Raw genomic sequence first — 57,671 nt, 5'->3', positions numbered from 1 at the left:
CTGGTTAAATGAATTGAAACTAAGGGGCAGTTATGGCATATTGGGTAATTTAGGATCGCTTAATGCCTCTGCTGTAAATCCATTGTTAAGTGCTACTCAAAGTTATTTCGGGCAAACACCAACTTTACAAAATGGTTATGTACAGAATGTTTTAGCCAATAAAGATTTAACATGGGCAGAATCAAAGCAAACGAACTTTGGTCTTGATTTGACAGTTCTCAACAGATTAAGCCTTAATGCTGATTATTTTATCAAAGAAACAAATAAGATGATCTTAACCAGGTCGCTACCAGGGACAGCAGGTTTAAATACGCAGACCATAAATGCTGGTATTGTAAAAGATAAAGGTATAGAACTGGGTTTAACTTATAATAGTGATAAAAATGCAGCATTTACTTATACCATAAACGCTACTTTAACTAAAATTAACAACAAAGTACAGGAATTGGCACCGGGGTTGGAAAACATTGCTGTGGGTACCAACTTCCGAAATGAACTTGCACCGCTTACCATTCGGGTTGGCCAACCTTTGTACAGTTACTATGTGTTAAAAACGGATGGTATTTTCCAGAGTCAGGCAGAAGCTGATAACTATAAAAACGCTAAGGGAACTAAGATTCAGCCGAATGCAAAAGCAGGTGATTTTAAATTTGTTGATATCAACGGCGACGGATCTATTGATGGTAAAGACCGTTATTTCGCTGGCAGCGCTTATCCTGATTTCTCTTACGGATTGAGCTTTAATGCAAGTTATAAAAATTTCGATTTCAATATTTTTGCTCAAGGTGTACAGGGAAATAAATTGTTTAATGCGGTAAAACGTACCACTTATAGTGCTAGTGGTCCATCTTACAATAAACTGGCCGGTATTCTCGATGCCTGGTCGCAAGAGAATCCTGGTGGTAAAGTGCCGATTGTTTCTACAAGTGATGCCAATGGGAACTTTAATGCTTCCGATTTTTATATCGAAGATGGTTCTTACCTGCGCATCCGTAACGTTACCCTGGGTTACAGTTTACCAAAATCAATCGCCAATAAATTAAAAACAGGTGCGGTAAGGGTTTATGCTACGGCAAACAATCTTTTCACCATTACCAAATACTCAGGCTTTGATCCCGAAATCGGAATGGACAACAATGGAGTGGATGTTGGTCGTTATCCTCAGGCCAGAAGCTTTATCCTTGGTTTAAGTGTAAATCTATAATCACAAAACAACAATGAAAACGAATTTAAAATATATGGCATTTGCCGCCCTTGCTTTTTTCTCTTCATGTACAAAAGAGCTTGATATTGTACCTGAAGGATCTCCATCGGCACAAAATTTCTGGAAAACCAAAGAAGATGCCATAAAAGCAGAAGCTGGGATGTATGAAAATTACAATGCAGAAGATTTTTACGGTCGTGGAATGTTCTGGTTTATCAATGCCAGTGATGATATGGTTACGGGACGTAATAAGCCAGAGGCCGATAATATCAAAAATTTTAACCGTACCTATGTTGGCGGAGGTTATACCGAAACCCAATGGAGCATGCGTTATGCCATTATCAAACGGGCTAACGATATTATTATTAATGTGCCGGCCATAGCAATGGATGAAACCTTGAAAAAACAGATTATTGGCGATGCTTATTTTAACGCCGGACTGGTTTACTTCCAGTTGGCTGCCAATTACGGTAACGATAAAGCCGGAGTACCGATTGTAACGCCAGAAAGTGATCCTTCTCAGCCTATTGCCCGTGCAAAAAATGTAAACGAAAACTACGATTATATCATTTCACTTTTATTGAAAGCAGCAGATAACCTTCCCCTGTTTTCGGCAATGAAACCAGCAGATTACGGTAAAGCACATAAAACGGCTGCCTGGGCATACCTATCTAAAGTGTACCTATACAAAAAAGATTATGCCAATGCCGCTAAATATGCTGATATGGTCATCACTTCAGGGCAGCACGATTTAGTAAATACAGGTTTTGCAGATGTATTTAAAGCAGCCAACAACTGGTCAAAAGAATACATTTGGTCGGTGGTGTGTACGCCAAGCGGTGGCGGAACAGGCTGGGGCAGCAAGCTCCCAGGCGTAATGTTAACCAATAAAGCCTGGGGAATTTACAATGGTTGGGGTTATTATTTACCCACTAAAGAACTTTACGATTCTTACGAAACTGGCGATCAGCGCCGTGAAGCCACCATTTTAAAACCAGGCGATAAATTTATGTTTTTTGGTGCTGAACGTAGTTTTACAAAAGATGCAGGAGCGACTTCAAATTACCAGTTTAAAAAGTATATGGAGCCGTTTTCATATGCTAATCCTATTCCAACACACGTTAATCCGAATGGAGATAATGGCACAACAGATTTAAATGTGCCTTTAATGCGTTATGCTGAGGTATTGCTGATTAAAGCTGAAGCTGCAATTAACCTGAGCGGTGCAGGGGCAGGCGATACCGAACTGAACAAAATCAGGCTACGCGCAGGTTTGGGGACTAAGACAGGAATGACTATCGACGACCTTAAACGCGAACGCCGTAACGAACTTGCAGGCGAATGGGCCGACCGTCACCGCGATTTGGTAAGATGGGGTGATGCTCAGGTAACTTATGCCAAACCATTACACGATTTTGATGGGAGCGTAATTTGGCCTGCAAGAACTTTCAATCCACAGGTACATGATGTTTGGGCCGTACCACAGAGAGAAATTGATAACAGTGCAGGTGTAATTAAACAAAGTCCAGGATGGTAAAATCGAATAAACTGATCCTCTTTTTATTATTGGGTTTAGGGGCACATTCAGTTTCTGCTCAGCAGAAACTGAATGCCGCTAATGGACACAGCCATAATGATTATAAGCAGCAGATTCCTTTGTTAGAGGCTTATTATGCTGGTATGGGATCTATAGAGGCAGATGTTTTTTACCGTAACGGAGAATTGTTTGTTGCCCACGATAGCAGCGAAATCGCCTCAGGCAAAACATTGAAAAAATTATATATCGATCCATTGGTGGCATTTTTTAAAGATCATGCCAACCATCCTTATCCTGATCCGAAACAAAAACTTCAGCTGGTTATCGATATAAAGGAGGATTATGAACACGTAATCCCGAAATTATTGGACGATTTAAAAGGTAATGAATCTGTTTTTAATCAACAGATCAATCCTTCAGCCATTAAAATTGTAATGAGCGGGGCTGTTCCGCCTGCCAAAAAGTTTAAGAATTATCCGTCACTCATCAGTTTCGATGGCCGTCCCGCAAATCAATACACAAGTGATCAGTTAGAGCACATTGGGATGATTAGTGATGATATTTCTCATTATTCGGTATGGAATGGAAAAGGTACCCCAACACCAACCGATTTAGAAAAAATGAAAGCGGTAATTGTCAAAGTACATGCACTGGGTAAACCTTTCCGCTTTTGGGCAACTAAAGATAGTCCGAACAGCTGGAAAGAACTGGAACATATGGGGGTTGATTGGATCGGAACGGATCATCCTGCATTGCTAAAAGATTTTTATCAGAACAGGGCTAAGCTCGAATATAGCAGTTCGAAAGCTTATAAGCCTTATCAGCCAACTTACAAAAGCGATGGATTAAAAAGAAGAGCCAAAAATGTAATTCTTTTAATAGGGGACGGAATGGGACTGGCACAGATTCAGGCAGGCTTGAGTGCGAATTTTGGTCAATCCAACATCATCACGATTAAACATCTTGGCCTTTCGCGTACTGAAGCTTCCAATTCAGATTTTACTGATTCTGCAGCAGGTGCAACGGCTATGGCTACAGGACATAAAACCAATAACCGCTATATCAGCGTCGATTCTACAGGTAAATCACTTCAGTCTATACCTGATATTTTGGCCCCTTATGGTCTTACAAGCGGGATCATTAGCAGTGGTGATATTACCGATGCTACTCCTGCAGCATTTTATGCTCATCAGCTTGAACGATCTATGACGAAGGAAATTGCAGCCGATTTCCAGAACGGTCATGTTGATATTCTGGTTGGTTCCAAACGCAAAAGTTTTACCGAAAATCCAGATCAAAAATTGATAGATAAAATATCGGCCAAAGGTTATACACTACAGAAAGACCTAAAAAGTTTTGTTGCCTCAAATGCAGATAAGCAAGTGGTACTTTTAGACGATTCTGCTACGCGGAAAGTATTGGATGGCCGGGGAGAAATGCTTAAGATTTCGTTCTCAAAAACGGTTGAATTGCTCTCGAAAAATAAAAAAGGATTTTTCATTATGGCAGAAGGGGCACAGATTGACCATGGAGGACACGCAAACGATTTGCCTTTTGCGGTAACCGAACAACAAGATTTCGACCGTCTGGTGGGTGAAGCCTTAAAGTTTGCCGACCAGGATGGAGAAACGTTGGTAATCGTAACAGCTGATCACGAAACCGGAGGACTGTCGCTTCTGGATGCTTCTTATAGAAAAGGAACCGTTCGTGGCAATTTCAGTACAGATGATCATACCAATATCATGGTGCCTGTATTTGCTTACGGTCCTGGTTCGGATGCCTTTATAGGGGTATATCCTAATCATCAGATTTTTTATAAAATCATCGAAGCTTATCGATTAAAGAAAAATTAATGAATCAAGAACTTAAATAAACAACCCCTATGGCGGTGTCTGTATATCACAGCACCGCTTTTTTCTTAACGTTAAGGCAACATGGCAATGCTAATTTTGAAACAGTAAAAAGAATGTGATGGAAAGAAGATCTGCACTAAAAAATATAGGTGGCCTGTTTTTGCTGCCAACCCTGCCAGCACTTTTATCGGCAGCTGATAAAAAGCCAGTGTTAAGAGTGGCGCACATCACTGACGTCCACCTTAAGAATCAATTCAATGCGCCCGCCAGGTTTGTTAAATGCCTGCACCATTTACAGTCGCAATCGCCTAAGATAGACCTGGTTCTAAACGGGGGAGATATTGTTTTTGATATGAACAAAGAAAACATCAATACCATTAACGGTCAATGGAAACTGGTAAACGAGACGATGAAGAACGAATGTAACCTTCCTGTGCATTATTGTTTGGGCAATCACGATATCTGGTGGAATGAAAACACCAAGGGCGAGGTTTTTTACGGGAAGAAATATGCCATGGATAAATTGCAGCTGGTTAAGCCTTATTATAGTTTAGTGCAGAACGGATGGAAGATTATTGTGCTGGATAGTACCCATCTGGATATCGACAATACCTGGTATATTGGAAAATTGGGCGATGAGCAGTTAACATGGTTAAAAAACGAACTCGAAACTACCAGTTCTACAATGCCTGTAATGGTAATGTCGCATATTCCAATCCTTACCGCGCTTTTAATGATAGAAGATGATATTGTAAACAAATGGACCATGCTGGGTGGCGATATGCATACCGATACGGCTAAAATCATCAATCTTTTTTACCAGCACCCTAATGTAAAACTTTGCTTAAGTGGCCACCTGCATATGCGCGATAAAGTGGTGTACAACGGTGTTACCTACCTCTGTAACGGTGCTGTATCGGGTGCATGGTGGGAGGGCAGCAGGAGAGAAACCGCCCCAGGCTATGGACTGGTCGATTTACATGCCGATGGCAGTTTTGAAGAAAAATACGTTAATTATTGATGATGTAAATTTTCGAGTTTCGTCATCCCCGTGCAGACGGGATCTTAATACAATAGTGCCTGGTCAATGGCATTACGATTACTCATCAGTTTTCCTTTTATTCAGAGGCATTCATGAGCACTCCGTGGTTCCTAATCAAGTTGGGGATGACGCCAGCATTTGAATTTATCAACAAGCTTAATGTCCTTAACTTCTTAATGGTCGAAAGCAATTAAAATAACAGTTGCTTTTTAAGATTGCATAACCTTGTGGGAGAACTATTCTTGTTATTCCCTTAACACAGGCTTCATATCTGTATGCTTGCTTTGTTCTAAAAATATTCCTAATTAAATGAAGAAAGAATTACTCACTCTAATAGTAGCCATATCTATCGGTATGGTAGCGTGTAAGAAAAGCCATGAAGAAAGCCCTTTAGAATTTAGCTATCCTGCTGTTGCAGAAGTTTCTGATCCTTCGGTACTTTTCACAACTGCTGCTGGTATAAAAGTGTACAACGGAGGTTTTGGATCAGCTGTTGCCGCCGATCCCAACTCGCCGGATGTTTTTTATATGCTAACCGATAGGGGTTCGAACGTTGCCGGGCAGCTCGCAAACTCAATCATCATCGGAAAACCTGATTTTGATCCACAGATTGGGAAATTCAGGCTGAAAGAAGGGAAATTAGTACTCGAACAAACCATCGAACTTAAAAATGCATCCGGTAATAAATTAAACGGACTTCCAAATCCTGCAGGAATGGGGGCTTCTGGTGAAACTGCTTACGACCTAAATGGACAGGTGATTGTGCCAAGTGCCGATGGAATCGACTCAGAAGGCTTGGTAAGGGCAGCTGACGGATCATTTTGGATCAGCGATGAATACGGTCCACATATTGCACACTTCGATGCAACTGGTAAAACAATTGAACGCATTAATCCATTCGGAACTGGAACCGGTGGACGTACTATTCCGGCTGTATTTGCCAATAGAAGAGCAAACCGTGGCATGGAAGGTTTGGCCATTACTCCAGATGGAAAAACGCTGGTGGGCATGATGCAGTCGCCAATGTACAATCCGTCTAAAGCTGCGGTTGCCAATTCGGTAATATTAAGAATTTTGACTTTTGATATCGCAAGCGGAGCAACCAAGCAATATGCTTACCTGATGGATAACACCTCTTTAACAGGTGTGAGCGATATTGTTGCCGTTAACAGCACTACTTTCCTAACCATCGAGCGTGACGGATTGTATGGAGGTGCAGCAAGCAACCCGGCAACATTTAAAAAAGTTTTTAAAATAGACCTGAGTGGTGCTACCGATATTTCTGATTCCGGCAATGGTGCAACAGGAAAACTTTATGGCGGTAAAACCGTGGAAGAGCTGAACAATGCAGCAGGTTTAAACACAGCCGGAATTACCTCGGTAAGCAAAACCATTGTTTTAGACCTGTTGAAGGATCTACCTTCCGTTTATCCGCATGATAAAGCAGAAGGTTTAGCCTTGCTGCCTGGCAACATCCTCGTAATTTCTAACGATGATGATTTTGGTGTGGTGGATAACGGAGCAAGTGGCTTTGCACAAAAAATATTGCCTTTAACAAATTCGGTCGATAGAAACCGTTTATACTTTGTTAAAATTAAACTTTAAAGCAATTAGCCATGTGTCAATTAACTCATGGCTAATTTATACCATGAAATAACGTGCAAGTTGATATACTGTCTCATTAGTATGCCCATTACTACCGTACTTTTACCCTTTTTTTGCATGGCTATAGGAATTGAGGTTTACATTGTTAAGCTTTGTACAGCCTATCTTAATTTGCCTATGTATTACAGTTGTGCAATTGTTGATGATGAACAGCACGCGATTGATGTACTCCAGGATTATATTGAAGATATCCGTTTTTTAAAACTGTTTAGCGCCTTTAATAATCCATTTGATGCCTTAAAAACAATTAGTGCCGGCGATAAAATCGATTTTCTTTTTTTAGATATAGATATGGATGGAATGAAAGGAACTGAACTATCCCAGCATCTCCGCTCGAAAGCCAGGTTTGTGATCTACGCATCTGCCCACCTCGAAAATGAGGTAAGAAAAATAGATTCTAGCTTTGAATGTTATCTTGGCAAACCGATCTCAATGAAACGTTTTGCTGGTACCATTAATAAACTGATACGACTTAATAATCTGCCGATAAAAAATGAAAATAGCTTATGATCGAACTTAATTACCTTTTTGAACAGGAATTTTTAGAAGATGTATCCTATCAGCTAATACAGTCAAGCATGGAAGACCCATGGTTGGTGCTGTCTGGATGTAAAGTGCTGGGGATTATTGATGAAGTTGAAGGGGACTGGAGCCAGATTATAGGTGGAGATATTCCACCAAAAGCAATTGAGGGGATGGGGGATTTGATTAACATGCAACAGTTTCGCTGGTTGCCGAATCTGATTAAAAAACAGTGGCCAAAGTATGTGCTTGATGTGGTTGTAGAAAATGTAGACCGTTACGAAATAATCTGCCATAAAGAGGCTTGTCCCAAACGTTTTAAACAACGTTTTACATTGGGTATCCATGCGCTGGCACAGCGAGAATCTGCGCTTGTTTTTAAAGTACGGTGCTTGGGGAAATCAGATTGTTATGAGGTGCTTAAAGCGCCTGCAATTGATCGGTACGTTTAATATTTGTCCTGATATTTTTAAAGGTAAACACAGGTGCTAACGCAATCGGAATCTGCTGCATTTTCAAATTCATATTAATTCTTGTTTGTTTTAAGCGCTGATGTCAATGTAATATTTAAATTTGGCCCTACAAACTCTTCCTCAACATGACCTTTGTAGAAAAACTGCAGGCCTTACGCCAGTTAATGGCTGCTCAAAAAATAGATGCTTATATTATTACCTCGGCAGATCCTCACATCAGTGAATATTTACCAGCACATTATAAAGCTATTCCTTTTGCTTGTGGATTCACAGGGTCGGCCGGCACGCTGGTCATCACTCAGGATTTTGCTGGTCTGTGGACTGATTCGCGATATTTTACGCAGGCAGAAACACAATTAAACAATACAGGTTACGAATTGGTAAAGTTGAAAGTGCCACATACGCCCGAATACATCGATTGGTTGTGCCAGGTTTTGCCAAAGGGTGCAAAAGTAGGTTTTAACCATCAGCTTATTACTGTAGGTTTAGCGTTCGAGATGCAGAACAGTTTCACCCAGAGTGAAATAGAAATAACCGACGTCGATTTTATCAGCTCGATTTGGCACGATAGAGTAGGGTTGCCAGAAGAAAATGCCTTTTTAATAGGCGAGGAAGCTGCGGGTCTTACCATTTCGGCTAAAATAAACGAGGTAAAAGCTGCTTTAAAAATAAATGGAGCAGATTATCATTTTATTTCATCGCTTGATGACATTGCCTGGCTTTTTAACCTAAGGGGAAAAGATGTAGATTATAATCCTGTAACCTTAAGTTTTGCTTTAATTACTCCTGCAGCGGTAAAACTTTTTATCGACGGACAAAAATTGTCGCAAACAGATATTGATACTTTAAATCAACAAGGCGTAACTTTGCATCCCTATGCTGAGGTGGCTGATGCATTAAAAAATCTGCCAAAAAACGCGCAGATTTTTATCGATCCTAAACGTACTTGTTTTGGCTTGTATCAGTGCTTGCCTTCAAGTGCCAAAATCGTTTCAGGCATTAATCCAAGCACACATCTAAAAAGTTTAAAGAATAATACTGAGATTAACCACATCCGTAAGGCAATGCTAAATGATGGGGTGGCTTTAACCAGGTTCTTTAAATGGATGGAAGATCATTTAGGAAAAGAAAAAATTACAGAATGGTCTGCAGCAGAGCAATTGGCCGGGTTTAGGGCCGAACAAACATCTTTCGTAGGTTTAAGTTTTAATACCATAGCTGGTTACAATGCCAACGGCGCTTTGCCGCATTACAGTGTAACAGCAGAAAGCAATCAGGAGATTTTAGCCGATGGTTTGTTTCTTGTCGATTCAGGAGGCCAGTATTTGTATGGTACAACTGATATTACCAGGGTAATGCCTATCGGTAATTGCTCATCAACCCAGGCCGATGATTATACCTTGGTGCTAAAAGGCCTGATTGAAGGTTCTAAACTGATTTTTCCAGAAGGTACCAAAGGTTATCAAATCGATTCCATCTGTAGAAAACCACTCTGGGAACATGCCATAAATTTTGGTCATGGAACGGGGCACGGTATTGGCTTTTTTCTAAATGTACACGAAGGACCTCAGAGTATTAGTCCAGCCAACGTAGATGTTGCCTTTAATCCAGGAATGGTAACCTCCATCGAACCTGGGATTTATCGTCCTGAAAAACATGGTGTACGTATCGAAAACCTTGTTTTATGTATCCCTAATGGAAAGAGTGAATTTGGCGATTTTCTCACCTTCGAAACCTTAACCTTATGTTTTATCGATACCGCGATTATCAATAAAACACTTTTGGCAGCAGATCAGATTGAGTGGTTAAATCAATATAATCAAATGGTGTTTGAGAAGCTTCAGCCCCTTTTATCTGATGAGGAAGCTGAATGGTTGAAAGTGAAATGTCAGCCGATTTAATTATTGCCATCCGGAGCTATAATTTATTTCATAAAATAATATAAGTGACAGGTACGTTTTAAGTAGTTAGTATTCTCGAGGCATCGTCATTTCGACCGTAGTGGAGAAATCTTTTAAATTTCATTTAAGTAATTTGGTCCAAAGATCTCTCCATTTCGCTGCGCTACAGTCGAGATGACGACTCTTCTATTGGTATCTGTCAATGATAGCTTAGTCGAATTATTTGTCATCGAGAGAAGAATCGAGGGATAGGAAAGCAATTCCTGCATTTCAATCCACGTCAGTCGCGCTTTCCGCTATAGCCCTCATTTCATTCGGGGCTGCCGCTGCAATCGCGTTTAGATACCTAATGTAGTGCTAATGGGTTACGTTTCCCCTCATGTGTTATTAATCTGCATGCTTTGCCTTATCTGTGGGAACCTATTTTTTTCATCGTGCTTCCTGTCTATTCACCATCAATCCCGCCATCCACTTACCGCCTTACGCCAACTTCCAGTAAATACACCAATTCTTTACCGATTTTGCGCTATTTTTAAGTTCGATGCCTGCTTTATCTTTTAAATTTTAATTTTGATTTAACTACATTCCTAAATTCCCTTTATTATCATGATTATCGAACTAAAAAAGAAGAGAAGCTTATCCATAATAACTTTTAAAGCAATATTTTGCTGTGTTTTATCTTTTCTAAATATTGAGGTAGTTCTGGCCCAATCGCCTTGGATTGCTTTAGGCAAAAAGCCATCTACGCTGGGCCTGGAAAAAGGATTTTCGACTTACAATGCCGGAGCATTCAATCTAAAGCTTGTCAAGTCATCGCAAACGGTAGCGGGCCTACAGCCTAAAATGGTTAAAGATTTCGATTTTGTACCCAGCGACAGTTTAAAAGTGCGTAGTTCAGATGGTTTATATCACTTGGGCGATATCAACTTAAAGTTACGCTACATTGGCGAAGAAGCCTGGAAAAGCTACAGCACAGCCGCAAAACGAAGCCCGGTGAAAAGTATTGCTATGGGTAAAAATGTACTCGCTGCTGCCGATCTTGCTGCAACACTTCCGGCTGATATCCCGCTGCAGGTTAAACGGATGTGGGAAATGTTTAACGGAAAGCTTGTGCTCCGCTTCGAACTGAAAAACAAGACCAATAAAAACGTAGAAATCGGGGCCCTGGGTATCCCGATGATTTTCGATAATATTCTCGAAGGCAGAACATTGGAGCAAACCCATGCAAAAAATGTTTTTTACGATCCTTATATCGGTAAAGATGCCGGTTATCTGCAAGTTACCAGGCTAAGTGGTCATGCACCTTCCTTGCTCGTTGCGCCATTGGGACATACGCCATTTGAGGCTTATAACCCGCTTAATGATGACCGGACGCCAAGAGGGATAGCTTTTGAAGGTTTTTATGAATGGATGGTTTACAGTAAAGCCTATGCAGAAAACGAATGGAAAAATGCCGAGCAGTGGAACACACCGACTTCAACCTCTTTAAAACCTGGCGAAAGCCGAAGTTATGCCCTTCAGTTTATCCTTTCTGGAGCAGCAAAAGATATCGAAAGCAAACTGATCGAAAATAAACGACCAGTAGCGATCTCGGTTCCAGGTTATGTACTGCCTAAAGATGTGGAAGGGAAATTATTTATTAACTACCCTAAAAAGATTAAAGCTATTCAGGTTCAACCCGAAAATGCCTTAAAGGTAAGTGCATTAGGTTCGACCAAAAATGGTTGGAAAAGTTATACTGTAAAGGGAAATACCTGGGGAAGAGCAAGATTGTCTATCACCTATGAAGATGGCTTGGAGCAAAGTATAAATTATAAGGTAATTGAAGCTGAAAGTGATGTAATTGCCAGTTATGGTAATTTTTTAACTACCAAACAATGGTTTAACCAGGCCGATCCTATTTTTAAAAGAAGTCCTTCAGCTATTACGTACGATAATGAAAAGCAACAGCAGGTAACGCAAGACAATAGGGCGTGGATTGCAGGTTTAAGCGATGAAGGTGGTGCAGGTTCGTGGTTGGGGGCAATAATGAAGCAATTGGTGCAGCCCAAAAAAGAAGAAGTTGATAAACTGAAACAATTTGTAGATAGTGTAATGTTTGGGCGGATACAGCTTAAAAATGGTCCTCAGAAATATGGGGTAAAAAAGAGCTTGTTCTACTATGCACCAGATTCGCTCCCTAAAGATACTTATGCCGCAGATATCAATTTTAAAACATGGTCTGCATGGCCCAAAAAAGAAGCTGATAACCTGGGCCGGTCTTATAACTACCCGCATGTTGCGGCAGCCCATTGGGTAATGTATCGGTTGGCGCGTAATTATAGCGGCCTTGTGGAGGAGCAGAGCTGGAAACAACACCTTGTCGATGCCGCTGAAACCGGCATGGCTATGGTTAATATTGCCCCTTATTACGCACAGTTTGGTCAAATGGAAGGCACAGTTTTCTATCTTATCCTAAATGACCTCAAAAACGAAGGGCTAACAGATGAAGCAACAAGGTTAGAAAATGAAATGAAGAAGCGGGCCAACCACTGGCGTTCGCTACAATATCCCTTTGGTAGTGAAATGCCTTGGGACTCTACAGGTCAAGAAGAAGTTTATGTATGGTCGAACTATTTTGGCTACCAGGAAAAAGCAAATGTAACGCTTGATGCGATATTGGCCTATATGCCTGTGGTGCCGCATTGGGCCTACAATGGTAATGCCCGTCGGTACTGGGATTTTCTTTATGGAGGCAAACTTTCGCGTATCGAACGGATGATCCATCACTACGGTTCAGCGCTCAATGCCATTCCTGTATTAATGGATTACCGTAAAAATCCCGGCGATTTCTATCTTTTGCGTGCCGGTTACGGTGGGTTATTGGGCGCGATTTCCAATATCACTCAAGAAGGTTTTGCACCTGCAGCATTTCACGCTTATCCATCAACCTTAAAAAATGACGGCATTACCGGCGATTACGGATCCGGTTTTTTTGGCTATGCGGTTAATACTTCATCGTATATCTTACAGCATCCAGAATTTGGTTGGTTGGCTTTTGGTGGCAACTTGAACAAAACAGGCAATAACGTCAATGTTAAATTAACTACGGCAGCAAAATCATCGGTTTACATTGCTGCTGTAGGACTTTGGATCAGCCTTGATGCGGGTACCATTGATGAGGTAAATTATAATATTGTAAATGACGAAATTCGCTTGAAACTGAGCAAAGCAAATGAATATACATCTACTGCCTTATTGAGGTTGTTACAGCCTGCAAAAATTAATGGCGTTGGTTCTTATGCTGTAAAAGGCAATGGCGTTAAGAAAAGGGGAGGATACGAGTTTCCGCTTGCAAAAGCGCATACAACTGAAATCATTCTTCAAAGATAATATCAATTTTTCTATCGTTTCCGCCCCGTAAACTAAAATTTACGGGGCTTTTTGTTATTAATTAGTGCTGATAATCAACTATATGTATGTTTTATTCGTCTTTTACCTTAATATAAGGTATTCGTATTAATTGTATTTCAGATTATTAAACTTAAATATTCAACTTAATAGAAATGTTTTATAGATCGAAAACCATTGATTTTGTTCTATTTATAGCTACATAATTACTTTATGTTAACTAGTTTAAAATTTAGTATTTTAAAAAGATATATATATTAATAATAATATAGTCCATTTAAATTTAGTAGATCGTCCTCGTTTATAACGAGGATGCATGAGAAAGGCGATTTTATCGCCAATAAAAACGTGCTTATTTGTAAACCCAACTGACGTCTTTCTCGCGCAGGCGGGAATCTTAAAGCTTCAAATATTGCTCATTAACCTTTCTTGATGCATTAAGATTGCCAGTCAAGCTGGCAATGACGGCCAATGCTGAGGATATAGCAAAAGATCTGTCCACATTCTAGGCGCAGGCGGGAACCACAAAGTACTCAGCGGAGCTTAAGCATTACGATTCCCAATCAAGTTGGGAATGACGGAACGACTTATAAATACCCCATGCCATCTATATCTTCGCGGCTAAAAATTGTTAACGCTATCAAAAACTTTCATTAATCACTCTTCCTATGTGCAGATTTTACCTTTCTTCTTCGCTAACCTGAAATTTATTGTGATTTTTGTGCCATAACCATAGCTTATAATTTGCAGATATAAACCATATTTTATCCATTCATTTTAATTCTGATGTAATGAATATGGCTTTTTGGATATTTGCTTAACACATGAAAAATATGTTTGAAAAGAAAGTTTACCTCCAACGAAGAGCAACATTAAAATCAAAGATAAATTCGGGAATATTACTCTTTTTGGGTAATGAAGAAAGTCCGATGAATTATAAGGACAATACCTACCATTTTAGGCAGGATAGTACCTTTTTATACTATTTTGGGATAAGTGAGCCCTCATTGGGCGCTATCATCGACCTTGATGAAGATCAGGTAATCCTTTTCGGTGATGAAATGGGAATTGACGATATCGTGTGGATGGGCAGACAGAAAACACTTGAAGAAAAAAGTTTGGATGCCGGCTTGACCAAAGTTCTGCCTTTAGCGCAACTGGACACTTATCTTAAACAATACCAAGAGAAAAAGCGACAGGTTCATTTCTTACCCCCTTACCGCTCAGAGAATAAGATTAAATTGGCCAGTTGGCTTAATCTACCTGTCGATCAGCTTAAAGAAAAAGCATCTCTAAGTTTTATTAAAGCCGTTGTGGCACAACGATCGATTAAATCTGTCGAAGAAATTGAAGAATTAGACCGTGCAGCAGCAATATCGGCCGATATCCATTTAATGGTAATGCAACAGGCAAAACCCGGCATGTACGAACGCGAACTTGCAGCAAAAATTCAAGGTGCTGCATTGGCTTCGGGCGGTAATTTAGCTTATCCGGTTATTTTAACTGTTCGTGGCGAAATTTTGCATAACCATTATCATGGGAATCAGCTACAGGAAGGTCAATTGGTTTTGAACGACTCTGGTGTAGAAACAGCTTTAGGTTATGCGGGCGATCTTACGCGTACTTTTCCGGTAGGCAAAAAGTTTAGTGCCGAGCAAAAAGATGTGTATGATATTGTACTGAATGCTTACACGCATGGCAAAAATATGTTGGCGCCGGGTGTAAAATATTTAGATGTGCATCTGGCCTCGTGTAAGATGCTGACACGGGGTTTAAAAGATATTGGTCTGATGAAGGGTAATGTAGACGATGCGGTGCAAGCCGGTGCGCATGCCATGTTTTTTCAATGCGGAACAGGCCATATGATGGGCTTAGATGTGCACGATATGGAAGATTTAGGCGAGCAATATGTAGGTTATACAGATGAACTGACTAAAAACACCACCCAGTTCGGGTTGAAATCGTTAAGGCTAGGCAAAGCACTCGAAGCAGGATATGTGTTAACGGTAGAACCAGGTGTTTATATTATTCCCGAATTAATAGACCGTTGGAAAGCCACCAACCAGTTTGCCGAATTTATTAATTACGATAAATTGGAGCAGTTCAGAAACTTTAGCGGCATTAGGGTTGAAGACGATTTTCTGGTTACCGAAAACGGAAGCCGGATGTTGGGTAAACATTTGGCCTTAACCACAGATGAAATAGAAGCGATTAGAAGTGAAGCTTATTAGCAAGGACGGTTATTTGGAATAATTTCTGTTTTTTTTGGAGCACAGGGCTTTTCGGTTTTTTTAAAGGATAGTCCTGCCATCCGCTTTATCCCGATGAAAAAATCGGGATGCCCGCTTCTGTCAGGGCTAGAAAACTAGGATAGAAGCACAGAACCACGGTTAAATAAACCTGATAGAACGGATGCTCCCGATCCTTTATCAGAGCAGGAGGGATAGCAGGGCTGCCATAACCGATGAAAAACTGAAACTGCTTTTCAAATTAATAATACGCCATTTCAATATGATAACCATTAAAAGATGAGAAAATTAACACTTGTAACCTTAACAATAATTTTAGTATTATTCAGTACCATACTTTTTGCGCAGTCGCCAAAGGTTTACACGCTGGCCGATACCTTAAGGGGGAGCTTAAATGCCGAACGTACCTGGTGGGATGTGCAGCGTTACGAACTTTCTGTTAAACCTGATTATAATGATAAAAGTATAAGCGGCTCGAATAAAATCGTATACAAAGTAGTGCAAAATAATAATGGTAGTACCCGCATGCAGATCGATTTGCAGGAACCATTAATTATTGATAGTGTGCTGTACAACGGAAGTTCGAAGGTGAAATTCGAACATGTTGGCAGTGTTTGGTATGTGCATGTTCCGGCGCAAAAGTTATCTGTACTGAATAATGTTCATATTTTTTACCATGGAAAGGTTCACCAGGCCAAAAGAGCACCCTGGGATGGCGGTTTTATCTTCACCACCGATTCGCTTTCGCGCCCATGGATGACGGTGGCCTGTCAGGGCTTAGGCGCTTCAGTCTGGTATCCGAATAAAGATCATCAAAGCGACGAACCTAATCTGGGCGCTTCTTTAACAATGACGGTTCCTGATACCTTGGTAGCAGTAGGGAATGGGCGACTGGTATTCAAGAAGGATAATCACGATGGTACCGTGACTTGTCAGTACAATGTTAAAAATCCGATCAGTAATTATTGCATCATTCCTTACATAGGCAAGTATGTGAATTTTAAGGAGAAATATGCAGGCGAAAAAGGTGCATTAGATGTGAATTATTGGGTGCTTGATTACAATTATCCAAAGGCGAAAACTTATATGCCCGACCAGGTGCATAAAATGATGAAAAGTCTGGAGCATTGGTTTGGACCATATCCTTTTTATGAAGATGGTTATCAACTTATCGATGCTTCGCACACCGGGATGGAGCATCAATCGGCAGTATCTTATGGCAATGGTTATAAGTTTGGCTATAGAGGAAGAGACATGTCGGGCGATGGCTGGGGCTTAAAATGGGATTTCATCATTATCCACGAAAGCGGGCACGAATGGTTCGGCAATAACATTACCACCAACGATCTGGCAGATATGTGGGTGCACGAAGGTTTTACAAATTATAGCGAAACCCTTTTTGTAGATTACATTTTTGGCAATAAAGCCGGTAACGAATACAATTTTGGGATCAGAAAAGGCATCCGGAATGATAGCCCCATTATTCCCCCTTATGGTGTAAATGCGCAGGGCAGTGGCGATATGTATCCAAAAGGAGGGAACATGTTGCACGCCATTAGACACAGTTTAAATAACGACGAGCTTTTTAGATCGATATTGCGTGGGCTCAACCAAACCTTTTACCATAAAACAGTAACTACCGCTCAGATCGAAAATTATGTTTCTAAAAAGGCGGGTTACAATTTTTCAAAAGTTTTTGATCAGTACCTGCGTACCGTGCAAGTTCCTAAATTCGAATATTACCTTAAAGGTGGTAAAGCTTTTTACCGTTATAGCAATTGTGTTAAAGGTTTCAATCTGCCTTTAAGCCTGAAAAAAGAAGGTGTTAAAACGCTTAAAATTATTCCATCGCAAAGCTGGCAACAGGTTGCATTGGCTAAAGGTCAGGATGCGCTTTTTACAAAATCGGGTATCGAATTTATGTACTACCTAGAGGTGAAAAACACAAAATAATTCATTGGAAGTGCTGTTGGATGTTATCATCCGACAGATTTTATTAAAAGGTATTCTTTTTCGTAAGGATGCCTTTTTTGTTATATCTCATTATAGTGCTGTTGGATGTTACCATCCGACAGATTTTATTAAAGGTATTCTTTTTCGTAAGGATACTTTTTTTTGTTATATCTCATTTCTCCTACAAGAGCCTCAGCTTTTCCAAATCAACTGTGTCTGCTTTAAATGGCGCATTTATGACCAATATTGGTTAAAATCCAACAATATTCCCGTAAGCGGATATGCTAACTTTGAGCATCATTTAAATGGGTTTGTTGCTAAATAAACTAGCTGAGTGATGTTTTGGTCAATTAAAACTAAATTTTTGGTTTTAAAAGCAGGCCTTGTTTTCTTGTATATAATTATTAAAAACATAAATTACAATGAGTATTAAATGGACTGGGGTTTTCCCTGCTGTAACAACAAAATTTACGGCAAATGATGAGTTAGATTTTCCGGCTTTCGATTTAAATATCGAAGCGCAGTTAGAAGCAGGTGCTGAAGGGATTATTTTAGGTGGGTCGCTTGGCGAAGCCAGTGTATTAACCGATGAAGAAAAGTTCGGCCTGTTATCGCATACCTTAACTGTTGTAAATGGCCGAGTGCCGGTTTTATTGAACATTGCAGAGTCAACTACCAAAAAAGCAATCGAAGTAGCTAAAAAAGCAGAATCGCTTGGCGCACAAGGTTTAATGTTGTTGCCTCCAATGCGTTATAATGCTGCTCCAGATGAAACTTTAGCATTTTTTGGTGCCATTGCTGAAAGCACAAGTCTGCCGATCATGATTTATAACAATCCTGTTGATTATAAAATCGAAGTAACTTTAGATATGTTTGAGGTTTTAACAAAATATGATAACATCCAGGCGATCAAAGAATCAACGAGAGATGTATCGAACATAACCCGATTAATCAACCGCTTTGGCGACCGCTTCAAAATTTTTACGGGTGTAGATCCATTGGCGATGGAAAGTATCGTGATGGGTGCTCATGGATGGGTTGCAGGTTTAGTAGATGCTTTCCCAAGAGAAACAGTTGCCATTTTCAGACTGATTAAAGAAAACCGCATTGCTGAGGCGCTAACCATTTACCGTTGGTTTTTACCTGTACTTGAGCTGGATATTCATGCAAAATTGGTACAGTACATTAAATTGGCTGAGGTAGCAACCGGATTAGGAACAGAAGCTGTTCGTGCACCCCGTTTACCAATAAGTGGCGCAGAGAGAGAAAAAGTATTGAAAATTATTAATGATGCATTAGCTGTTCGTCCGGAACTACCTGAAGGTAGCTGGGGAAAATAGTTTAAAAACCAAATATGAACGGAAAAAATATTGTAGCCAGCACTTATGTAGAAGTTAATGAAAGAAGCCTTAAAGCTGTTAATCCCGCAACGGGATTAACGCTTGACGGTGAATTTTTTAAAGCGAACGATAGCCTTGTTAATGATGCCTTAACATCGGCAACATCGGCTTTCCAAAGCTATAGAAACCTAAATAAAGATCTTAAAGCCGCTTTTTTAAATGCCATTGCCGATGAAATCGCTAATCTTGGCGGGGAGTTGGTAGAAAGGGCTTCGGCAGAAAGCGGTTTGCCTTTAGGTCGTTTACAGGGCGAATTGGGCAGAACCACAGGCCAGTTAAGGTTATTTGCCAATCTGGTTTCCGAAGGCTCTTGGGTTGATGCAATTATTGATACTGCACTGCCTGAAAGACAACCTTTACCACGGCCTGATATTAGACGAATGCTGATTCCAATCGGGCCGGTAGTAGTTTTTGGTGCAAGTAATTTTCCACTTGCTTTTTCAGTTGCAGGTGGCGATACAGCGTCAGCACTAGCTTCTGGTTGCCCGGTAGTAGTTAAAGCACATCCCGCACATTACGGAACCAGTGCAATGGTAGGCGGTGCCATTATCAAAGCTGCCGAAAAAACGGGAATGCCTAAAGGTGTTTTCTCTTTGTTGTATGATGATGGTTATACCATTGGAGCTGGCTTGGTTCAGCATCCATTAACAAAAGCAGTGACATTTACAGGTTCGTTTAAAGGAGGAATGGCCTTGATTAATCTTGCGCAACAGCGCGAACAGCCTATTCCGGTTTTTGCCGAAATGGGAAGCATTAATCCGGTAATCTTTCTTCCCAAGGCAATAGAAAATCAGGCAGAAGAACTGGCTAAAAAATATGCTGCATCAATTACTTTGGGGGCTGGTCAGTTTTGTACCAACCCAGGTTTATTGTTAGCGGTTCAATCGCCGGCACTCGAAAATTTTAAAGCCGTTTTAAAAGAGGCAATTTCAACTATTCCATCTGCAACTATGCTTACCGAAGGTATTGCCAATAATTATGGTAAACTTTCTGTTGAGGTAGTAAATGAAGGTGGCGTTGCGCTTTTATCGGCATCAACAGTAAAAAATAGTGAGCTTCAAAATCAATCAGAGGCGAAAGTTGCTCAGGTAAGCGCTGCTGATTTTATTAAAAATTCAAAACTTCGCGAAGAAATTTTCGGCCCATATTCGTTGCTGGTTGTTGCTCAGGATATTGCTGAACTTGAAAAAGCCATTGATATTCTCGAAGGACAACTTACCGTAACCCTAATGGCCGAAAAACAGGAGCTTCAGCATTATCAAACTTTGGTAAATAAGCTGACTGATAAAACCGGAAGGATTATTTTAAATGGTGTGCCTACAGGCGTAGAAGTTTGTGCCGCTATGCAACATGGTGGACCATTTCCTGCTACTAACGATAGCCGTTTTACTTCAGTTGGTTCAACAGCAATCAACCGTTTTGCAAGGCCATTGGCTTATCAGGATTGGGAACAGGAATTGTTGCCCGATGAATTGAAAGACGGAAACCCTTTGGGTATTTTCAGAACGGTTAACCAGATATTAACGAAATCTCATGAGTAAAACTTTTTTTTGTGTAGATGCACATACTTGCGGAAATCCGGTTAGGTTAGTTGCAGGCGGCGGCCCTCAGCTTATTGGCTCAAATATGAGCGAAAAGCGTCAGCATTTTTTGAAAGAATTCGATTGGATCAGAACAGGTTTAATGTTCGAACCACGCGGTCATGATATGATGTCGGGCAGTATTCTTTATCCACCTCACGATCCAGCCAATGATGTAGCTGTGCTTTTTATCGAAACCAGTGGCTGCCTTCCAATGTGCGGCCATGGTACTATCGGTACCATTACCATTGCTATTGAGGAAGGATTGATTCAGCCCAAAATACCTGGGGTGATCAGAATGGAAGCCCCGGCCGGATTAGTTTTGATTGAATATAAGCAGGAAGGTAAAAAGGTTAAATCGGTTAAGCTGAAAAACGTAGCTTCTTATTTGGCTGCAGAAAATTTAGAAGTAGAATGCCCGGATTTAGGTACGCTTACTTTTGATGTAGCTTATGGCGGTAACTTTTATGCCATTGTAGACCCACAGGGAAATTTTCCGGGACTGGAAAACTACACCGCTTCGCAACTGATTACCTGGAGCCAGACCATTAGAAAACGCATCAACGAACAATATACTTTTGTACATCCTTTAGATCCGACGATAAATGGCTGTAGCCATGTGTTGTGGACCGGTAAAACAATCGACCCTACATCAACCGCCAGGAATGCAGTTTTTTATGGTGATAAAGCCATCGACCGTTCGCCATGTGGAACAGGCACTTCGGCCCGTTTGGCACAATGGTTTGCTAAAGGAAAACTAAAACAAGGAGAAGATTTTATCCACGAAAGTTTTATCGGCAGCAAGTTTATAGGAAGAGTAGAAGAAGTTGTAGACCTGAACGGAATTAAAGCCATTATACCAAGTGTAGAGGGTTGGGCAAAAATTTATGGCTACAATACCATTAAAATAGATGCCGAAGATGATCCATATGCACATGGATTTCAGGTGATTTAGTGAGTTTTAAAAGAATATCAGCAGTATAAATTAAAAGAATGTCGAAAGTATTAATTATAGGTGGTGGAATAGTAGGTTTAACTTCAGCGTATTATCTGCAGAAAAAAGGCTACGAAGTTACAGTTTTAGATAAAGGAGATATTACCGACAACTGCTCTTTTGGTAATGCAGGGATGATTGTACCAAGCCATTTTGTACCCTTGGCTGCACCGGGTATGATAAAGCAAGGTATCCGTTGGATGTTTGACAGCAAAAGTCCGTTTTATGTTCGCCCGTCTTTAAATGGTAACCTCATTAACTGGGGTTTGAAATTTATGAAACATGCCACGGCAAAACATGTGAGCCAATCGGCAGCTCCTTTACGCGATTTATCGCTACTGAGCAAAAAACTATATGAAGGCTTGGCAAAAGAGCCTGATTTCGATTTCGAATTAACCAATAATGGTATTCTGGCATTTTATAAAACAGAAAAAGCAGGAGAAGAAGAAGCGCATTTAGCTGCAAGGGCAATTGAACTGGGTTTGGATATGGCTGTATTAACAGCCGACGAATGCCGCGCATTACAACCCGATTTAAAATTAGATGTTTTGGGCGCAGTACATTATCGTTGCGATGCACACCTTTACCCAACAAAGTTGATGAATGCTTTGCTTCAATATTTATTAAACAATGGTGTTAAGATAGAACGTGGCAGAGCGGTTGATAATATTGAAACGGCAGGTAATCGCATTATGAAGGTTTTTACGGGCAATACTGCCTGGGAAGCCGATCAGTACGTTTTGGCAACTGGTTCATGGTCGCCTGCTGTGGCTAAAATGGCCGATGTTAAAATATCTTTAATGCCAGGTAAAGGTTATTCTTTTATGGAACCAGAACCTCAGCAACGGCTAACTATTCCGGCATTGCTATGTGAAGCCAGAGTGGCCATAACACCAATGAACGGACAGATTAGGTATGGCGGTACAATGGAGTTAGATAAAATTAATACCCGCATTAATATGCAAAGGGTTAAAGGGATAGTGGAATCGGTTCCAGCATATTTTCCAGATTTAAACCCCGCACTTCCGGCAGAAAAAGATATCTGGTATGGTTTCCGTCCGTCATCACCTGATGGTTTGCCTTACATTGGCAGAAGCGAAAAAAGAGAAAATCTTATTATCGCTACCGGCCACGGTATGATGGGGTTAAGTTTAGGCCCCGCAACCGGTTTGTTGGTTAGCCAGATTGCTTCGGGCATGGCTACTGATCTAAAAATGGAGCCATTTGCAGTAGTTAGATAATATACTAAGGATCCAGTTATTCGAGGAATGTCATCATTGTGAAGCCAATTTTGATTAGACGAAGCAATCTTTACCTATGGTAGGAAAGATTGCTTCGCCGTTTCCTCCTCGCATCTGATAGCTATCGGATGACGCTCGATTTTACACATCCATTACTGGTAAATGATTTGGAACGTAATCCAACAAGCTTTAATGGCTAAGAGGTTGTATCATAAAATGTAATTTACTTCGAATTTGTCACGTTGTCCAAAGGACTCCTACGGAGAGCCTGTCGAAACGCCTTGCAAGACATTTAAAACGGGTGCTTCGACAAGCTACCATTAACTTTGTTTTGCAAGTAATTATTAATCAGCATTTTAACAAATTTGGCGTTCCCATCCAGCTAGGCCATAGTATGGTATCCACGTTCTACTTAAATCCGGCCTAACAAATTTTTCGGGCTGTACTGCCCAGGCCTGCCTGCTGGCTTCGAAAGAAAAATTTTCAGCCGGCAGTTTTTGTTTCTTTTTGATGTCAAAAAGAAAGAGCCCTTCGGCGGCGGCGAGCCGAGGCAAGAATGAGCCTCTGGGCGAAAAAAGGATATGCGTCATTCATATTGATTTTTATCCAATAAATTATTCCTCAGGATCACAATTCTATATTTAGGATGGAGACTCTCGACTTAACTCCGTTTCATCACAATTTCCTCAAAAAACGTCGGTATAGGCTACTAAATCCAAAAATAACAGGCTTTACCTGTTTAGTTTAATCGTTTTAGATCTTGCTTTACAGTAGGTTAACTAAATATATAGTGCTTTACAAGCTGCCTAATTCATCATCAAATCCGTCATATATTATCAAAATATAGCATGATTTTAACCTTATTTGAGTTTTATTGGTTTATTTGAGTTAATATTTATACATTCAATTCGTAATCAAACTCAACCAACTAAACCAAAAATTATGAAAGTATTACCATTTACCATGCTTGTTCCCGATGACAAGAGTGTGATATCGGAACATATTGAACTTCCATATTTTTACCAGTATCTGCACCGACATGATGAATGGCAGATTACTTATATAGAAAAAGGAGAGGGCACGTTAATTGCGGGGAATGACATGCATGCTTTCCGATCGGGCGATATTTTTGTAATTGGGGCAAAACTTCCACATCTTTTTAAAAGCAACCCCGAATATTTCTCTGCTGATAACAATAAAACAATCAAAGCATGTTCGATTTACTTTAATCCTAACGGTATATTAGCTGCTTTGTTCAATCTTCCCGAAATGAAGATGGCAAGTGGTTTTTTAGCTAAAAACAAACATGGTTTCAAAATTCCTGCTGCATTTACTAAAAATATGGTAGCCAAAATGTTCAATGTTCACCAGGCATCAGGAGTTGATGTGCTGTTTAACTTCCTGAAATTGGTTAACAGTCTTCAGGATTTAAATGAGAATGTAGAATCGTTATGTTCGGATATGTATTCTTCTAACGTAACCGAAAATGAAGGGATGCGGTTGAGTAAGATCATTAACTTTATCACCGAAAACTACAACAATCAAATTTCTTTAGAAGATGTAGCCAATGCCGCGTTTATGACTCCTCAGGCCTTCTGCAGATATTTTAAGAAACATACCGGACATACTTTCGTGTCCTTTTTAAACGAAGTTAGAATTAACGATGCCTGTAAAAGCCTTATTTCGGGTGAGAAAGCCGATTGCATTTCAGGTGTAGCCTATAAAGCTGGTTTCAATAGCATTACCAATTTTAACCGGGTATTTAAAAGCATTATTGGCCAGTCGCCAAGAGCATATATCGATACCTATAATAATGTGAGCAGGGTGAGCTACGTAGGCGCTTAACAAAAAACACTTTTATTTTTCACAAAAAAGCTAGCCATTTTTCAAATGGAGGCAAATGCTATTCGTTAAATTTAACCAACGCTAAATGCAAAACAAATTGAAATTTTTTGCCCTTTTGTTAGTGGTAAGCCTGTTATCAGGTACTTTTGTATTAGCCCAAACTTCAAACGAAAGTTTGTACGAACAAACCAGCGAAATGGGCACGCTGATAGTAGGCTACCAAAGGGATGTAGATGCCATTAACGATTTCTACTATCCTTATTCTGCAGGAGGTACTTATTCTTTCCCGATGACTACTTTTAAAAGCCCGGAACAAAGAAAACGTCTGCAAGACATTAATAAAGATTATTTAAGCAAGTTAAAATCGGCCAAATTTGAAGGCTTTAGCATTTATGGCAAAGTAGATTATATCCTCCTTAAAAAACAGATAGAATCTTCTGTTTGGCTCTTAGGTAAAGAGGAAACAGAATATAATGCCCTGTCGAGATATTTCACCTTCGCCGATGCGATTTATGCACTCGAAAAACTAAGAAGAAGGGGCACTTATAAAGAAGGATCTTTACTGGCTGTCCAGATGACCGAAATTGCGAAACAGATTGACACCCTGAGCCAAAATTTCACAAAGCAAGCAAGCCTCAAACCCGATCAGCTTAAAATGGCAACGGCCATAATCTTAAGTTTAAAACATCGTTTAAAAGGCTTTTATCAGTTTTATATGGATTATGAACCTGGTTTTACCTGGTGGGCACCTAAACCTTACGAAAAGTTAGATCTCGCTTTGACCAACTACGCCAAGTTTTTTAACGATAAAGGAGATCCTGTTGCTGCAACAAAATCAAACAAACCAGAAATTAAGGGAAGTCCCATCGGAAGGGAAGAACTGATCAGGCAATTAAATGCCGAACTTATTCCTTATACACCAGAAGAACTGATTCTGCTTGCCGAAAAAGAATTTAAGTTTTGCGACGAAGAACTTTTAAAAGCATCAGCAGCAATGGGCTTCGGTAAAGACTGGAAAAAAGCGCAGGAAAAAATCAAGAACAGCTATGTACCCTTAGGTAAACAGCCAGAGTTGATTGTAAAATTACAGGATGATGCCTTAAGCTTTATAAAAGCCAACGATCTGATTAATATTCCTCCTCTTGCTGAAGAAACCTGGGGTATGGTCATGATGTCGGCCGAACGCCAATTGGTAAATCCATTTTTTACCGGCGGGCGCGAAATTAGTATTTCTTATCCAACAAATTCGATGGAAGAAGATGATAAGTTAATGAGTATGCGTGGTAACAATCCTTATTTTTCAAGGGGAACGGTACAGCACGAACTCTTGCCTGGTCATCATTATCAATATTTTATCAATAACCGTTATAAAAGCTACCGCGATCCTTTTAAAACCCCTTTTAGCGTAGAAGGCTGGCCATTGTACTGGGAGCTTTTACTTTACGATAAAGGTTTTGCCAAAACTCCTGAAGAAAAAATGGGCATGCTTTTCTGGCGCATGCACCGTTGTGCCAGGATTCTTTTTTCGCTAAACTTTCATCTTGGTAAATGGACTCCTCAGCAGTGTGTCGATTTCCTGGTCGATCGTGTAGGTCACGAACGCGCCAATGCAGAAGGCGAAGTACGAAGATCTTTCAAAGGCGATTATAGTCCTTTGTACCAAGTGGCTTATCTTACCGGCGGTCTTCAGCTATTTGCCCTGAAAAAAGAACTGGTTGATAGTGGTAAGATGAGCTTTAAAGCTTTTCACGATGCGGTGATTAAAGAGAACTTAATTCCTGTAGAAATGATCAGGGCTACTTTAACCAATCAGCCTTTAACCCGCGATTTCACTACCTCATGGCATTTTTACGGCCAACTTAAATAAAAACTCACCAACCATTTGAACCACCAAGCAACAGAACACATGATTGAAAAAGAAACCACACAATTTAAACCCTCACTTAAATTGATGGATGCAACAATGCTTGTAGCCGGAAGTATGATCGGCTCAGGTATTTTTATTGTAAGCGCCGATATTACCCGGAATGTAGGCAGTTCCGGCTGGCTGTTAGTGGTTTGGTTAATTACAGGTTTTATGACACTTACTGCTGCTTTGAGTTATGGCGAATTAAGCGCCATGTTCCCAAAGGCGGGTGGACAATATATTTATTTGAAGGAAGCATATAATCCGCTGATCAGTTTTTTATATGGCTGGAGTTTTTTTACGGTAATTCAAACGGCAACTATTGCCGCAGTAGGTGTGGCATTTGCCAAGTTTACCGCATATCTCGTGCCTGCACTAAGTGAAGATTTGGTAGCCATCGATTTAGGTTTCTTTACCATCTCACCCGCTCAACTATTGGCCATTGGGGTGATTATATTACTCACCTATATTAACAATAGGGGGGTAAACGGCGGTAAAGTGATCCAAACCACCTTTACAGTGGCCAAATTGTTAAGTCTGTTTGGCCTTATTGCATTTGGACTTTTCTTTTTAGATAAAGGAATCTGGAAAACCAACTGGGAAAATATGTGGGTTTTAGGACCGCTATCAGCCGATGGAAATATTGGCTCTTATACCACTTTGGCGGCTTTTGGTGCCATTGCAGCAGCAATGGTGGGTTCGATATTTAGTAGCGACTCCTGGCACAACGTTACCTTTATTGCTGGCGAAATCAAAAACCCTGCACGGAATATTGGCCTGAGTTTAGCCTTGGGAACCATAATCGTAACAGTGCTCTATATTCTTACCAATGTGATGTATACCGGGGTACTTTCACTACACGATATCGCCTATGCTGATAAAGATCGGGTGGCGGTTTCTGCTGCTAATCATATCTTCGGTACAGCCGGTACCATCATTATTGCATTAATGATTATGGTTTCAACTTTTGGTTGCAACAACGGTTTAATTATGGCTGGTGCCAGGGTGTATTACTCAATGGCCAAAGACGGGCTTTTCTTTAAAAAAGTAGGTATACTCAACAAAAATGCAGTTCCTGGTTTTGGGCTATGGATTCAGTGTATTTTTGCTTGTTTATGGTGTATCAGCGGAAAATATGGCGATCTGTTGGATATGATCTCGTTTGTGGTGGTGATGTTTTATATGCTCACCATTTTTGGAATTTTTATCCTTCGTAAGAAACGGCCTGATGCCGAGCGGCCTTACAAAGCTTTTGGCTACCCTGTGCTGCCAATTATCTATATGATAATGGGACTGGCTTTTTGTATCTTGCTGATTATTTTTAAACCTAAATTTACCTGGCCTGGATTAATCATCACCTTAATTGGTATACCGGTTTATTACCTGATTAAAGGAAGTATTGCCCGCCAGGATTCTAAAGCAAAAGAAGCGGTTGATATGAACGGTTAAAATATTGATGTTATTCATCAAAATCTAAAGGAAATCTGAAAAGCCGTAGCACTATATTTACCATAAAAAATCTGTAATGACCACTTATCCAAGCGCTAAAAAAGCAATAGCGATCATCTTATTAAGTTTTGTTTCTTTTCAGCTGCTGGCGCAGCAGGCGGGTTTGCAGCCCTATGCACCAAGTGCTGCTGAAGTGGCAAATGCTTACCAATTATCTACTAAGCTGGATACTGCGTTACGCAATATCCCAACCAACAACGATCTTATTCCCTTTTGGAAAAAAGATGGAAGTGCATTTTGGTACAAAAAGAACCTTCCTAACAGAACATGGGAATATTATTATGTAGATGCTGCAACAGGTAAACGTAAAGCAGCATTTGATAACAATAAACTGGCTGAAAATATAGAAAAGATAACAGGTAAAAAACAGAATCCATTAAAACTTCAGTTTGCTGAATTGTATTTCGCCGATCAGGGTAACACAGCAAAACTAAAAATACAGGATAAATGGTATCAATTAAACTTGAGCGATTACAGTTTAGCGGATACCAAAGACACTACAATTTATCGTTACAATGCCAAAAGACCTTTGCAGCAAAGCAGATCGCGCTGGCAACGGAACCGTGAATCCAGAAAATCGCCTGATGGTAAAAATGAAATCCTCATAAGGGGTGGAAATATATTTGTGATTGATCTGGCTACCAAAGCAGAAACCCAATTGAGTACCGATGGTAGTGCCGATAAACCATATGGCGAATTTGCATGGTCGCCTGATGGAAAAAATATTGTTGCCTATAAAATCGATCCGAAAGAGACTAAAAAAGTACATTATGTATTAAGTTCGGTTCCTGGAACTACCCGTGGTGAATTAAAATCAAGAGAATATGCCCAGCCAGGCGATGACTTTACCGCTTATCAGCCCTATGTTTTTAATGTAGTGGCTAAAACTGCCATTAAAGTAGATGCAGATCCAATTGATTTCTTTGGTGCACCAGAATTGCATTGGCGCGGTAATAACAGCAGGTATTATACCTATGAGAAAGTAGATCGCGGCCATCAACGTTTTAGGGTAATTGAAGTGGATGTTTTAACCGGGAAAACCAAAAATATTATCGACGAAAAAACAAAAACCTTCATTTATGAGCGGCGCATTTATACCCATTACATACCTAAAACAAATGAAATATTGTGGACCAGTGAGCAGGATGGATGGCAACACCTTTATCTGGTTAATGGCATCACAGGAAAACAGACGCTGGTTACCAAAGGTAATTGGGTAGTTAGGGATATCGATAGTGTAGATGTGGTTAAACGTCAGATTTGGTTCAGGGCAAATGGAATGAATGCTGGTGAAGATCCTTATTTTATCCATTATTACCGGATTGGGTTCGATGGAAAGGGACTGGTAAATCTTACACCCGAAAAAGGTAACCATAACCTCAGTTTTTCTCCTGATCGTAAATATTATATAGATACTTATTCACAGGTAAATGTGCCGCCTGTTAGCGAGTTAAGGTTAACTGCGAACACCAAAAAAATAAGCGAAATTGAACATGGCCAATCAGCTATTTACTTGGCTACAGGAGTTAAACTGCCTGAAGTGTTTGTATCTAAAGGAAGAGATGGCATAACCGACATTTGGGGCATTGTTTGCTTTCCTTCAAAAATGGATCCGAACAAAACTTATCCTGTTATCGAAAATATTTACGCAGGTCCTCATGATAGTTTTGTGCCCAAAAGTTTCTTGCCTGCCAGTGAAATGCAGAGCATTGCCGAATTAGGCTTTATTGTAGTACAGATTGATGGAATGGGTACCGCCAACCGATCTAAAGCTTTTCATGATGTATGCTGGAAAAACATAGCAGATGCGGGTTTCCCTGACCGGATATTGTGGATGAAAGCTATGGCGGGGAAGTATCCAAATGCTGATATTTCAAGAGTGGGGATTTATGGCACTTCGGCGGGTGGGCAAAGCTCAACAGGTGCACTATTATTTCATCCAGAGTTTTATAAAGCTGCGGTTTCTGCCTGTGGTTGTCATGATAACCGCATTGATAAACAATGGTGGAACGAACAATGGATGGGCTATCCCGTTGGGCCGCACTATGGAGAACAATCTAACATTACCAATGCACCAAAATTACAGGGTAATCTGTTTCTAATTGTTGGTGAAGCAGATGAAAATGTACCGCCAGAATCAACCTATAGACTTGCAGATGCATTGATCAAAGCAAATAAAGACTTTGATATATTAAGCATTCCGGGTATGGGTCATAGCGATGGCGGTATTTACGGACGGAGGCGTAAACGCGACTTCTTTGTAAAACATTTATTGCATGCCGAACCACCAAACCCAAATTTGTTAGTTCAATAGTCGTTGGTTGATAGGTGATTAGCTACTTTTTTGTTGACTATTTGTTCATTCTAAATTTAATAACATAATCTTTCTCTCGTTCGATCATAAAAAATAATTGTTATTTTGCTGCATTATCTAATCATCCTTTAAACATGTTGCAAAGAATTAAAATATCCAGTCTGTTTTTACTTGTTCTACTGTTCAGTGCGTTTGCGGGCAATGCATCGAAGATAGATTTCTATCAGATCAAAATTTACCACTTGAAAAACGATGCACAAGAAAAAACGGTAGATGATTATCTGCAGAAGGCATATTTACCCGCATTGCACCGTATTGGAATTACAAAAGTAGGCGTGTTTAAACCCATTGTAGGCGATCAGGCTGCGGTTGCAGAAAAGCTTATTTATGTATTTATTCCTTTGAAATCATTCAATGGCGTTCTGGAACTGGATGAAAAGTTAGCCAGAGATAAACAATATGCTATTGACGGTAAAACCTACCTTGATGCAGCTTATACCGAGGCTCCTTACGAGCGATTAGAATCTATTGTTTTAAAGGCTTTTGATGATGCTCCTCATTTTATGCTGCCTAATCTAAAATCGCCGATGAAAGAAAGGGTGTACGAATTAAGAAGTTACGAGGCACCTACGGAGAAATATTTTAAGAATAAAGTTGAAATGTTTAATAAGGGCGATGAAATCGGGTTGTTTAAAAGACTTAATTTTAATGCCGTATTTTATGGAGAAGTAATCGCTGGTAGTCGAATGCCTAATCTAATGTATTTAACCACTTTCGAAAATAGGGCAGATAGAGATGCACACTGGAAGGCTTTCTCCGCAGATGATTATTGGAAAAAGCTCTCAGCAATGCCGGAATATCAGCATAATGTTTCTAAAAACGACACTAAATTTGTTTACCCAACAGACTATTCAGATTTTTAAGAAAGGTAAAAGAAAGACTAAGGCTAAAAGACTAAAGCTGAAAGCAAGGTAAACTAAATTAAACCCTTGCTTCCATGGCAAAAAAATAATCCAATCCAGATAGATCCTGAAACGAGTTCAGGAGGACGACCCCTGGGACCGAGCTATGAAAACTTAATGTCCTTAATTGCTTAATGGTAGAAAAGAAGGTAGATATCTTTTGTGGGCTACTCACAAAAATATTTCATTGTTCTTACATTCAGTCAGAATCAACTGATTCACCGTGTCTTCAAATTTTACAAAATCGAGCGGTTTAAATAAAAAACAGTTGCCCTTATCAAAGGCATCAATGGCCTTGTTGTCATCGGCACTTACAAATACAACAAATTTTACGCTGTTTCGAAGCATTTTGGCTATATCAACTCCTGATATTTCCATTTGGACATCCAGAAATAGGAAATCAATTTTTCCGTATTTCCAAAAGGCGGCCATGGCATCTATTGCATCCGTAAAACTTCCCTTTAGCTGGAGTTTTTCTATTTTGGAAACAAAGTGTTCAAGTGTTTTTATACTCATTTGGCTGTCATCTATAATTACACAGCTATAGGATTGTGATAGAGGGAAATTCATTCGTAGTAAGCAATTTTACAAACACTTACAAAATGCTTGCCATTCGATTATTTTTTAAGTTCATAATGCAAAAACGCTTTGTTTAAAATATAAATAATCAATATTTCATGGTCAAGTAGTGCTAAAAATGAACTATTTGAATAAGATCATTAAGGTGGTAAAATCTGTGGCTAAATGTTCACTCGTCATTTGTTCATTGACTATTGTATTGATCATTAAACATCGATTACAACCTTAATGCCCTAATTTCTTAATGATAAGAAGATTAGTCCGTGAAAGTCTGCGTTTCCATGGCAAAAAGCTGACCAGAAAGATTCTGAAATAAATCTGATAGTTATCGGATCAGAATTACGCAATTTTAGATCCTGAAACAAGTTCAGGAGGACGATCACTGAATCTGTTCTATAAATCGATCTTCTACGACCTTAATGCCCTTAATTTCTTAATCATAGAAAACATCACGCTATCTCTGGTAAAAAATTAGATAGGCAAACGATTGCGCGGTTTTTGTGCCTAAAAACGCACCATTTCCTTTAAGGTGTTTGTTAACTTTATCCCCATAGCAACTAAAATTATCAGCTTGCTGACATAAACACATAACCAAATCAAAATTTAATGACCCCGCATTATTTTCTTAAACATTTTAAAATAACCAACCCCAAAACCCAACCTAACCGCGTTGTTTTGGCATGTGCGTTTTTTTTAATTACTGCTCCGTTTTTTGTTTCTGCTCAACCAGCTGCTCAGAAAACCAATCAGGTAGCCGAAAAGGTTACTAAAGTGCTTGGCGCAAAAAAGATCAATACCACCACAGTAGAAGTGTTGCTTTCTGATAATCAACGTTTAACGTTAGATTTTTACAGCGATCATATTTTTCGTCTTTTCGAAGATCCTACAGGAGGTTTTATACGCGATCCGGAAGCAAAACCAGAAGCCAAAATTTTAGTCGAAAACCCACGCAGGCCAGTTTCAAAACTGGATATTAAAGATGAGCATAATCAACTGTTCATATCTACCGGTAAGATTACCGTTCTTTTCGATAAAAATACTTCGCTGATCAAAATTATCAACCTTGCTACACAAGCCGTTGCTGTGGAAGAATTAGCACCGATTCAGTTCGAAAAAGGAAAAGTAACCCTTAGCTTAAAGGAAAATCCACAGGAGTATTTTTATGGTGGCGGCGTACAGAACGGCCGTTTTTCTCACAAAGGAAAAACCATTTCTATCGAAAACCAAAACAGCTGGACGGATGGGGGAGTAGCTTCACCAACACCTTATTATTGGTCTACTAATGGTTATGCTGTAATGTGGTATACCTTCAGTAAAGGAAATTACAATTTTGGTGCTAAAGAAAAAGGATTGGTAAAATTGGCACATGAAACCGATTACCTGGATGCTTTTTTTATGATTAACGATGGTGCGGTACCCTTATTGAACGATTTTTATCAGCTTACCGGAAATCCGATTTTGTTGCCAAAATTTGGTTTCTACCAAGGACATTTAAACGCTTACAACCGCGATTTTTGGAAAGAAGACGAAAAAGGAACTTTATTTGAAGATGGTAAACGTTACAAAGAAAGTCAGAAAGATAATGGCGGTATAAAAGAGTCGCTTAACGGTGAAAAAAATAATTATCAGTTTTCAGCACGTGCGGTGATCGACCGTTATAAAAAACACGATATGCCATTGGGCTGGGTACTTCCAAATGATGGTTATGGTGCAGGTTATGGTCAAACCGAAACATTGGATGGCAACATTCAGAACCTAAAGAGTTTTGGCGATTATGCCCGTAAAAACGGCGTGGAAATTGGGCTTTGGACACAATCTGATCTTCACCCTAAAGCAGAAGTAAGTCCGTTATTGCAGCGCGATATTATTAAAGAAGCGAGAGATGCAGGCGTTCGTGTATTAAAAACCGATGTAGCATGGGTTGGTGCCGGTTATTCATTCGGATTGAATGGTGTTGCCGATGTAGCCCAGATTATGCCTTATTATGGCAATAGTAGCCGCCCGTTTATCATTTCGTTAGATGGCTGGGCAGGTACCCAACGTTATGCCGGTATTTGGTCGGGTGATCAAACAGGTGGTGTTTGGGAATATATCCGTTTCCACATTCCTACCTATTTAGGTTCTGGTTTATCTGGTCAACCGAATATTACTTCCGATATGGATGGTATTTTTGGTGGTAAAAATCTAACCATCAATACCCGCGATTTCCAATGGAAAACCTTTACACCAATGGAATTAAACATGGACGGTTGGGGCGCTAACGAAAAATATCCACATGCATTGGGCGAGCCCGTAGCTTCGATTAACCGCAACTATTTAAAACTGAAATCGGAGTTGATGCCCTATACTTATAGCGTAGCTAGAGAAGCAGTTACCGGATTGCCCATGATCAGGGCAATGTTTCTGGAATATCCAAATGCCTATACCAAAGGTACTTCAACACAATATCAATACCTCTACGGACCTTCTTTCTTAGTGGCGCCAATTTATCAGGCTACAAAATCAGACGAAAAAGGTAACGATATCCGCAATGGTATTTATTTACCAGAGGGAACATGGATTGATTATTTCACCGGAGAAAAATATACTGGAAACAGCATTCTCAACAGTTTTGACTCGCCGTTATGGAAATTGCCTGTTTTTGTGAAAAATGGCGCCATTATTCCGATGACGAATCCGAATAACAATGTTTCTGAAATCAATAAGGCAAACCGTATTTATGAATTATATCCTTTTGGAAAAACTTCATTTACAGAATATGATGATGACGGTGCAACAGAAGCCTATAAATTAGGAAAAGGTGCTTCCACTTTAATCGAATCAGCACTAGATCAAAAAAACAGTGTCCTGGTTACCATTCATCCTGCAAAGGGCGATTTCGATGGCTTTGTGAAAGAAAAAACAACCGAATTCGTAATTAACGTTACCGAAAAACCAAAAAGGTTAACGGCAAAAGTTGGGAACAGTAAAATAAAATTATCAGAAGTAAACTCTAAAGATGAGTTTTTAAAACAGTCTAACGTTTATTTCTACGATGCAGCCCCGAACTTAAACCGTTTTGCTACAAAAGGAAGCGAGTTTGAAAAAGTGGCAATGGTTAAAAACCCGCAATTGTTGGTTAAACTTCAATCTACCGATATTACGATCAATCCGGTAATACTTAGTATAGGCGGTTTTAAATTTGAGCCTCTAGATAAACAACGGGTATCAACAGGTAAATTAACTGCTCCTGTTAATGCAAAGGTGAGTGATAAAAACAGAGAAGCCTATACGCTTAACCCAAGCTGGAGTAAAGTGAGCAATGCCGATTTTTATGAGATCGATTTTAACGATATGCATTATACTACTATCCGAGATACTGCTTTGTTGTTTGATGGTTTATTGGCCGAAACAGCTTACAGTTTTAAACTGCGTGCAGTAAATAAAGATGGTTATTCTGAGTGGACCGAAATTAAAGCAACTACTAAAACCAATCCTTTAGAGTTTGCTATTCAGGGTATTGTTGCCGAAACTACGGTAGAAAATCAAGGAGGTTCTGGTATCAATAAATTGTTCGATTATGATGAAGGTAATACCTGGCATACCAAATGGGGTGTTAAAGCAGTTCCTTTTGATATGATCATTGATCTGAAATCGATCAACCAACTTGATAAATTCCACTACCTGCCACGCACGGGAAGAGGAAACGGAATTTTATTAAAAGGTAAAGTGTTTTATAGCAATAATAAAGAAAGCTGGACAGAAGCTGGTGCATTTGAATGGGCCAATAACGACGAAATTAAAATATTTAATTTCACAGCACATCCTGCTGCACGGTACATCAAAATTGCTGTTGCTGAAGGTGTAGGTGGTTTCGGTTCAGGTAGAGAGCTGTATGTATTTAAAGTTCCTGGTACCGAAAGTTATCTTCCGGGCGATATCAATAACGACCGTTTAATTGATAAGAACGATTTGACTTCTTACATCAATTATACGGGTTTAAGAAAAGGTGATGCTGATTTTGAAGGTTATATCAGCAATGGCGATATCAATAAAAACAATTTGATTGATGCCTACGATATTTCAGTTGTGGCTACACAACTTGAAGGAGGTATAAAAAAAGCTAAAATTGATAAAGTTGCAGGTAAACTGGAAATCAATACCGCTAAACAAGCTTACAACAAAGATGAAATCATCGAAATTAAAGTAAAAGGAATAAACCTGAAATCAGTAAATGCTTTAAGTTTTGCCCTGCCATACAATGCACAGGATTATGATTTTGTAAGTGTTCAGTCTTTAAATACCAAACAGATGGATAACCTGACCAACGATCGCCTGCATACCAGTGGCGCAAAGGTTTTGTATCCAACCTTTGTAAACATAGGCAACAAAGATGCTTTAAACGAAACTTCCGATCTGTTTATCCTGAAATTAAAGGCAAAACGTAAACTACAGTTCGGGCTTAAGATTAGTGAAGGCATTTTAGTAGATAAGAATCTCAATTCAGTTAAATTTTAGTTAGTAGTAGTTAGTTTTGCGAAGAGGTCGGTTTTTAACCGGCCTCTTTTTTATTGGCACTAACCTGAACACAAGAATAGATTCGTTAATAAGTTTGCAAATTGTATCTTTACAACTCGTCTATTTCAAAAGAGACAGGGTTTAGCTAGGCATTCTCCCATCAAATTTTGTTGTTCAACTATGAGATTAATTAGTCTAACTTGTTTTCTTCTACAATTTTTTTTCCTCTTTACTCATGTTAAAGCGCAGGTATCCCATGTCGATAAACGGCCTGTAATAGCAGGCCATTATGTAATTAAAACATACGGCATAAATGAAGGACTCCCTTCAAAAAACACAACAGCTGCCTTAAAAGATAAAAGGGGATTTATATGGGTAGGTACCGAAAACGGTTTGTGTAAGTTTGATGGTTATTCTTTTAAAATTTATGTAAATATCCCCGGCGATACAACATCGCTAACCAATAACTATATCAATGCTGTTGTAGAAGACCAGAATGGTGCTTTCTGGGTGGCTACCATGAACGGTTTAAATAAATTCGACCCTGTAACAGAGAAGTTTCAGCGTTTTTATCATCAAGAAAACAAAAGAACATCGTTGAGCAATAATAAAATATGGTCGCTACTCATTGATAAAACAAATAAGCTCTGGATAGGTACCGACGATGGTTTTAACCTTTTTAACAAAAACTCAGCATCTTTTACAGTTTATCAGCCCGACATTAAAAATCCAAATGCCATTAAAGGGAAATCGGTTAATGCCATTGCAGAAGATAAAGAAGGAAATTTATGGTTAGGCAATTGGAGCAAAGGACTAAATAAATTTGATAAAAAGACACGTCGCTTTACCAATTACATACAAAAGGAAATAGCGGGCGAAAAAAATCCGAACGATATCTGGACACTTAGTATAGATGCCGATGGCATGATATGGGTTGGTTGCTATTGGAAAGGCGATCTGTTCAGATTCGATCCGAAAACAGGGAAATTCAACACCTACAGTAGTAAAGGCACTGGTAACACTTCAGTATTTAGTGTATTAAATTTAGGCGCAAAAAAAATGCTGGTTGGCGGAAACTCCGGATTATTTTGGGTAAACACCGAATTAAATAAATGGGAGAAAATAGAAGAACTCGAATTTTTTGCCAATGGAGGTCTCTACCGCGATAAAACAGGAATGATATGGATTTGTGGTAAAAATGGCCTCAGTAAAATAGACTTTAACCAATATAAATTTAATTTTATTTCCCTTCCTTTTGGGCAGGCCGACATCAAATCCATCATCAGTTATGGTAAGGATTTTTGGGTAGGCACAAACAAAGGTTTGTTTAAATATAATCCCGATAATCGTTCAGTAATTAAGCTGCTGCATACCAGTAATGCAAATAGTTTATCGAGCTCTGATATTATTAACCTATCTACCGATTTAAATGGCAGGCTCTGGGTGTTGGGCGAAAATGGTTTCGACCTTTATGAGGAGAAAGAGCATAAATTTGTTCACCATCATCACCGTTCGGCACTTGGTAGTTTTTTTAACGAAGATGTTTTTAGAGATTTAATTGAAGTAAACAATAACGAATATTATTTGGCTACCGATGCTGGTTTGAAAGTGTATAACGAAAAAACCGGCAGTTATACACATTACTTTAACGACCCTAAAAACCAGGCTTCACTGAGTAATAACCATTTGTACTGCCTTTTAAAAGATGCGCAGGGCAATGTTTGGATCGGGACATATGGGAGTGGACTCAGCCGCTTTAACCCTAAAACCAGAAAGTTTAGCAATTACATGATCGATAATTCAAGAAAAGGTGGCATTAGCAATAACATTGTAAATAGCCTTTATTTGGATTCGCACCAAAATGTTTGGATCTGCACCCGCGATGGATTGAATAAATATGTAGCTAAAACAGATACTTTCGAAATATATTCAAAGCAAAACGGTTTTGCGAGCAATGTTTTTACCGATCTGGTAGAAGACAATAATGGCAGGTTATGGGTAACAACCGAACAGGGGATTTCACTCTTTGATCCTGTGAACAAAATGGTGAAAAATTACGATGAGAAAGACGGCGTTTATGCCAATGCCGCTATCTGTAAAAATGAAAAAGGAGAAATTTACCTGGCAGGAAGTAAAGGAATCGTTTACTTTAATCCACAGCAGCTAAAATATAATAAAACGGCTCCCGCGGTTTATTTTTCCGATTTTTCTATTTTTAATAAATTAATTCTGCCGGGTGATGATTCTCCTTTAAAATTACCGGTGTACATGACTAAGGAGATTATTTTGCCCTACAGCCAAAGTGTGCTTTCTTTTGGTTTTGTAGCACTTAATTATACACTTTCCGAAAAAAACAAGTATGCTTATTTTCTCGAGGGTTTCGATAAGAAATGGAATTACAGTGGCAGTGAACATAAAGTTACCTATACCAATTTAAATCCCGGTAAGTATGTGTTAAAGGTAAGGGCATCAAATAACGATGGCATCTGGAATATGGAGGGCAATTCTATCGCAATTACCATTACACCGCCATGGTACCGTACCTGGTGGGCTTTTTGTATTTACGGACTGGCTTTCTTTGGGATGATTTATGCCTATCTTAAATACCGTGAGCATCGCTCAAACCTCGAATTTCAGGTGAAACTGGCCCATGTAGAAAGTGAAAAAGAGAAAGAACTCAGCGAGAAGAAACTTTCTTTTTTTACCAATGTATCGCACGAGTTTCGTACGCCACTTACCCTAATTATCAATCCGGTCAAAGAGCTTTTATACAAGAACGATAAAAATGTTGATACCACTGATTTAAATATTGTTTACAGGAATGCAAAACGGCTTTTAAGTTTGGTAGATCAATTGTTATTGTTCAGAAAAGCAGATACCTATGGCGGAAAATTAAAAGTAGCTCCGGTAAATCTGGTGAGTTTGTGTAAAGAAGTATTCCTTTGCTTTGTGCACCAGGCCATGTCTAAAAATATTGTATTTGAGTTTATATGCGCCGATGAATTGATCCCATTTTATGCTGATAGGGAAAAAATAGAGATTGTGTTTTTTAATCTCCTGGCAAATGCCATAAAATTTACGCCCGAAGGCGGTACGGTTAAAATGATTGTAAAAAGTAACCAGGAAAATATAAATGTGCTTATAGAAGATACAGGCTGTGGTATTACCAGCTTTGCAGGAGAAAAACTCTATGAAAAATTTTATCAGGATCCGGGAAATAAATCAGCAAAAGGAGGTTTTGGTATTGGTTTGTACCTGGCTAAGAATTTTATAGAAATGCATGGCGGAACGATAAGTTATGCCAGTGTTGAAAATAAAGGCACGGCGTTTAATATTGCTTTATTAAAAGGAATAAGCCATTTTAAAGATGCGGTAATTTTGCAGGAGGAACTGATAGATACCGATTCATCGATATTTAAAGAGCTAATAGAGGATGAAATAACGGCAAATAATATTGTAAAAGCAGCAGAAGAACCATTGATTGATAGTCAGCTCGCTGTGGATTTAAAAACACTTTTGATTATTGATGATAACGTTGAGATCAGAGAATACCTGAAACAGGTTTTCAGAATGGATTACCACCTTTATGAAGCGAGCAACGGAGAAGACGGGTACGATATGGTAAAAGAACTATTGCCCGATATTGTGATATGTGACGTAATGATGGATGGTATAACCGGGATAGAACTTTGTAGTAAAATAAAAGAAGATGTAGCCGTTTCTCATATTCCTATTATCCTGTTAACCGCTATTTCTGCGCCAGAGGTTAAACTTAAAGGAATAGAAGGCGGGGCCGATGATTACATTAGTAAACCTTTTGATAAAGATTTTTTAAAAGCGAGGGTAGCCAGTATACTAAAGAGTAAAAATGCGCTGCAAAAATACTTTTATAACGAGATTACCCTCAATTCGAACAGCACCAAAATCTCTGCAGAATACAAAGAGTTTTTGGATAACTGTATCCGTATTGTAGAAGAACACCTGATCGATCCCGATTTTAATATCGATATACTTACTGCTGCTATCGGTATGTCGAGATCTAATCTTTACCGCAAAATAAAATCCATTTCTGGTCAGTCAGCGAATGGCTTTATCCGTTTCATCAGGTTGAGGAAAGCTGCCGAAATTTTTATCAATACCGATAAAACCATTCAGGAAACTTCTTACTTGGTGGGTATTAACGATCCGAAATATTTTAGAGAGCAGTTTTATAAGCTCTTTAACATGAACCCATCGCAGTACATTAAAAAATTCCGCAAGCCGTTTTCCAATAACATTAATACCACAGTTAAAAAAGGTAAATAGCAAGTAGCCATTCATCTGTTATTTTTAATAATCGGCCTCAAAGCATTGTTTTGGGGCTTTTTCGGTTTGTTTACCCCTCTAATTTGGACTGTTTGTACCCCTTAGGAGTTGTTTGTTGGCGCTAATTTAGCCTTCTAATAAAGCAGTGCTATAATCGCAATTCCGACAGAGGGTTCTGTTGGGTAGGTTATAAAATTGATCTGCTAACCAAATATTAAACTTGCAAACCAATATGAGAAGAAAAGTTCTGAAAGGATTTTTGCCAAAATTCTTTACAATTAAAACACTGGCATTTCTATTTATCGTATCCATCAGTTTACCGGCAATGGCATCTTTAGTTTCTGATAAAACAGGGATAAAGAGTCAGCTTAAAGAAATTGTGATAACAGGTACGGTAACAAACGAAACTGGCGCTACATTTCCAGGTGTAGCGATTAAAATTAAGGGAACAGAAAAAGCAGTGCAAACAGATGTGAATGGTAAATACAGCATCAATGTTTCGGCTAAAACTGACATACTTATTTTTTCATTTGTAGGCTATACCAACCAGGAGCAAGCGGTTGGTGATAGAACAACCATTAATGTTCAGCTTAGTGCCGATACCAAAACGCTAAATGAATTAGTGGTTGTTGGGTATGGAACACAGAAAAAAGCAACATTAACCGGTTCAATCTCGCAGGTAAAAGGAGCCGACCTGGTTAAGAGTCCGCAACCGAATTTATCCAATTCATTAGCCGGCCGGTTTTCTGGGGTGGTAATTAACAATAGGAGCGGTGAGCCGGGTTTTGATGGCTCAAACATCACCATCAGGGGTTTGGCTACAACCGGGAGCAACAGTGTATTAGTTGTTGTAGATGGAATACCCGGACAAATTGGTGGTCTGGAACGCCTAGATCCAAATGATATTGAAAGCGTTTCGGTATTAAAAGATGCCTCTGCCGCTATTTATGGTAACAGGGCAGCCAACGGTGTAATTTTAGTGACTACGAAAAGGGGAAAAACAGGTAAACCTACTATCAATTATAGTTTTAACCAGGGGTTTAGCTCGCCAACAAGATTACCTAAAATGGCTGATGCGACAACCTATGCACAGATTATGAATGAAATTAGTTTCGATTCAAATCCCGCAGGCGGCCTTAATCAGTCGTACACTGCAGATCAGATTGAGAAATTTCGCAATGGCTCCGACCCATTGTTATATCCCAATACTGATTGGATTGACCAAACCTTAGAAAAAACTGCGCTGCAAAGCCAACACAGTCTTTCTATTAACGGGGGCAGCGAGGATGTAAAATACTACATGTCGTTAGGTACTGTTTCTCAAGATGGTTTGTATAAAAATGGGGTAACCAAATACAATCAGTATAATTTCCGCACAAATATAGATGCCAACGTTTCTAAATACCTTAAAGTTGGCTTATCGGTATCAGGCAGGCAAGAAGACCGTCTGTTTCCTCAGGTAGGGGCTGGCGATGTTTTCAGATCCATTTATAGGGCAAAACCTATTGTATCGGCCTATTATCCAAATGGTTTACCAACAACCGGTATCGAAAATGCAAATCCAGCCGTACAGGTTACAGATATAGGCGGAACAAATAAATCACCAACGCAGGTTTTAAATGGTATTTTAAGGGCTAGTTTTATTATTCCTGGAGTAAAGGGTCTTTCTGTTGATGGTTTCTTTTCTGCTGATAAATCCAATGTATTTACCAAAAGCTTCAGCAAACCATATCTACTCTACCAATACGATCCTTCATCTAAAAACTATAATAGTGTAATTGTTGGTGGCAATAACCAAAAAGCTACCTTGACCGAAAGCCATAAAAATGAATCGTTGCTTACCACAAATATCAAACTAAATTATGCACGTAAGTTTAACCTGCATGATATTAATGCTTTTGTGGGTTACGAACAAAGCGAAAATCATTTAGAATATTTCGATGCACAACGTTTTAATTTCCTTTCTACTTCTTTGCCTGAACTTTCTCAGGGAGGTACTGCCGCTACGGATTTCTTAAACTCAGGTTATAGCACAAATTATAACCGCCGTAGTATAATTAGTCGTTTGGCTTACAGTTACGATGATAAATACCTTTTTGAAGGGCAGTTGCGCGTAGATGGGTCATCAATTTTTCCTCAGGGCAAACAATATGGTTATTTTCCTTCAGTTTCTGCTGGGTGGGTAATCTCAAGAGAAAAGTGGTTTAACGAAAACGTTAAATTTGTTGATAATTTAAAAATCCGTGCTTCATATGGAGCGCTTGGTAACGATAACGTAAATGGTTTCCAGTACTTTGATAATTATGTTCTTGTTGGAAATGGATTTGTAGCCCAAAGCCCAGGTGCAACATCATCAACCATACAGCCGGGCGTAAATTTAGTTAAACTTGCAAACCCGAATATTACCTGGGAAGTAGCCAAAAAACTTGATATCGGTTTCAATGCCGTTATATTTAAAAACTTCAGTATCGAAGCCATCTATTTTCAACAAAAAAGATCTGATATCTTGGCCACCCGTAATGCATCATTGCCAGGTTCTTCAGGAATTGTAAACCCTTTCGGTTCTGACCCGCTGGTACCTTCGGAAAATATTGGTAAAGTTAATAATACTGGTTTTGAAGCTACTTTAGGTTATAACCATAATGGCGAAAACTTTAAATGGAATGCATCAGGCAATATCACTTACGCAAAAAGCAAGGTAATTTTTATTGATGAAGCCAGCGGTACACTAGATTATCAACGCCAAACCGGCAGACCATTAAATGCTAATCTACTTTACAATAGCATTGGCATATTCAGAACTCAACAAGAGTTAGATGCTTACCCACATGTAAGTGGCGCTAAAATAGGCGATCTTAAATACCTCGATTATAATAATGATGGCAAAATAACGGCCGATGACCAAACCAGAACGCCATATAGTAATATCCCTCAGATTACTTATGGTTTTACACTTGGCGCATCTTATAAAAACTTTGATGTATCGATGGTGTTGGCTGGACAAACACAGGTAAGCCAATATGTTTTGCCAGAATCTGGTAGTATCGGTAACTTTTACAGCAGTTGGGCCGATAACAGATTTAGTGCATCTAATCCGAACGGAACTTACCCAAGGGTAACTGACCGTGCTTCGAATGCCATTAGCGGTGGGCAGTTTAACAATACTTTTTGGTTAAATGATGCCTCATTCTTAAGGCTAAAAAATGTAGAAATTGCCTATAACATTAAGGCCAGTTTCTTAGAACGGATCAATGTTTCGGGATTAAGGCTTTATGCGAGTGCATTTAACTTGTTCACCATTTCCAAAGTAAAAGACTACGATCCTGAAGGAACCAGTGGCAGTGGGCAGTTTTATCCACAGCAACGCATTATTAATTTGGGCGCCAATATTAAATTCTAACATCATGAAGAACAAATCAATATATATATCACTTTTAGGCCTGTCTCTTATCTCAACGGGTATTGTAGGCTGTAAAAAAGATTTTTTAAATGTAGAACCAACAGATCGGATCTCTACAGCTTCAATAGAAACCGATACGGCTGTTTTTGAAGCCTATGTAACCAACCGTTATATCGCCAGTAGATTGCAGGATAAGGAGGGCGACGGTTCTTCACCGGGTTTCGGCAGAGGTTTTGAATATAGCATGTGGAGCTCATTTACGGATGAATCTATTTATAATAATGATGATGCCACCTGGTTGATCCAAAGAGGACAGCTGGCACCTGAAAATTTAGGCAGTGCGGGTGTATATTGGGGCAGGAGCTACAAAAGCATCAGAGAATGTAATTACGGTCTGGAGGTACTTGGTAAAATTGGCATGAGTGCGGTACATAAAAAACAGCTTGCGGCCGAACTTAAATTTGTCAGGGCTTTCCGTTATCAGGATCTGATCCGGAATTATGGTGGTGTCGTTTTAATGGGCGATAAGGTAACGAACCTGACCGACAATTTACAGGATCCGGCATTGTTTCAACGGGCCTCAATTAAAGAATCTATAGATTATGTAACGGCACAGCTAGACCAGGCTGCAGCAGATTTACCTTTGGATAATAGCAGTAGTTGGATGGTAGGAAGGGCAACAAAAGGCGCTGCACTTGCGCTAAAATCCCGCTTACTTTTATATGCTGCTAGTCCGTTGTATAATGCTGGTACCTGGCAGGCAGCTGTTACGGCAGCGCAGGCAGTTATTTCGCTAAATAAATATGGAATTTACACGGGCGGTTATGGAAATTTATTCTTAACTGACCAAAGCAATGAAATTATTTTCGCGAGGTTGTTTACAAAAAATGCGAACCATACCCATTTAGAAATTGCCAACGGACCAAACGGTTATGGCGGCTGGGCTGGTAATACGCCTTTGCAAAACCTGGTAGATGATTACGAAATGGCCAACGGTAAAGCCATTACCGATCCTACATCTGGTTACGATAACAACGAACCATACAAAGGTCGTGATCCTCGTTTTGCAGCCACTATTTTATACAATGGTGCAGCATATCGCGAGCGTAATGTAGAAACCTTTATTCCGGGAGGAAAAGATAGTAAAGATGGAAATGATAACTGGAATACAACCAAAACTGGTTATTACCTTAAAAAATTTATGAATGATGCTTATCCATTGCAAAACCCTTGGGGTAATGCAGGGTTTCAGCCTTGGATTTATTTTAGATATGCAGAAATTTTGCTTAATTATGCAGAAGCTGCAAACGAAGCTTATGGCCCTGATGCTGTTCCTTCCGGATCAACAATGTCGGCAAGGCAAGCTATTAATATGGTAAGGGCAAGACCAGGAGTGAATATGCCTGAATTGGCCGTTGGGCTTACCCAAACACAAATGCGCGATGCGGTTCGTTATGAGCGTAGGGTAGAGCTTGCTTTCGAAGAACATCGTTTTTATGATGTAAGAAGATGGAAAATTGCCGATGTAACCGAAAACAAACCTGCTGCTGGAATGATTATTACCAAAACGGGTACTACATTTACTTATACACCTAAAGTTGCTTTAGACGGGCGTAAGTTTGAAACCAAACATTATTGGTTACCAATACCTAGGGCCGAAATTTTAGCTTCAGGCGGTAAATTGCAGCAAAACCCTGGTTATTAATAAGACAACTTAACCATCAATGATAAAGTATTATAAACAAATCGGCTACTTTCTTACTAGCATTTCCTTGTTTTGCTCTGGTAGTGCTGCGGCCCAGCAAACTGTAAAGATTGAAATTGACCCATTGGTTCAATTTCAAACAATAGAAGGTTTCGGGGCATCTGATGCCTGGACTTGTCAATTTGCTGGATTATGGCCTGCAGAGAAAAAGGATAAGATGGCCGATTTGCTTTTTAGTACCCAAATTACAAAAACGGGTCAGCCCCTGGGTATTGGCCTTAATATGTGGCGTTTCAGTATTGGTGGCGGCAGTGCCGCCCAAGGTAAGGCAAGCGATATTGGCGACGAATGGCGTCGCCAATACGCTTTTCTGCAACCCGATGGTAGTTATGATTGGAATGCGATGCCAGGGCAAACCTGGTTTTTAAAGGCCGCTAAAACCCGTGGCGTAAAACAGTTTATCGGCTTTGTAAACAGTCCGCATGTGCTTTTTACCAAAAACGGTAAAGCTTATTCTAGCGATGGTAACTGCAACCTGAATTTTGATAAACTTCCCGATTTTTCAGCCGATATGGTAGCCACAATTAAAGGGCTGAAAAAAACTACAGGAATCGAATTGGATTACCTTAGTCCGGCAAATGAGCCACAGTGGAAATGGAATGAGCACAATCAGGAAGGTTGTCCCTATAACAATACTGAACTTGCTCAGCTTTATAAAGGCGTAAATGATGCATTCGCGAAAAATCAGATCAAAACCAAAATACAGATAGGAGAGGCCGGCCAGCTCGATTATTTATACGATAATGGAAACACGGCAAAGGGAAATCAGGTCTATCAGTTCTTTAATCCTTCATCTCCGAATTATGTCGGCAACTTATCCAATATTGATCAATCTATTTCTGGTCATAGCTATTTTACCACAAGTCCTGAACAAAAACTTATAAATACCCGAAAAAAAACAGCTGAAGCAGTAGCCCAGATAAAAGGTTTAAGGTATTGGATGTCTGAATATTGTGTGCTGGGTGACGATGTGCTTAAAGGCGAAGGGCGTGATTTGGGCATGGTAACAGCCCTTTTTATTGCGAAGTTGATCCACCATGACCTCGTTTTATCAAATGCTACATCATGGCAGTGGTGGTTAGCCGTATCGACTGGTGATTATAAAGATGGGCTGGTATATATCGATAAAAATAAAACAGACGGAAGGGTGTACGATAGTAAAATGTTATGGGCTTTAGGCAATTATAGCCGTTTTATCAAAGAAGGTAGTAAACGTGTTGGGGTTAGTATAATAAACGGAAAAGAAAACCAGATTTACATATCAGCATATCTGGATAATAGCAATCTGGTTACTGTAGCCGTTAATACTAGTGAGCAAGATATCAACCTGGATCTGGAAATAAAAGGAAGTAAACCAAATGTGGTGCAAACCTATGTTACATCTGCAGCATATAATTTATCACCATATAAGCAATATAAAAGTAACCAGGGTATTAGGGTTCCGGCTAAATCTATTACCACAATAGTAAGTAAGTAAACCCAGTTTGGGGATGCTTGAATATCCAAAAATTTAATCCTTTTCCAATTTTGTTCTCTGGAACAAAGCACCTTATCTATGTAGGGAAAGGAAAACTGTGCATATAATTTTATAAAACATAAATACACATCTTCATGAAACATACCTTCAAATACACCATTTTTAAGGTAATTTTAATTACTTGTTTTGCCAGCTTAGGTGCTTTTGCACAGGCTCAGCACACTTTTAAACTTGCAGACTCTGTTTTTCTGCTTGATAATAAGCCTTTTCAAATAATATCCGGCGAAATGCATTACCCCCGCATACCAAGAGAAGCCTGGCGCGATAGAATGAAAATGGCTAAAGCGATGGGCTTAAATACCATTGGCACTTATGTATTTTGGAATGTACATGAGCCTCAAAAAGATAAATTCGATTTCTTGGGCAATAATGATATTGCCGAATTTGTGCGCATTGCAAAAGAAGAAGGATTATGGGTATTGCTTCGTCCTAGTCCATATGTATGTGCCGAATGGGAATTTGGCGGTTATCCATTTTGGTTGCAGAACATTAAAGGTTTACAGGTAAGGAGTAAAGAAGCACAATATTTAAAAGAATATAAAGAATACCTTACAGAGATTGGTAAACGGTTAGCGCCATTGCAGATTAACCATGGTGGCAACATCTTAATGGTACAGGTAGAAAACGAGTATGGTTCTTATGGAAATGACAAGGAATACCTGAAGATCAATACTCAGCTCTTTAAAGATGCCGGTTTTGACGGCGTACTTTCTACCTGCGATCCTGTTCCTGCATTAGAAGGTGGTCATTTAGCGGGTCTGCTTCCAGGTGTAAACGGCATCGATAATCCTGCGCAGATCAGAACATTGATCAATAAATATAACAATGGTACCGGACCTTACTTTGTACCAGAATGGTATCCGGCCTGGTTTGATTGGTGGGGTACAAAACATCATCAGGTAGACCCAAAAACGTATGTCAATAAATTAGATACTGTACTTAAAGGAGGGATTTCCATTAACATGTATATGTTTCATGGCGGTACAACCAGAGGTTTTATGAATGGGGCAAATTATAACGATTCTACAGCTTACGAACCGCAGATTAGTAGTTATGATTATGATGCACCTTTAGATGAGGCAGGTAATGCGACACCAAAATTTATGCTTTTCCGCGAAGCGATTAAAAAGAATTTGCCTGCAAACCAAAAGCTTCCTGTTGTACCTGCTGCCAAGCCGGCAGCTGCATTGCCTGTAATTACTTTTACCAAATCAACAGACATCTTCAACCTGGTTGGCAAGCCTCAATTAAGTGAAAAACCATTAACCTTCGAAGCCCTTAACCAACCTTATGGTTTTGTATTGTACAGCAGCACAATCAAAGGTGGACGCAAAGGCGTAATTAAAATCAGCGAGTTGCGCGATTATGGCCTGGTATATATCAATAAAAAACTTGTTGGTGTTTTAGATAGAAGGCTTTACCAAGATAGTTTAATAGTTAATCTTCCTGCCGGCAATGTACAACTGGATATTTTAGTAGAAAACATGGGTAGAATTAATTTTGGTCCTTACCTGCTTAAAAATAATAAGGGGATAACCAAGAGCGTAACGTTCAACGGTACTGAGATTAAATCGTGGAAAATGTACCCACTGCCGTTTGATAAAATAGATGCCCAAAAAACACAGCCTAAAGTAAATAGCCAATCTGCGGCGGCCCTTAAATCGGCATCCTTTAATTTAACCAAAGTTGCCGATACTTATTTAGATATGCGCAAATGGGGCAAAGGCGTGGTTTGGGTTAACGGACATAATTTGGGGAAATATTGGGGCATTGGACCTCAACAAACCATTTATTTGCCAGCAGAATGGTTAAAAAAAGGAAAGAATGAAATTGTAGTTTTCGAACTGCTTAAACCTACACAGCATACATTAACCAGTTTAGATAAAGCTATTTTAAATGAGTTAAAAAATAAATAACATTTCGATTTTCTTCTGGTTAACGCCTCACTAACCAAATATTAAATCATTACCTATGAAAATTAAAACGTCAATTGCAACAATGGCCGTTATATTAAGCGTATGCTTAATGGGCTGTGAAAAAAAAGAACTAACAGAAACTCCGCTCGAAATTGAAAAAACGGAGGTCACGGATGCTCAAAAAGCAGCTGCAGAATCGGTTGGTGCTGCGGGTATTGCAGGTGTAAATTGGGCAGATGGCCGCGATAATTTTGTTGACGGCTGGGTAATCCCCTCAGGCTTAACCGCTGGTGATGATTATACCACTGTATCAGCTAAAGCAAATGCGATATTAACGGGTTTCCAAAATAACATGCCAGGTGTAAATACGGTAAGGTTACCAATTAACCCGCCAAGTGTATCCGATTCGTGGTGGGGCGCATATACCGGGGCAATAGATCGCGCTTTAAGTAAAAACATGAAGGTTATACTTGCTTGTTGGGAGAGTGCATCCTCCCATAATGGTACTATCGATGACACGACTCAGTTTTGGGCCATGTGGCAAACCGTAGTTAATAAATATGGAAGTAATGCAAACGTATATTTCGAACCCATGAATGAGCCCTATGGTTATACATTGGCCCAATTAACCACTATTTATGCTGAATGGCTTTCCCGTTACCCCAATGTAAGCAAAGGCCGGATTCTTTTAGGTGGTACGGGCTATTCGGAAAATGTAACAGCTGTTGGTGCAGATAGCCGATTTTCGAGCTGCCTCTTATCCCTGCATAATTATGCATTTTGGGCTACCAGAACACAATCGGCTTGGGAAGCCGACTGGCGAAGCCGTTTTGGTAGTTATGCAAACCGTACCGTGGTTACCGAATATGGTGCAGCCATGACTACGGGTAAAAATTATACCGGTTCGGTTGGTAGCGATAATGAAATTGCCTATATAGTTGGTTCTACCAATGTATTTAGAACCGATAAAGTTGCCAGTGTGTACTGGCCAGGGCTTAGAGATAACGACAGTTACAGTATTCAGAACCGTGGCGGAAGCGGAACAAATATTACCTTAACAACTACCAATCAATCGGGGTTAACCCGCATCAGATATGGTTGGGGTTTATAATAAGATTTAAGCAAAAGAGATTGTACCATAAATATAGATTTGTCATCCTGAGCTTGTTGAAGGATTTGCTTAAATACTATTTAAGTTGTTTCGGCAAGCTCAACATGACAGCATCGGAGGTGAAATCGCCTTTATGATACAATCTCTTTTGCTTTATCACGATAAACATAGTTAATTGCCAAAAATCTCATCTGGAAATGGTACTGCTTTTCCAGTCACTTTTTCTGCAGGCATTTGTGCCCCGCGTTCTTTTAAGGTTTTGCCTAAAAATATGGCTAATTCCGCGCAAACGTTTGATATTTTGATATTGTCAATCTATGCTTTTATCGTATTGGAATATTAACAAGATGTAATTAGGTTATTTGTTTGATCATGAAAAACGAGGGTAGATGCAAATAAGTTTTGGGGTGTTAAAACATCATTTTTATGTTATATGTCAGTTTTAATAACAAAGAGGTAGGAAAAGTAAATAAATAATAAAATTTCTGATTGTATTTAACAACATGATCTCTAAAGATTTAACGCTGTTTTGTTTAATTAATGTTAAGTTTTTATTAAATAGATTGACTTTGTTCTTTGCGGGAATGAATTTAATTTCTAACTTCGCAGCCTCGAAAGGGACAAAATGATTCCGTAGCTCAGCTGGTAGAGCATTACACTTTTAATGTAGTGGTCCTGGGTTCGAATCCCAGCGGGATCACAGAAAGCTTCACAGAAATGTGAGGCTTTTTTGTTTTACTCCCGCTTGGATTCGAACAGAAGCGCCGGCCTGGGTTCGATTTGTAAAAGGCTCAGGGCTGAGTTCGGGATTTTGCAGGCTGAGCCAATCCCAGCGGGATCACGGCAAAGACTATTAAAAAGTATAAAGCCCAGCAATCGCACGATTAACAGGGTTTTTGCTTTTAGGGGAGAATATTCAAAATATCTATGAGATCCCATATAAAGTATGCGTTATCCATATGTTTTAAAACGCTCCCAGTTCGAATTAAAGTGTTGCTGTTCAGTGTATTGTATTACGGGTATCTTGTGCAGATAAAATGCAAGCTAATTTTTTTAATTTTAATGTTATCGTTATAAACCAATTTTTAGCGCGCTTAATTTCCGTACAATTTAAAATTAAGATGATCGAATTATTCATGAATTAAGTTTGGTCACAAAAACTGGTGTGTTGGTGTAATTTTTTTGTGGCTATTTTTTCAAAAATGGTAATTCGCTACTTCTAAACAACAATTTAGAAAAATCTAAATCAACAATTAAACATGTACAGCTATGTCTCTCAAAACTTTTACAACTTTTTCCGCCTATTCCAGTTTTATTCCCTGTCAACATCTTCTAAACAGGAATAATATTTTGGGGATTTTTAGTTGCCCAGTCCAAACCGATCAATAGAAGTAAAGCAGGCTTAGGTTGTCAAATAGAACTGGATTTAACCTGTTTTTATATCGTTTACCGATTGATCTGCTTACTCCCGGTTTCGTCCAGATCTAAACTAACATGGATTTGTTTAATTCTGCACTTATCAGGGTACCTATACTACTGATCATTATCGGTTTATGTAACCCTTTAACATCCTCCAGAAATACCAATCACGGCTGAGGAGCGCACAACGGATTTGCATGAGGTGAAATGAACAGACTTCTTCTTAAAAAGTAGAAGGGCTGACCTTGCATCTGATAGTGAAATACAAACAGCTAAACGCACAAGATGGGCAGGCAACAAAGCTGTATTAAGCATACTTTCTGCATTAGAAAAATCGAAATAAACGATCAATTTAAAAAATAAAAAAATGAAATACAGTTGCGCTCTTTTAATGATGCTTTTGCCAATTTTTGCTTTAGCACAATCGCAAACAGGTACCCGAAATGATGCTGGTATAACCGGTAATGAGGGTGCAACTTCTGGTTTTTTTGAAACCTCTGCCCCTGTAAACTACCCCGCTGGAGCCTCCAGTTGGTGGCATTTACTAGATGTTAGACACAGTAATGGTAATAACAACTATGCGATGCAGTTTGCCGGGAGTTTTTTTGATCAAAACCTTTACTTCCGCAAAACAAATTCCAACGGCGCGCAACCCTGGTTTAAAGTACTTACTGATGATGGCAATGGACAACTGAACTTTAATAATCTGCGGGTAACCAGTTCAGGTACTCATATTGATATTGTTAACGCCCCTTATAATGGACAGTTAGAGATTCAGGCAAACACCGGTAGCCGCTCAACGGTGAGTGGCGCACAGTTAGAGTTTATTATTCCTGCAAATACAGATGGCTCCAATTTTTGGGGGCAGGCCAGAATTATCACAGTGGCAGGCAACCAAAACAATGGTGATGCCACAGGAAAGATGATATTGGGTACCAGGAGATCTTTTTCAAAATCGCCGGGGGTAAATGGTTGGGCGTATGGTGATGATCTTGTGATTGATGGTGCAGGTAACATTGGCATGGGAACACTTCTCCCAAAAGAAAAACTCTCCGTTAATGGAAACATCCGTGCAAAAGAGATTAAGGTAGAAATTGCCAATTGGCCAGATTATGTTTTTGAGGAAAGCTATGATGTTGGAACGTTGAAAGGATTGGAAAGCTACGTTAAAACAAATAAACACCTGCCCGAAATGCCTTCTACAAAAGAAATTGAAGCAAATGGAATAGCGGTTAGTGAAATGTTCAAGCTACAACAGAAAAAGATAGAAGAGCTAACCTTACATCTTATTGAGTTAAGCAAAAAAGTTGAAGTTCAGGATGCATATATTAAAACGCTAAATAAAAAAGTAAAGTAATCAGCGGTACATCTGTTCGAAATCTGGAATCCAATACCTTTTTTAAATTTTAAACCAAAACCAAATCAATGAAAACTTTATTACTCTCACTCCTGACTTTCAGCGAGCATCGCCCTATCTAATCACAGATTAAAATATTTTAATAATGAGAATTGAAAATAAGATTTTAAAAACAGCTGTACTACTTTTGCTTATCGGTTTGCATAAAGTAAATGCTCAGACTCCTGTCGAAGGAGGTGTAAGCACATTTTTGCCAAAAGTTATACCACCTTCCCCTACAGCCGCCTCGTTAGGGAAATATGGGGATATACCAGTTGGCGAATATACGGGTACAGCAAGTATTAATATTCCAGTTCATGTAGTTTCAATTGGTAAATACTCTTTACCAATTACATTGAATTATTCTTCATCCGGACTAAAAGTAGAAGAAAAATCGAGTTGGGTAGGCTTGGGCTGGTCGCTTAGTGCCGGTGGCGTTATCACAAGGTCTGTGCATGGTAAGGCTGATGAAAAACCAATGGGTTATTGGGCCCTTGGGAACAAGACAGATGCACAATTATTCAATGTTGAAGAGGGACAGCCTTTACCTGGTTCATCAGTAAGTAGTCCTGTTTGGAACGGAGGTTATGACTTGGAACCAGATATTTTTTATTACAATTTTGCAGGTAAATCAGGGAAGTTTGTTATGGATGCAGGTGCTGGACACAATGCCCATTGTATTAACTATAAAAATTTGAAAATTGAACACAATAATTCTTTAAGTAGCTTTACCATTACAGATGATGATGGTTCAATTTACCTATTTGATGCATTAGAAAGCAGCACAAGTGACGGGAACACTTTTACTTCAGCTTGGTATTTATCTAAAATTACTACATCTGCAGGCGAAATAGTTTTTACTTATAGCAGCGTGAACGAGTTTAGTAGCGGTGTACAAAAATCAGAAGTTGATTATACTAATCTTTCCCCCGCCTATCAGGCGAATAAAGAGGCTTCGTCATCGGCATCGTCTATTGAAATTGAGGGAAAGGTACTACAACAAATTGATGCTTTTGGCCAAAAGGTTAAATTTTACACCTCTAAAAATAGGCTCGATATACCTTTGAGTTCGGTACTTGATTATATAACCGTTGAGGATTATAACGGAGTTATTACTAAGAAATTTACATTTGGCCATAGTTATTTTGGGGATGTGAATTCAATGAGGTCGAATAAGAGTGATGATGTTAGGCTAAAACTTGATAATTTTAATGAAATTTCTACTGTAGATGGTGCAGTATTAAAATCACACCTTTTTGAGTATTATTCACCAGAAGCAGTGCCAGCAATAGATTCTAAATCACAAGATTATTGGGGATATTACAATGGAGTGCAAAATAGTACACTTTTAGTAAAAGTGGATCCTCTGGATTATGCACCTGCAGACAAAATTATTCCTGGGGGGAATCGAGACTCGAATCCCAGTCGGGCAATGACTGGAGTGCTTAAATCAATAACTTACCCAACCGGAGGCTCTTCGACGTTCGTTTATGAGGGAAATGATTGCGGTTTCGCTGATGTGGGAGGAGAAAATAAAATACCACATGGTGTTAGTGCCATAGCAGTAAAATCATCCGCTGTAAATATACCTATCGCTAAAGCAACATTCTCTCTTATAACGAATCAAAAACTGTATTTCAATGTAAATGGGAAATATACAGGCCCTGCGCCGGTTGAGAATGGTCCCAGTGTTTTTATTAATTTAATTAACAGTGATGGGAGCAAAACGGTAAAGCTTTCAAGGTATATGGTTAATAATAATACCACCGAATACATTAATCTTGATGCGGGAGATTACGAACTGATCTCAAGTGTAGATGGAACAGGACAAACAATGTCTGCGCAGATGAACTACATTACCTATGGAGAACCATTTAAAAAAATACCCATAGGTGGACTTAGAATTAAGCAAATAATCAATTTAGATCCGGTAACAGGCTTAAAAAGTTCGGAAAACTTCAGCTACGTAATGAAAGATGACCCAGATCGGTCCTCAGGGGTAGTAATGTCAAACCTAAGATTTGTTGATTTTGATCATGGATACATCGTTAGAACCTCATATTCTTCTAATTATTTAGGTACAACGCAGGGAAGCAATGTTGGCTATAAAATGGTAACATCTTATACAACTTCAGTCGATGTATCTGCTTTATCATTTGGAAAAAAAGAGTCCTATTACACCACCGCCCCTGTTAATTTGTTTGGACAAACATACGGACTTGTAAATGGCTATTTAACAAATACAAATGTACCGTCGACCACGCTGGTTACTGATTTTGATGTTTATAGAGGATTTCTTACTAAAGAATTAATTTACAACAGTCAAAACGTTGCTGTTAAGGAAACTTCTCATAATTATAACTTCGATGAATCCTTAAGCTCTAGTTCTCCTAACTATTTTGATCTTCCAGTAAAAAAAGGATATAATTTTACGATATGTACGGGTGGCTGTCCATCAGGGCCTGCTAATCTTTCTAACTTATTAAAAGCAAAAATAATATGTCGTTGGATTTATAAAACGAGCACTATTGAAAAAAGCTTTGACGTAAATGGTTTAAATCCTGTCGAAAATTCTACATCCTATTACTACGAGAACCCTGTTCATGCGCAAACAACAAAAATCGAAACAAGAGACAGTAAAGGACATTTGATAACAACGGTAAATAAATATCCACAAGATGACTTTACAGATTTAACTTCAATAGCAGAAACCGCAAGACAATCTTTAATTTCCAAACATATTATTAACCCAATTTTGCAACAAAGTATTTTTAGGGATGGTACTCTTATTGAAAAAACGCTAAATAATTATAAAAATTGGTCTGCGTCTATTGTCGAGCCGGAAACAATTTACAAGCAAAACGGTGCTTATACTTTAGATGCTCGGATTCAGTTTTACAATTACGATTACTTAGGAAATCTTTTAGAATGGAGTATGTCTAATGGGCCAAAGGAAATCTATTTGTGGGGGTACAACAAGCAATATCCTGTAGCTAAAATTACTAATACGGATTATGCAACGGTAAGTAGTCTTATAAATCAGGCTTTATTGGATAACCCAAATGATGACAATACTTTAAGGACTTATTTAAACACACTTAGGGCCGCTTTACCTAATTCATTTATTAATACTTATACCTACAAACCATTGGTCGGCATGACCAGCCAGACCGACGCCAAAGGTATGACCACCTATTATGAATATGATGCCTTCCAGCGTTTAAAGGCTGTTAAAGACCAGAACGGCAATATCTTAAAACAAACCGACTACCACTATAAAAACTAACGCCTCTATGAAACAACATCTAAAACATTTTTGCGCTGCAGCAGCATTTCTGCTGTTCTGCAGCCGCTCTTCCGCCCAAAAGGTTATATCAGCCTATAACGGAGAAAGCGAGATCAGCGCACCATTGAGTGTAACCCTGACCGATGGTTTCCATACTACCGGTCCTGTGCGCATTTTTACCACAGGGCTGAGCTATGTAAACTGCGTACCCTTTATATCGGCAGCGAGCAGTGGCCAGAACTACATCAGTACGAGGATATTCAAACAGCCGGGCATGGATCCGAACAATCTTTCAGGTCGTACAAGCTGCGAGGTAAATGAAACCATCCAGTATTTCGATGGCCTCGGGAGACCGCTGCAAACGATACAGGTTCAGGGCAGCCCGGGTTTCAGGGATATTGTACAGCCTGTTGCTTACGATGCCTTTGGCCGCGAAGCGATAAAGTACCAGCCATACGCAGCACTGACCGGAACAGCAGGGAATTACCGCCCGGGTGCACTTACCGATCAGGCGGGTTTTTACAGTTCCCCTACAGGCGGGATAAAGGCGACTGCCTTTCCATTTGCAGAAACGGTGTTCGAAGCCTCACCCCTGAACAGGGTACTACAGCAGGGCGCTCCAGGTGAAGCCTGGCAGATCAGCGGGGGGCATACTATAAAGGCAGCGTACGGCACGAACCTTGAAAACGAGGTGAAGCTTTGGGTAATCAATGGTACTGATAATGGCGCAGCAGCAACGGTTTACGGACCAGGCAAACTGTACAAAACCATCAGTAAGGACGAAAACTGGGTACCAGGCGACCTGAAAGCGGGTACTACAGAAGAATTCAAGGATTTTGAAGGCCGCGTGGTGCTGAAACGGATCTGGGAAACAGATGGCAAAAGCCTCAGCACCTATTATGTTTATGATGACCTGGGCG

31 protein-coding genes and 1 tRNA gene (1 of these 32 running past the window's edge) are annotated in these 57,671 nt (G+C 39.4%); 31 read left to right on the top strand and 1 reads right to left on the bottom strand.

Annotated elements, in window-relative coordinates; genetic code table 11:
• The 20 genes from LQ227_RS00160 to LQ227_RS00065 form a co-directional block, all read left to right on the top strand.
• On the top strand, positions 1 to 1,204 hold the 3' end of the coding sequence (locus tag LQ227_RS00160; RefSeq protein WP_230147679.1) for a TonB-dependent receptor. The gene continues 2,030 nt to the left of window position 1, outside the view; only the last 1,204 of its 3,234 coding nucleotides appear in the window; the start codon falls outside the window, past its left edge; it ends in the stop codon at positions 1,202 to 1,204.
• Between the two features lie 13 nt (positions 1,205 to 1,217).
• On the top strand, positions 1,218 to 2,741 hold the full coding sequence (locus tag LQ227_RS00155) for a RagB/SusD family nutrient uptake outer membrane protein (RefSeq protein WP_230144267.1): 1,524 nt from the start codon (positions 1,218 to 1,220) through the stop codon (positions 2,739 to 2,741).
• A complete protein-coding gene (locus LQ227_RS00150; protein ID WP_230144268.1) occupies positions 2,735 to 4,594 on the top strand; it encodes an alkaline phosphatase in 1,860 nt (619 codons plus the stop codon). Before LQ227_RS00155 ends, LQ227_RS00150 begins: the two co-directional genes overlap by 7 nt.
• Positions 4,595 to 4,712: 118 nt before the next feature.
• Entirely contained in the window at positions 4,713 to 5,615 is a 903-nt protein-coding gene (locus tag LQ227_RS00145; protein WP_230147677.1) for a metallophosphoesterase, read from the top strand.
• Between the two features lie 330 nt (positions 5,616 to 5,945).
• Positions 5,946 to 7,241 (top strand): esterase-like activity of phytase family protein, encoded by a 1,296-nt coding sequence (locus tag LQ227_RS00140; RefSeq protein WP_230144271.1) that lies wholly within the window; start codon positions 5,946 to 5,948, stop codon positions 7,239 to 7,241.
• A gap of 117 nt (positions 7,242 to 7,358) precedes the next feature.
• Complete coding sequence (locus LQ227_RS00135; protein WP_230144272.1) at positions 7,359 to 7,811, top strand: LytTR family DNA-binding domain-containing protein; 453 nt, start codon at positions 7,359 to 7,361, stop codon at positions 7,809 to 7,811.
• Positions 7,808 to 8,275, top strand: a complete 468-nt coding sequence (locus tag LQ227_RS00130) for a hypothetical protein (protein ID WP_230144273.1) — start codon at positions 7,808 to 7,810, stop codon at positions 8,273 to 8,275. The genes LQ227_RS00135 and LQ227_RS00130 overlap by 4 nt, the downstream gene beginning before the upstream one ends.
• Positions 8,276 to 8,421: 146 nt before the next feature.
• Positions 8,422 to 10,197, top strand: a complete 1,776-nt coding sequence (locus tag LQ227_RS00125; protein WP_230144274.1) for an aminopeptidase P family protein — start codon at positions 8,422 to 8,424, stop codon at positions 10,195 to 10,197.
• Between the two features lie 606 nt (positions 10,198 to 10,803).
• A complete protein-coding gene (locus LQ227_RS00120) occupies positions 10,804 to 13,569 on the top strand; it encodes a DUF5695 domain-containing protein (RefSeq protein ID WP_230144275.1) in 2,766 nt (921 codons plus the stop codon).
• An 842-nt stretch (positions 13,570 to 14,411) separates the two neighbouring features.
• Positions 14,412 to 15,818: an aminopeptidase P family protein gene (locus tag LQ227_RS00115; protein WP_230147676.1), complete on the top strand. Its 1,407-nt coding sequence runs from the start codon at positions 14,412 to 14,414 to the stop codon at positions 15,816 to 15,818.
• Between the two features lie 297 nt (positions 15,819 to 16,115).
• On the top strand, positions 16,116 to 17,789 hold the full coding sequence (locus tag LQ227_RS00110) for a M1 family metallopeptidase (protein WP_230144277.1): 1,674 nt from the start codon (positions 16,116 to 16,118) through the stop codon (positions 17,787 to 17,789).
• Positions 17,790 to 18,211: 422 nt separating this feature from the next.
• A complete protein-coding gene (locus LQ227_RS00105) occupies positions 18,212 to 19,129 on the top strand; it encodes a dihydrodipicolinate synthase family protein (RefSeq protein WP_230144278.1) in 918 nt (305 codons plus the stop codon).
• Between the two features lie 14 nt (positions 19,130 to 19,143).
• A complete protein-coding gene (locus tag LQ227_RS00100) occupies positions 19,144 to 20,730 on the top strand; it encodes an aldehyde dehydrogenase (NADP(+)) (protein ID WP_230144279.1) in 1,587 nt (528 codons plus the stop codon).
• Positions 20,723 to 21,724: a 4-hydroxyproline epimerase gene (locus tag LQ227_RS00095; protein WP_230144280.1), complete on the top strand. Its 1,002-nt coding sequence runs from the start codon at positions 20,723 to 20,725 to the stop codon at positions 21,722 to 21,724. Before LQ227_RS00100 ends, LQ227_RS00095 begins: the two co-directional genes overlap by 8 nt.
• Before the next feature lie 38 nt (positions 21,725 to 21,762).
• Positions 21,763 to 23,004, top strand: a complete 1,242-nt coding sequence (locus LQ227_RS00090; RefSeq protein WP_230144281.1) for an FAD-binding oxidoreductase — start codon at positions 21,763 to 21,765, stop codon at positions 23,002 to 23,004.
• Between the two features lie 942 nt (positions 23,005 to 23,946).
• Positions 23,947 to 24,849, top strand: coding sequence for an AraC family transcriptional regulator (locus LQ227_RS00085; protein WP_230144282.1), 903 nt, complete (start codon positions 23,947 to 23,949; stop codon positions 24,847 to 24,849).
• Positions 24,850 to 24,934: 85 nt separating this feature from the next.
• A complete protein-coding gene (locus LQ227_RS00080; protein ID WP_230144283.1) occupies positions 24,935 to 26,716 on the top strand; it encodes a DUF885 family protein in 1,782 nt (593 codons plus the stop codon).
• A gap of 39 nt (positions 26,717 to 26,755) precedes the next feature.
• On the top strand, positions 26,756 to 28,204 hold the full coding sequence (locus tag LQ227_RS00075) for an APC family permease (RefSeq protein ID WP_230144284.1): 1,449 nt from the start codon (positions 26,756 to 26,758) through the stop codon (positions 28,202 to 28,204).
• 76 nt (positions 28,205 to 28,280) lie between these two features.
• Positions 28,281 to 30,578 (top strand): S9 family peptidase, encoded by a 2,298-nt coding sequence (locus LQ227_RS00070; RefSeq protein ID WP_230144285.1) that lies wholly within the window; start codon positions 28,281 to 28,283, stop codon positions 30,576 to 30,578.
• 134 nt (positions 30,579 to 30,712) lie between these two features.
• The gene (locus LQ227_RS00065; protein WP_230144286.1) at positions 30,713 to 31,501 is read left to right on the top strand and encodes an NIPSNAP family protein; all 789 of its coding nucleotides are present in this window, start codon (positions 30,713 to 30,715) and stop codon (positions 31,499 to 31,501) included.
• 210 nt (positions 31,502 to 31,711) lie between these two features.
• Here the strand turns inward: LQ227_RS00065 and LQ227_RS00060 are convergent, their stop codons facing one another.
• Positions 31,712 to 32,110 (bottom strand): LytTR family DNA-binding domain-containing protein, encoded by a 399-nt coding sequence (locus LQ227_RS00060; RefSeq protein ID WP_230147673.1) that lies wholly within the window; start codon positions 32,108 to 32,110, stop codon positions 31,712 to 31,714.
• A gap of 615 nt (positions 32,111 to 32,725) precedes the next feature.
• On the opposite strand from LQ227_RS00060, the gene LQ227_RS00055 reads away from it, so the two are divergent.
• From LQ227_RS00055 to LQ227_RS00005, 11 genes are all read left to right on the top strand, one after another.
• Positions 32,726 to 36,616, top strand: coding sequence for a TIM-barrel domain-containing protein (locus tag LQ227_RS00055; RefSeq protein ID WP_230147671.1), 3,891 nt, complete (start codon positions 32,726 to 32,728; stop codon positions 36,614 to 36,616).
• 180 nt (positions 36,617 to 36,796) lie between these two features.
• Positions 36,797 to 40,921, top strand: a complete 4,125-nt coding sequence (locus LQ227_RS00050) for a two-component regulator propeller domain-containing protein (protein ID WP_230147669.1) — start codon at positions 36,797 to 36,799, stop codon at positions 40,919 to 40,921.
• A 232-nt stretch (positions 40,922 to 41,153) separates the two neighbouring features.
• A complete protein-coding gene (locus tag LQ227_RS00045; protein WP_230147667.1) occupies positions 41,154 to 44,321 on the top strand; it encodes a TonB-dependent receptor in 3,168 nt (1,055 codons plus the stop codon).
• A 4-nt stretch (positions 44,322 to 44,325) separates the two neighbouring features.
• On the top strand, positions 44,326 to 46,026 hold the full coding sequence (locus LQ227_RS00040) for a RagB/SusD family nutrient uptake outer membrane protein (protein ID WP_230147665.1): 1,701 nt from the start codon (positions 44,326 to 44,328) through the stop codon (positions 46,024 to 46,026).
• A gap of 19 nt (positions 46,027 to 46,045) precedes the next feature.
• Positions 46,046 to 47,563, top strand: a complete 1,518-nt coding sequence (locus tag LQ227_RS00035) for a glycoside hydrolase (RefSeq protein ID WP_230147663.1) — start codon at positions 46,046 to 46,048, stop codon at positions 47,561 to 47,563.
• A 134-nt stretch (positions 47,564 to 47,697) separates the two neighbouring features.
• On the top strand, positions 47,698 to 49,539 hold the full coding sequence (locus LQ227_RS00030) for a beta-galactosidase family protein (RefSeq protein ID WP_230147661.1): 1,842 nt from the start codon (positions 47,698 to 47,700) through the stop codon (positions 49,537 to 49,539).
• A gap of 55 nt (positions 49,540 to 49,594) precedes the next feature.
• Positions 49,595 to 50,650, top strand: a complete 1,056-nt coding sequence (locus tag LQ227_RS00025; protein ID WP_230144294.1) for a cellulase family glycosylhydrolase — start codon at positions 49,595 to 49,597, stop codon at positions 50,648 to 50,650.
• 627 nt (positions 50,651 to 51,277) lie between these two features.
• Positions 51,278 to 51,350 (top strand) — tRNA-Lys (locus LQ227_RS00020).
• Positions 51,351 to 52,436: 1,086 nt separating this feature from the next.
• On the top strand, positions 52,437 to 53,426 hold the full coding sequence (locus LQ227_RS00015) for a hypothetical protein (protein ID WP_230147659.1): 990 nt from the start codon (positions 52,437 to 52,439) through the stop codon (positions 53,424 to 53,426).
• Between the two features lie 145 nt (positions 53,427 to 53,571).
• Entirely contained in the window at positions 53,572 to 56,751 is a 3,180-nt protein-coding gene (locus LQ227_RS00010) for a hypothetical protein (RefSeq protein WP_230147657.1), read from the top strand.
• 7 nt (positions 56,752 to 56,758) lie between these two features.
• Positions 56,759 to 57,671 (top strand): DUF6443 domain-containing protein (locus LQ227_RS00005; RefSeq protein WP_230147655.1); only part of this gene is annotated, 913 nt, incomplete at its 3' end.

Origin of the sequence: Pedobacter sp. Bi27, from assembly GCF_918698255.1 — a bacterium.
GTDB lineage: Bacteria > Bacteroidota > Bacteroidia > Sphingobacteriales > Sphingobacteriaceae > Pedobacter.
This window is presented reverse-complemented; position numbering and strand designations above follow the sequence as displayed.

Excerpts from the sequence above, each read along its gene's own strand:
- LQ227_RS00150 (WP_230144268.1), top strand. The coding sequence starts at position 2,735 with ATGGTAAAATCGAATAAACTGATCCTCTTTTTATTATTGGGTTTAGGG.
- LQ227_RS00055 (WP_230147671.1), top strand. The coding sequence starts at position 32,726 with ATGACCCCGCATTATTTTCTTAAACATTTTAAAATAACCAACCCCAAA.
- LQ227_RS00015 (WP_230147659.1), top strand. The coding sequence starts at position 52,437 with ATGAAATACAGTTGCGCTCTTTTAATGATGCTTTTGCCAATTTTTGCT.
- LQ227_RS00105 (WP_230144278.1), top strand. The coding sequence starts at position 18,212 with ATGAGTATTAAATGGACTGGGGTTTTCCCTGCTGTAACAACAAAATTT.
- LQ227_RS00100 (WP_230144279.1), top strand. The coding sequence starts at position 19,144 with ATGAACGGAAAAAATATTGTAGCCAGCACTTATGTAGAAGTTAATGAA.
- LQ227_RS00120 (WP_230144275.1), top strand. The coding sequence starts at position 10,804 with ATGATTATCGAACTAAAAAAGAAGAGAAGCTTATCCATAATAACTTTT.
- LQ227_RS00145 (WP_230147677.1), top strand. The coding sequence starts at position 4,713 with ATGGAAAGAAGATCTGCACTAAAAAATATAGGTGGCCTGTTTTTGCTG.
- LQ227_RS00010 (WP_230147657.1), top strand. The coding sequence starts at position 53,572 with ATGAGAATTGAAAATAAGATTTTAAAAACAGCTGTACTACTTTTGCTT.
- LQ227_RS00115 (WP_230147676.1), top strand. The coding sequence starts at position 14,412 with ATGAAAAATATGTTTGAAAAGAAAGTTTACCTCCAACGAAGAGCAACA.
- LQ227_RS00025 (WP_230144294.1), top strand. The coding sequence starts at position 49,595 with ATGAAAATTAAAACGTCAATTGCAACAATGGCCGTTATATTAAGCGTA.
- LQ227_RS00080 (WP_230144283.1), top strand. The coding sequence starts at position 24,935 with ATGCAAAACAAATTGAAATTTTTTGCCCTTTTGTTAGTGGTAAGCCTG.
- LQ227_RS00070 (WP_230144285.1), top strand. The coding sequence starts at position 28,281 with ATGACCACTTATCCAAGCGCTAAAAAAGCAATAGCGATCATCTTATTA.
- LQ227_RS00130 (WP_230144273.1), top strand. The coding sequence starts at position 7,808 with ATGATCGAACTTAATTACCTTTTTGAACAGGAATTTTTAGAAGATGTA.
- LQ227_RS00050 (WP_230147669.1), top strand. The coding sequence starts at position 36,797 with ATGAGATTAATTAGTCTAACTTGTTTTCTTCTACAATTTTTTTTCCTC.
- LQ227_RS00155 (WP_230144267.1), top strand. The coding sequence starts at position 1,218 with ATGAAAACGAATTTAAAATATATGGCATTTGCCGCCCTTGCTTTTTTC.
- LQ227_RS00090 (WP_230144281.1), top strand. The coding sequence starts at position 21,763 with ATGTCGAAAGTATTAATTATAGGTGGTGGAATAGTAGGTTTAACTTCA.
- LQ227_RS00095 (WP_230144280.1), top strand. The coding sequence starts at position 20,723 with ATGAGTAAAACTTTTTTTTGTGTAGATGCACATACTTGCGGAAATCCG.
- LQ227_RS00045 (WP_230147667.1), top strand. The coding sequence starts at position 41,154 with ATGAGAAGAAAAGTTCTGAAAGGATTTTTGCCAAAATTCTTTACAATT.
- LQ227_RS00030 (WP_230147661.1), top strand. The coding sequence starts at position 47,698 with ATGAAACATACCTTCAAATACACCATTTTTAAGGTAATTTTAATTACT.
- LQ227_RS00110 (WP_230144277.1), top strand. The coding sequence starts at position 16,116 with ATGAGAAAATTAACACTTGTAACCTTAACAATAATTTTAGTATTATTC.
- LQ227_RS00065 (WP_230144286.1), top strand. The coding sequence starts at position 30,713 with ATGTTGCAAAGAATTAAAATATCCAGTCTGTTTTTACTTGTTCTACTG.
- LQ227_RS00075 (WP_230144284.1), top strand. The coding sequence starts at position 26,756 with ATGATTGAAAAAGAAACCACACAATTTAAACCCTCACTTAAATTGATG.
- LQ227_RS00135 (WP_230144272.1), top strand. The coding sequence starts at position 7,359 with ATGGCTATAGGAATTGAGGTTTACATTGTTAAGCTTTGTACAGCCTAT.
- LQ227_RS00085 (WP_230144282.1), top strand. The coding sequence starts at position 23,947 with ATGAAAGTATTACCATTTACCATGCTTGTTCCCGATGACAAGAGTGTG.
- LQ227_RS00035 (WP_230147663.1), top strand. The coding sequence starts at position 46,046 with ATGATAAAGTATTATAAACAAATCGGCTACTTTCTTACTAGCATTTCC.
- LQ227_RS00140 (WP_230144271.1), top strand. The coding sequence starts at position 5,946 with ATGAAGAAAGAATTACTCACTCTAATAGTAGCCATATCTATCGGTATG.
- LQ227_RS00060 (WP_230147673.1), bottom strand. The coding sequence starts at position 32,110 with ATGAATTTCCCTCTATCACAATCCTATAGCTGTGTAATTATAGATGAC.
- LQ227_RS00040 (WP_230147665.1), top strand. The coding sequence starts at position 44,326 with ATGAAGAACAAATCAATATATATATCACTTTTAGGCCTGTCTCTTATC.
- LQ227_RS00125 (WP_230144274.1), top strand. The coding sequence starts at position 8,422 with ATGACCTTTGTAGAAAAACTGCAGGCCTTACGCCAGTTAATGGCTGCT.